The following is a 57,532-nucleotide window of genomic DNA, read 5'->3' as shown; positions in this document are numbered from 1 at the left end:
CGCGAGCTGCTCACCGTCCTCCAGCCCCTGCTGGCCGGCCGCGCGCCCAAGCTGCACCCGACGGTCGACGCGGACATCGCCCGGCTCCAGAAACTGCTCGACGCGGCCCACCACGGCAGCAGCTGGACCCCGGTCGACCGGCTCGCCGCCACCGACCGGCAGAGCATCAACGGTGCCACCGGACAGCTGCTGGAAGACCTCGCCCCCGTCCCGGACCTCCTCGAGATCCGGAAGTCCGCCTGATGATCACCGAGCACCCCGAAGGGAATCCTCCGATGTCCTCTGCCGACACCCCCGCCTGCCCGGCCCGCCGCTCCTTCGTGCGGACCGCGCTGGGCGCCGGAGCCGCCGGAGCGGTCCTGGCCGGCGGCGGCTTCGCGCTCGGCGAGAGCGGCGGCACCGCCCAGGCGCAGGGTACGGGCACGGACAGCGGCGCGAAGGTCCCCTTCCACGGCGCCCACCAGGCCGGGATCGTCACCCCGGCACCGGCCGCCGCCACCTTCGTCTCCCTCGACGTCATCGCCGAGGACCGCAAGGGCCTTGCCGACCTGCTGCGGACCATCACCGAGCGGGCCCGCTTCCTCACCTCCGGCGGTGCCCCCACCGACCTCGGCGTCGGCGCGCCGCCCTCCGACAGCGGCATCCTCGGCCCCGAGGTCCCCGCGGACTCCCTGACCGTCACCGTCGGAGTCGGTGCCTCCCTCTTCGACGACCGCTACGGCCTCGCCAAGGCCAGGCCCGCCCGGCTGACCCCGATGCGGACCTTCCCCAACGACAACCTGAACGCGGCCGAGTGCCACGGCGACCTCTCCCTCCAGCTGTGCGCGGGCAGCCAGGACACCCTGCTGCACGCGCTGCGCGACATCGCCCGGCACACCCGGGGCGCCATGCAGATCAAGTGGCGCATCGACGGCTTCCAGAACGCCCCGCGTCCCACCGGCGCCCAGCGCAACCTGCTCGGCTTCAAGGACGGCATCGCCAATCCCGACGTCACCTCGGCCCGTGAGACCGGCCGGCTGATCTGGGTCGGCGACGGACAGGGCGAGCCGGACTGGACCAAGGGCGGCAGCTACCAGGTGATCCGGATCATCCGGATGCTCGTGGAGTTCTGGGACCGGGTCTCGCTGACCGAGCAGGAGAAGATGTTCGGCCGCCGCAAGGACACCGGCGCCCCGCTCGACGGCGCCAAGGAGACCGACGTCCCCGACTACACCAAGGACCCGCACGGCACCGCGATCCCGCTCGACGCCCACATCCGCCTCGCCAACCCGCGCAAGCCGCAGACCGACAGCTCCCGCATCCTGCGCCGGGGCTTCAACTACGACCGGGGCGTGGACAAGGTCGGCAACCTCGACATGGGCCTGGTCTTCTGCTGCTACCAGCAGGACGTCAAGCGCCAGTTCGAGGCCGTGCAGACCCGGCTGATCGACGAGCCCCTGGTCGACTACATCTCCCCGACGGGCGGCGGCTACTTCTTCGCCCTGCCCGGTGTCCGGGACACGAAGGACTGGCTGGGCCGGGGCCTGCTGTCCGCCTGACCCGCTCTCTCGGCCGCGGCCTTTCCCTCCTTATGGGGAAGGCCTGCCACGGCCTTTACTGCACATAAGTTGCAAGTACAGGAGGATGGCACAAGGCTGTGCAGCGCAGCTGTACCCGCACCACCACCGAAGGAAACACCCTCCCGATGACGGCCGCCCCTGGTCCCGCTCCATCCCTCCCCGCCCGGGCCTGCGCCCAGCGCTCGGCCTGGCACCGCGTCCGCGGCTCCATGACGCGGCAGGAGTGGACCAGGGTCGGCGGGATGGCCGCCTTCGTCCTCGCCCTGCATGTGATCGGCTGGGGCACACTGGCCGGGATCGTCGCGCCGCGGCACTTCAGTGTCGGTGCCGAACCCTTCGGCATCGGCATCGGCGTGACCGCGTACACCCTCGGCATGCGGCACGCCTTCGACGCCGACCACATCGCGGCGATCGACAACACCACCCGCAAACTGATGGGCGAGGGGCAGCGGCCGTTGTCGGTCGGCTTCTGGTTCTCCCTGGGCCACTCCAGCATCGTCTTCGGGCTCGCCCTGCTGCTCTCCCTCGGCATGAAGACCCTGGCCGGACCCGTCCGCGACGACAACTCGCACCTGCACGAGGTCACCGGCCTGATCGGTACGACCGTCTCCGGCACCTTCCTCTACCTCATCGCCGGGATCAACCTCGTCATCCTGGCCGGCATCTGGAAGGTGTTCCGCCGGATGCGCTCCGGCGACTTCGACGAGGCCGCCCTGGAGACGCACCTGAACAACCGCGGCTTCATGAACCGCCTCCTCGGCCGGGTCACGGGATCCATCACCAAGCCGTGGCAGATGTACCCGCTGGGCCTGCTGTTCGGCCTCGGCTTCGACACCGCGACGGAGATCGCCCTGCTGGTCCTCGCCGGTTCGGGCGCCGCCTCCGGACTGCCCTGGTACGCGATCCTGTGCCTGCCCGTACTGTTCGCGGCCGGCATGTCCCTGCTGGACACCGTCGACGGCTCGTTCATGAACTTCGCCTACGGCTGGGCCTTCTCCAAGCCGGTCCGCAAGGTCTACTACAACCTCACCATCACCGGCCTGTCCGTGGCCGTCGCCCTCATCATCGGCACGGTCGAACTCCTCGGCCTGCTCGCCGACGAGCTGGACCTGCACGGCGTGTTCTGGGACTGGATCGCGGGCCTCGACCTCAACACGGTCGGCTTCGTCATCGTCGGCCTGTTCTTCGCCACCTGGGTGATCGCCCTGCTGGTGTGGAAGACGGGCCGCATCGAGGAGAAGTGGACGGCCGGACTGGCGGAGGGGTCCGCAGACTAGGAAATTCAAGCCCGCACCCCCAACTCCCCGCGCCATTTGGTCAGCTGCTGTGCCGCATCCCCCGTGAACGACCACGGGGTGCGGGTGGCCCTGCGGCCGAGCATGCGCAGCAGGGCCGTGGCGAGGTCCGGGGTGCCGGCCAGACAGGCCGCGTGCGCCAGGTAGTTCAGGTCCCGCAGCTCCGTCGGGGCCACACCGCCCGCCGGGCGGGCCCGCACCCAGCGCTCCCAGGTGCGCCGTACGTCGTTGACCGCGCCGTCGTGGTCCCAGTGCTGGCCGAGGCTCACCGAGCCCCGCCGGCCGCGGGCCCCGTCGAGGGCGTAGCGGTACTCCTCGACCCGGGCGTACTGCACCAGCACCGGCAGCGGGCAGCCGGGCGGTGCCACCCCGGCCGTGTCCCGGGCGAAGTCGTACATCAGGCCGTGCGTGCCGTGCCAGCGGGCCGAGTAGTAATGCAGCACCTGGAGGTGGCCCTCCACGCTGTACGGGTCGCGACGGTGCAACTCGTCCCACCAGCGGGCCAGTTCCCGGCGCCGTACCCCCATCGGATACAGCCGGGCGACCGAGATCAGCGACACCCACGGCGTCGGGTCCTGCGGCCGGGCGTCGGTGGCGTGCAGGCAGGCCAGGACCGCGGTGTCGATGCGGTCCCGGTCGATCGGTACACCCCGCCCGGCCGTGATGGCCAGGTGGAACGCCCGGGCCGTCTCGGTCGCCGCGCGCAGCACCTGCGCATCGGCGCTGTCCGGCTCGGCGGCCAGCCACGACTCCACCGTGGAACTGCTCGCGCAGGCCTGGGCGAGCAGCCGTACCCGGTGGCCGCGCAGCGTCCAGTCGTCGCCGGTGATCCACAGCAGGTCCCTGAGGCCCTGCCAGCGGCCGATGACGATGTCCTGCCGGGCGGAGGTGAGCGGCGCGTCCCCGCAGTCGGGGTCGAAATCGGGCGTGAAACGGTCTCGCGCCATCGGGAGCTCCCTCAGAAGTCGGTGGGGAGACCCTCGTGCAGCCGCGACGGCACCGCGGCGCCGTCGGGAACGTACTCCGTCTCGACGGTGCGGGTCGCGTCCAGCTTCGCGGGCCGGTAGTAGTCACTGCCCTGGCGCCAGTACCAGACCATCGGGACGAGCCCGACGGCGAGTCCGCCCATGCCGATCGCGATGGCGGCATCGCTCAGGTCGCCCAGCGACTCGACGAAGATCCAGAACATGAACAGGGCGCCGAGCAGTGGCCACAGCCCGCCGAAGACGAAGTTGGCCGCCGACTTCAGCAGCAGCTTGCGGTAGGCGACGACGACCGCGAGGCCGGCCAGCCCGTAGTAGACCGCGATCTGCAGGCCGATCGCCGAGATCGCGTCGGAGAGGATGTCGCCCACCGAGCCGAGCGCGTTGGAGGCGAGGAACATCGCCAGCGCCACCGCGCCGACCACCACGATCGCCACCCAGGGCGTGTTCCACGTGCGGTGCACCCGGCCCAGCGCGGACGGCATCGTACGGTCGCGGCCCATCGCGAACAGCGAGCGCGTGACCTGGATGAGCGTGGTCTCCAGCGTGGCGATGGTGGACAGCATCACGGACACGATGAGCAGCTTGCCGCCCCAGCCCGGCCAGATCTCCTCGCCCAGCACCGCGAGCACGTTGGCGTCGTTCTCCTCGATCTGCTTCGAGGTCAGGATGACGTTCACCGCGATGGTGAACACCTCGAACAGCAGGAAGACGATGCCGACCCCGATCAGGCCGGCAAGACCCGTCGTGCGACGGCTGTTGCGGGTCTCCTCGCTGAGGTTGCTGGTGACGTCCCAGCCCCAGTAGTAGAACGCGGCGAGCAGCGCGCCGGACGCGAACCCGCCCATGCCGTCGAAGTGGGAGAAGCCCAGCCACGACCAGTCGAAGGCGCGCGCGTTGTGCGTGTGGAAGACGGCGAGCACCGCGAACAGCGCCAGAATGCCCAGCTCCACACCCGACATCAGCAACTGGGCGCGGACGGTGAGCCGGGCGCCGCCGAGCACCACGCCCAGCATGACGAGGAACCACACCGCGCCGACCACCGTGGACAGCGCCGTGTTGTCCGCGAGTTTCGCGTCGAAGAGGGCGAGCGTCATCGACCCGGCGGGCAGCGAACCGGCCACCATGAAGATGGTCGCCGAGATCACCAGCGCCCAGCCGCTGATGAAGCCCAGGAACGGGTGGAGCGTACGGCCCACCCAGGAGTAGCTGGCGCCCGCGTTGACGTCGATCCGGCTGAGATAGCTGAACGCCAGGGCGATGCCCAGCATGGGTATCGCGCAGTACAGCAGGGCGGCCGGGCTGGCCATCCCCACCGCGCCGACGAGGACGGCGGTGGTCGCGGCGAGCGAGTACGCCGGGGCGCTGCCGGCCACCGCCATCACCACGGTGTCGAACGTACCGAGGACATTGGCCTGCAGGCCTCTGCCCCTGTTGTTGCTCATGGTCGTGCCGCTTTCCGGTCGTGCACGGCGCACGGGCGCCTGGCCCGACGGCGTACGGGTGGGGGGTGTGGACCCGCCTCGAACCCGAAAGAGGGGTGGCCTCGGGGGCAGGGGCCGGCCGGGAGAAAGAAACGAGGGCGGTGACAAGGGTGTGGTGCCAAGCGGGTGGTGGACACACCGTGCTGCCGAGTGCTGGCGGACGGTCACCGTGTGGGTGTGATGATAGCGGCAGCCGTTGACCTTTCAAGATGACCAACCGGTAACGTGTGCTGACCTGTTGGGATACCCCTCAGTCGGCGAGATGGTCGAGCTGGCGCAGCCGGTTCGTCGCGTCCAGCGCGGCCACCTTGTACGACTCCGCCAGCGTCGGATAGTTGAAGACCGCGTTGACCAGGTAGTCGACCGTGCCGCCGCAGCCCATCACGGACTGGCCGATGTGGATCAGTTCGGTGGCGCCCGAGCCGAAGCAGTGCACACCGAGCAGGGTGCGGTCCACCGGTGAGACCAGCAGCTTCAGCATGCCGTGGGAGTCCCCGATGATCTGGCCCCGGGCCAGTTCCCGGTAGCGGGCGATGCCCGCCTCGAAGGGGACACAGTCCTCGGTGAGCTGGTCCTCGGTACGGCCGACGAAGCTGATCTCCGGAATCGTGTAGATGCCGATCGGCTGGAGATTGTGCATGCGCCCGACCGGCTCCCCGCAGGCGTGGTACGCGGCCGCCCTGCCCTGCTCCATCGAGGTCGCCGCGAGCGCCGGGAAACCGATGACGTCACCTACGGCGTAGATGTGCGGCACCTCGGTGCGGTAGTGCTCGTCCACCGTGATCCGGCCGCGCGCATCGGCCGCCAGCCCCGCCCTGTCCAGGTCGAGTCCGGCGGTCAGGCCCTGGCGGCCCGCCGAGTACATCACCGTGTCGGCCGGGATCTTCTTGCCGCTCTCCAGCACGGTCAGCGTGCCCCGGGGATGGCGTTCGACGGCCGCGACGGTCTCCCCGAAGCGGAAGGTGACGGCGAGGTCCCGCAGGTGGTACTTGAGCGACTCCACGACCTCGACGTCGCACAGGTCCAGCATCGCGGGCCGCTTCTCGACGACGGTCACCTTGCTGCCGAGCGCGGCGAACATCGAGGCGTACTCCATGCCGATCACACCGGCACCCACGATCACCATCGAGCGAGGCACCCGCTCCAGCGAGAGCACGTTGTCCGAGTCCATGATCGTGCGCCCGTCGAACTCCACGCTGTCCGGGCGGGCCGGCCGGGTACCGGTGGCGATGACGATGTGTTCGGCGCTGAGCAGTCGTTCGTGACCGGTGACGTCATCGCGCAAGGCGACGGTGTGCGGATCGGCGAACCGTCCCGTGCCGGAGTACACGGCCACCTGGTTGCGGGACAGCTGACTGCGCACGACGTCCACCTCCCGGCCGACCACGTGCCGGGTGCGCGCGGTCAGGTCGGCGACGGTGATGTCGTCCTTCAGCCGGTAGCTCTGCCCGTACAGGTCGCGCTGGGTGAGACCGGTCAGGTACAGCACGGCCTCGCGCAGGGTCTTGGAGGGGATGGTGCCGGTGTGCAGGGAGACCCCGCCGAGCATGTCGGGGCGGTCGACGACGGCGACCCGGCGGCCGAGCTTGGCCGCGGCGATGGCGGCCTTCTGGCCCCCGGGTCCGGATCCGATCACGAGCATGTCGAAGTCGGGCACCCTCCGGAGTCTGACAGCCACCGGGTGCCGCGCGGAAGGCCTGTGCCGCGGCCTCGCGGGCAACCGCGTCGTCGCACGCGTACGCGCGCCGTCAACGCCGACGGTGCATCGCTCGGTGTCGCCGCCCTCCTGCCACGTCGGTCAACGGCCGCCAGGTCTCAGGTTCCCGGCTGCACCACCTTGCGTAAGGCGGCAGCGCGCGCGAGTCGCACGTCCCACCCTGGAGACCTCCGAAGTCACGCCGGCCTGTCCAGTCGGAGCGAGGAGTCTGGCAGGCCACCGCCCGGGGGACATCTCGGTTACAGCGAGGCGAGGTTGTCGGCCAGGTCGGCGAGGCCCAGGGAGCCCTGGGTAAGTGCGTTCATGTGCCAGGTGCGCAGGTCGAAGCTGGTGCCGAGGCGGCGGCGGGCGGAGTCGCGGCCCTCCAGCCAGGCGCGCTCGCCCAGCTTGTAGCCGATGGCCTGGCCGGGCCAGCCGAGGTAGCGGTCGATCTCGCTGGTGCGGCGGGCGGTGTCGCTGCCGTGGTGGGCGGCCATGAACGCGGTGGCGAGGTCCGGGGTCCAGTGTTCGCCCGGGTGGAAGCCGGAGTCGGCGGGGACGGCGAGTTCGAGGTGCATGCCGATGTCGACGATCACACGGATGATCCGGAGCATCTGCTTGTCCAGGTAGCCGAGGCGGCGGGCGGGGTCGGTGAGGAAGCCCAGTTCGTCCATCAGGCGCTCGGCGTACAGGGCCCAGCCTTCCTTGTCGGCGCTGACCGCACCGAGGGTGATCTGATAGCGGCTCAGGCGGTCGACGGCAGCGGTCCACCGGGCGGTCTGCAAGTGGTGCCCGGGGACGCCCTCGTGGTACCAGGTGCTGACGATCTCCCAGGTGGGGAAGGTCTGTTGGCCCAGAGTGGGCAGGTAGGTGCGTCCGGGGCGGCTGAAGTCGAGGCTGGGGCCGGTGTAGTAGGGGGCGCCCGAGCTGCCCGGGGGAGCGATCCTCGTCTCGACCCGGCGGAGCGGGCCGGAGATGTCGAAGTGGGTGCCGTCGAGGGCGTCGATCGCCTCGTCGATGATGTCCTGGAGCCAGGCGCGGATGTTCTCCTCGCCCGTGATGGCGTGGCCGCGCCGGTTCAGGTGGTCCATGGTCTCCCGGGCGGTGGCGCCCGGGAGGATGCGGCCGGCCTCGGCCTGCATCTCGTCGACCGTGCGGTGGAACTCCTCCCAGGCCCAGGCATAGGCCTCGGCCGGGTCCAGACCGGTGCCGTTGGCCCAGCGGGCCGAGCGCAGATAGCGCTCGCGGCCGACGGCGTCCGGTGTGCCGTCCGCGGCGGGCAGGTAGGTGCCGCGCAGCCAGTCGCGGAAGCCGGCCACCGCGGTCGTCGCCCGGTCGGCGGCGGCGTCCAGCTCGGGCCTGAGCCGGTCCGGACCGGCAGCCGTGAACGTGGCGAACCAGCTCGCGCCGCCGACCTCCTGGCCCGTCCAGGCGGCGAGCTGCCCGATGACGGCCCGGGCCTGGCGGGGCGCGCACAGCAGCCCGCGGGCGATGCCCTCGGTCAGGGTCGCCCGGTAGCCGTCCAGCGCCCCGGGCAGGTTGCGCAGCCGCCCGGCGACGGCCGCCCAGTTCTCGTCGGTGTCGGTGGGCATCAGGGTGAAGATGCTCCGCACCTTGTGCACGGGCGAGCGGACGTTGCGCAGCTCGCGGAAGTGGTCGCCCGCCTCGTGCAGGGCGAGTTCCGCGGACAGCCGTTCCCGCAGCAACCGGGCGCAGTTCCGCTCGGCATTCTCCCACACCACGCCGTCCTTCTCGCCGTCCCGCTCGGTCGCGTCGAGCGCGGAGAGCGTTCGCCGGGCCAGTTCGGCGAACGCCTCGAAGCCCTCCGGCGACAGATCCGGCTGCCGGTCGTCCTCGGGGTGCAGGCCGAGTCGGGTGGAGGTCAGGGGGTCGAGGGCGGCGACCTGCGCCACGTGGTCGTCAGCGATCCGGCGCGGGGTGTTCGGCTTCTCGGACATGTTCGCCATGCTGACGTACCGTCGCCGGCACTGTCAGCAGCGCGCCGTCGCCTTTCGGCCGCCGGGAATTGCACGCCTGTACGGCGTCATCGTCGGCGGACGACCGGGGCACAGGCAGATCAGCAAGCGGCCGAGATGTGGTGCGGGGCGACCCCTGCGCCGGCGGGCTTACTCCGCTGGCGACCTGCGGCGAGCTGGAGCCGTGCCGACCGAGTCGGACAAGCTTGAGCTGAGCGAACACGAACTTCGTGAGATCGCGGGCTACGCGGTTGAATGCGCGCGCAGGGTGCTGTCGATCTTCGAACAGAGTCTGGCTCGGCTCCGGCACACGCCGGGCGCTCGCGTTCCTGGCTCAGCAGGACATCGAGGCGTACGGCGTGGACGGACCTCTCCTGGAGCCCGCGTCGCCGCTGCGCGGGCAGGCTCGAGCGCCGGGCGGGCGCGCACCCGCGTGACCGGCGCGCACCCCTGCCCGGCACCTCCCCGTTGGTGTCCCGACGCTTCCCGGACCGCCCTAGGGCAGCAGCTTCTCGACGGCCGCTCGGCCTTCGGTCTCCAGCTTGCGGCGCGCCCAGGCGAGGGTCGCCGGAGTGACGTCCCTGCCCGCCGCCATCACCAGGTCCTCCGGGGTGACGTCCCTCGCGGGTGCGGAGTGGAGCAGGGCGTCCGGGGTGCAGTGGTCGTCGGACAACCGGGACTCTTCGGGTGTGGATGTCGACATGATGCCTCCTCCTCGGTCCGGATGACCGCATCCGTGCCGGTGCCGCCGAATGGGGCACGTTCTTACGATTCCCTGCCTCGGCGCACCCTGCATCCGGAAGGCGCCGGAGCGCCGGGTGAGGAGCGTCTGCCCGCGTCGCCGCCGAGCACTCGCCCCTAAGCTGGTAAACAGCCCGCACACCCCATCGGGGAGGCCTCAGCCATGGCCGGCATGCCCTTCCAGCAGGAGTCGTCCACAAGCCCCCGCTACCTGCCGATCGCCGAGCACGGCCTGATCGGCGACCTGCGCAGCATCGCGCTGGTCGGCACCAACGGCACCATCGACTGGTACTGCTGCCCGTCCTTCGACTCCCCGAGCGTCTTCGCGGCCATCCTGGATGCCGAGCGCGGCGGCCGTTTCGAGCTGGCCGCGGCCGTACCGGCGCGTACCAAGCAGTTCTACTTCCCCGACACCAACGTGCTGATCACCCGGTTCTTCACCGAGGACGGCGTCGGCGAGGTGCAGGACTTCATGCCCGTGAGCGGAGACGGGTCGGGCGAGGTGGGCCGGCACCGGCTGATCCGGCGCGTGGTGTGCGTCCGCGGTACGGTGCCCTTCCGGGCCCTGATCGCTCCGCGCTTCAACTACGGCGCCGACCCGCACACCCTGCGCCCCCTGGACGGCATGGTCCTCTTCGAGTCCCCGCAGCAGTCCCTGGCGCTCACCTCCACCGTCACCGTGGAGAGCGACGGCCGCGACGCGTGGGCCGACTTCAAGCTGAGCGAAGGCGAGACGGCGGTGTTCGCCCTCGACCAGGTCGGCGACCAGGTGGCCCCCCGCGGCTGCGCCCGCACCGAGGCCGAGCACGAGTTCAACGCCACCGTCGCCTACTGGCGGCGCTGGCTGCACCAGTCCCGCTACCGAGGCCGCTGGCGCGAGATGGTGCACCGCTCCGCCCTCACCCTCAAGCTCCTGACCTACGCCCCCACCGGCGCCATCGTGGCCGCGCCCACCACCAGCCTGCCCGAGCAGCTGGGCGGCGAGCGCAACTGGGACTACCGCTACGTGTGGGTGCGCGATGCCGCCTTCGCCGTCTACGCGCTGCTCAGGCTCGGATTCAGCGGCGAGGCCGAGGCCTTCATGAAGTTCCTGACCACGCACATCAGCCCCGGCTGCGGCGACGGCTCCGGCCCGCTGCAGATCATGTACGGCATCGACGGCCGCTCCGACCTGCCCGAACGCGAACTTCCCCACCTGGAGGGACACCAGGGCTCGGCCCCGGTCCGGGTCGGCAACGCCGCCGCCGACCAGCTCCAGCTGGACATATACGGCGCCCTGATCGACTCGATCTACCTCTACGACAAGTGGGCGCAACCCATCTCCAGCGACCAGTGGGACGACGTGTGCCACCTGGTGGGCTGGGTGTGCGACCACTGGGACCAGCCGGACGAGGGCGTGTGGGAGACCCGCGGAGGCCGCAAGAACTTCCTGTACTCGCGGCTGATGTGCTGGGTCGCGATCGAGCGGGCCATCCGCCTCGCCAACCACCGCGGCCTGCCCGCCGACCTGCCCCGCTGGCTCCAGTCCCGGGACACCATCTACCGGCGGATCATGGACCGCGGCTGGTCCCGGTACCGGAGTGCCTTCGTGCAGTACGAGGACGCCGACGTGCTCGACGCCTCCGTGCTGATGATGCCGCTCGCCAAGTTCGTCGCGCCCACCGACCCCAAGTGGCTGTCCACTCTGGACGCCCTCACCGACGACCTGGTCTCCGACTCCCTCGTCTACCGCTACGACCCCGAGGCCAGCCCCGACGGCCTGCGCGGCGACGAGGGCACCTTCTCCATCTGCTCCTTCTGGTACGTCGAGGCACTGGTCCGGGCAGGCCGGCTCGACGAGGCCCGGCTGGCCTTCGAGAAGATGCTCACCTACGCCAACCATCTCGGCCTGTACGCCGAGGAGATCGGCCGCACCGGCGAGCAACAGGGCAACTTCCCACAGGCGTTCACCCACCTGTCCCTCATCAGCGCCGCCTTCAACCTCGACCGCGCCCTCGGCTGACACACCCGCGCGTCCCGGTCCCGCAACGTCTGTCACCGCCGTGTCACAGCCCGTCCCGGCATCACAACTCCCACCGCACCCCCCGTGTCGAACCCTTCGTCGGCAACCACGACCAACCGACTGACGGATCATCAACATCCCAAGGGGGTAACGGACATGAGCATTCTCGCGCGCACCACCCGCCGTACCGCAGGCTCCGCCGCCGTCGCCGCGGCCTCCTTCCTGCTGCTGGCCGGAGCGGGCATCCTCGCCGCGCCGTCCGCGTTCGCGGGCGTCCCCGGCGGCACCTCCGCCGCCGACCGCAACAGCGACTTCAACGGCGACGGTTACACAGACGTCCTCGCCGGCGTCCCGGAGGGCACCGTCGACGGCAAGAAGGGCGCCGGATACGTCACCGTGCAGTACGGTGCCCCGAACGGCATCGGCACCAACACCACGGTCCCCAAAGGCCGGGTCCAGGTGATCAGCCAGTCCACCAAGGGCGTGCCCGGCACCTCGGAGGCCTGGGACGACTTCGGGGAGGCGGTCGCCACCGGCGACCTGGACGGCGACGGCTACGACGACGCGGTCATCGGCGCGCCCGGCGAGGACGAGGGCAGCGTGGCCGACGCCGGTCGCGTCACCGTCCTGTACGGCTCCAAGGCGGGCCTCGGCGCCGGGCGCACCGCCTCCGTCACCGCCGCCAAGCCCGCCGCGGGCGCCCGCTTCGGCCTCGCGGTGGCCGCCGCCCGGTTCTCCGGGGACACCGACGCCGACCAGCTCGTCGTGGTCGACCAGAAGGTGGGCCTGCGCGTGTTCACCTACCACGCGGGCGTCCTGCGGCCCGTCGGCGCCCCGCACTCCACCGGCCACCGGCTCCAGCCCGCCTATGTGACCACCGGCGACTACGACCGCGACGGCTTCGCCGACCTCGTCGTCTCCGGCTACAGCCCCGACGACGACTACAGCAAGGGCTGGTCGGCGTACTACGCGGGCGGCACCGAGGGCCTGACGTACCGGCGTGACCTGCACGGCGGCCTCGGCTCGGCTTCCGGCGACATCAACGGCGACGGCTACGACGACCTTGTCCTCGGCCAGCTCAGCGCCGCCGACGACGCCACCGGCGACGCGGACGCGCCCGGCGGCCTGGTCGGCGTCTACTACGGCGGTGAGCACGGACCGGCCGGCACCCAGGGCCCGGGCACCGCTCCCCAGTGGTGGTCGCAGAACTCGCCGGGCGTCCCCGGCACTGCCGAGAAGGGCGATGCCTGGGGCGCCGATCTGTCCGTCGCTGACGTCGACGGCGACGGCTTCGCCGACGTGGCCGTCGGGGCACCCGGCGAGGACGTGGGCAGGGTCGCGGACGCGGGCGCGGTGTGGCTGCTGCGCGGCTCCCGCACGGGCCTGACCGGGGCCGGCGCCCAGTCCTTCGACCAGAACACCGCCGGTGTCCCCGGCACCGCCGAGGCCGACGACGCCTGGGGCGCCCAGGTGCGCCTCGCGGACACCGACGGCGACGGCCGCGCCGAGCTGCTGGCCGCGGCGCCCGGCGAGAACGCCGGGGACGGCGCGGTGTGGCTGCTGCCCGCGAGCGGCACCGGGCTGCTCGCCGACGGCTCCTGGTCGTACGGCGCCGGCGCCCTCGGCGGCACCGCCCATGGTGCCCGCTTCGGCGCGGTGATCGACGAGTAGGCCTCCGGCCGAAGCCGACCGCACCACCGACCGGGGGCTCCGCCCCCAGACCCCCGGCCTTCGCCCACCCACCACCCGACTCGGTGGGCCGAGGGGTGGGGGTGTGCGGGTCGGTGGGTCGAGGTGGGTGTTTGGCTCGGTGGGCCGGGAGGTGCTGGTGTTCGGGTCGGTGGCCGGGAGGAGGGGGTGTGCGGGTCGGTGGGTCGAGGGTGGGGGCGTTCGGCTTGGTAGGCTGAGAGGTACCCGCATCCGGCTCCGGGGCTGTCGCTCAGGCGAACCGGGAACTCGGGCGGGCCCGGTGGAATCCGGACGGGTGCGCTCGCCGCTCAGCCACCTGCCCCTCACGGCCGTGGCGAACGTCTCGTCATGCCGGAGAGCGTCACCCGCGGCCCGAGGCGTCCTCGACGCATGTGCGGGCTGATCTCAGGGCAGTGGCTGCTCCGCCCAGATGATCTTGCCGTTGTGGGTGTAGCGGGTGCCCCAGCGGTCCGCGAGCTGCGCGACCAGGAACAGGCCCCGGCCGCCCTCGTCGGTGCTCGCCGCGTACCGCAGGTGCGGGGAGGTCGTACTGCGGTCGGAGACCTCGCAGATCAGCGTCCGGACGCGCAGCAGCCGTACGCCGATCGGGCCGCGCCCGTAGCGGATGGCGTTGGTGACCAGCTCGCTCAGTATCAGCTCCGTCGTGAACGACAGCTCCTCCAGGCCCCAGTCGGCCAACTGCCGGGTGACCGAGGCCCGTACCTCCGAGACGGCCGCCGGATCGGACGGCACCTGCCACTCGGCGACCCGGTCGCCGCCGAGGACCCGGGTGCGGGCCACGATCAGCGCGACATCGTCGCTGGGCCGGGCCGGGAGGCGGTCCAGCACGGTCCGGCAGGTGTCCTCCGGCGAGGCGCCCGGCGCCCGGCCCAGGGCGTCGCGCAGCAGCTCCAGACCGACGTCGATGTCCCGGTCCCGGTCCTCGACCAGACCGTCGGTGTAGAGCACCAGCCGGCTGCCCTCCGCCAGCTCCAGGTCCGCCGTCTCGAACGGCAGTCCGCCGAGGCCCAGCGGGGGACCGGCCGGCACGTCCGGGAACTCCACCGTGCCGTCCGGGTGCACGAGCGCGGGCGGCGGATGGCCGGCCCGGGCGATGGTGCAGCGCCGGGAGACCGGGTCGTACACCGCGTACAGGCAGGTCGCCCCGGTGACCGCGGCGGCCCCGTCGGCCGGGGTCTCGTCCTGGTCGATCCGGCCCACCAACTCGTCCAGCAGGGAGAGGAGTTCGTCGGGCGGCAGGTCCAGCGCCGAGAAGTTGTGCACCGCCGTGCGCAGCCGGCCCATCGTCGCCGCCGCGTGCAGCCCGTGACCCACGACGTCCCCCACCACCATGGCCACCCGGGCACCGGACAGCGGCAGCACGTCGAACCAGTCGCCGCCCACCCCGGCCTGCGCCGGCAGATAGCGGTAGGCGATCTCCAGGGCGCCCTGCTCCGGCAGGCTGCGCGGCAGCAGGCTGCGCTGAAGGGTGACCGCCATGCTGTGCTCGCGGGTGTAGCGGCGGGCGTTGTCGATGGACACGGCGGCCCGCGCGACCAGCTCCTCGGCGAGGGCCAGCTCCTCGCTGTCGAAGGGCTGCGGCTTCTCCGAACGCCAGAAGTTCGCCAGACCGAGGACCAGACTGCCCGCCCGCAGTGGCACGGTGATCAGGGAGTGGATGCCGCAGGCCACCACCTGCTCGGTGCGCTCCGGGTCCTGGGCGAGCCAGCCGGGCGCCTCGCGCAGCACGGGCTCGACGACGGACTGCCCGGTCGTCAGGGACCGGGCCTGCGGCGAGGTCGCCACGAACCGGATCCGCTCGCCCACCGGGTACAGCGGGACGTCCTTGCGGATGCCGCTGAACGCCGCCCGGCGCAGCGCGGTCCCGGGCTTCGGCTCCTCCCCGTTCAGCACCGCGTCGAAGAGGTCCACGGTGGCGAAGTCCGCGAACCGGGGCACGGACAGCTCGGCCAGCTCCTCGGCGGTGCGGCTCACGTCCAGGCTGGTGCCGATGCCCACCCCGGCGTCGTACAGCATGTTCAGCCGCTCGCGCGCCACCTCCGCACGGCCCGACAGGGCGCGCAGCTCCGTGGAGTCGCGTAGCGTGGTGACGCTGCCGGCCGGGCCGCCGCGCAGGTCGGTGGGGCGCTGGTTGACAGCCAGCAGCCGCTCCTTGACCAGGTGCACCTCGTCCGTCGCGACCCGCCCGGAGGCGAGCAGCCCGGCCGTCTCGTCGTCAAGACCCAGTTCCAGCACGTGCCGCTGCTCGGCATCCTCGGGCAGGTTCAGCAGGCGGTGCGCCTCGTCGTTGGCGAGCAGCAGCCGGCCGTCGCCGCCGACGATGAGCACGCCCTCGCGCACCGCGTGCAGCACCGCGTCGTGGTGCTCGTACATCCGGGTCATCTCGTACGGGCCGAGGCCGTGCGTCTGCCGCAGCAGCCGTCTGCTCACCAGGGCCGTGCCCGCCGTGGCCAGCGCGAGCGCCGCCGCTGCCGCCGCGAGCAGCAGCGGCAGTTGCTGGTCGGCGGCGCCGCCCACGTGCGCGGTGGTGATCCCGGCCGACACCAGGCCCACCACCTTGCCGCCGGCGTCCTTCACCGGCACCACGACCTGCACCAGCTCGCCGATCGTCCCGTGGATCTCCTCGACCACGGTGCCCCCGGCCACGGCCGGCGCAATGGTCCCGACGAACTTCTTGCCGATGCGGTCCGGTCTGGGGTGGGTGTAGCGGATGCCGTCGGTGTTCATCACGACGACGAAGTCCACGCCGGACGCCTTGCGGGCGGCCTCGGCCTTCGGCTGCAGGAGCGCCGTCGGATGCGGGGTGCGCAGCGCGGCCGCGGTGCCGGGCGCGTTGGCGAACGTCTGGGCGACGGCGAGGGAGCGGTTACGGGCCTCCGTGTTGCTGTCGTGCTGCACCTGGAGCACCTGTGCCACCACGGCCGACACGACCAGCAGCAGCACGATCACCACTTGCAGGACGAACACCTGCCCGGCGACGCTGCGTCCGGTCACCGCCGAGCGCAGCACACCCGGCCGGCCGCCGTCCGTGCCGGTCTCCTCCTGCCGTGGGCCCTGCGGTGCGCGCGGGTGCCCGAGCGGACGGGGCGGCCGAGTCGCGGGCCGGGCGGGCATTCGGACCATGAGCCCATGTCTACACTGCCCGGCCCCGTCAGGCGAGACCGTCGTCCGAGGTGACGGCCGTCGGGCCCGGCGGAGCGCCCCGGTCACCGGCGATGCGCGGGAGCCGGGCGGCGGGTGGCGAGCAGCAGCGCCACGTCGTCGGGGCGGTCGGTGGCATGCCGGGCGGTGGAGGTCAGCCGGTCCGCCACCCCGGCCAGCGACCGCGCGCCGCGCCGTCCGGCCGCCGCACCGGCCTTCGCCAGCGCCAGACGCAGCGCGGAGATTCCGTCGTCGATGTCGGCGCCGGGCCGCTCCACCAGGCCGTCCGTGTACAGGGCGAGGATCGCCTCCGGCTCCAGCCGCAGCTCGGCCACCGGGTACTGGGCCTGAGGATCCACGCCGAGGACGACACCGCCCGGGAGGTCCAGCACCCGGGTCCGGCCGTCGGGGCAGCGCAGCAGCGGCGGTGGATGCCCCGCCCGGGCCGCCCGGGCCTGTCCGGTCGCCGGGTCGAGACGGAGGTAGCAGCAGCTGGCGAACTGGCCCGGGTCCAGGTCGATGAGCAGGTGGTTCGTCCCGCTCATCACCTCGTCGGGCGGCCGGTCGCCGAGCGCGAAGGCGCGAACGGCGCTGCGCAGCTGGCCCATGGTGGCCGCCGCCTGCACTCCGTGGCCCTGCACATCGCCGATGACCAGCGCGAGCCCGTCCCCGGCCTCGACGACGTCGTACCAGTCCCCGCCCACGTCCATGCCCTGGGTGCCCGGCAGATAGCGGCCTGCCGTCTCCACCTGCGGGTGCGCCGAAAGGCGCCGGGGCAGCAGGGCCTGCTGGAGGCCCCGGGCGAGCGCGGCCTCGGTGTCGTAGCGCTGCGCCTTCTCCATCGCGTGCGCGATCAGTCCGGCGAGCGCGGTGAGGACCGTACGCTCCTCCGTGCTGAAGCTGCGCGGCCGGTCGAAGCCGAGGATGCAGGAGCCGACCGGCCGGCCGGAGGAGATCAGCGGCAGGAAGGCGCGGGCGCCCTCCTCGGCGTCCAGGGGGATGCCCGGGTAGGTGGCGTCCAGCTGCTGCATCGACTCGAAGAAGAGCGGACGGCCGGTGGTGAGGGTCTCCACGCCGGGCAGGTGCGCGTCGAGGCCGACCCCTTCGAAGGGAGCGAGGAAGCCCTGCGGGAAGCCGGTCTCCCAGGCCAGGTACAGGTGCCGGTCCTGGAGCAGGTAGATGGCCAGGCGGCGGCCGCCGAACGCGGGCAGCAGCTCCTGCACGACGACCGCCGACACCTGCCGCGCGGTCACCGCGTCCGTCAGCGCGATGGCGAGGGCGATGGGCCGGTACAGCGGCGTCATCGACGGGTCGCCGGTCACAGCCTCCTCGGGGGCGTGCAGCCCGGGACCGGCACGAGCCGGCTCCATGGGGGCGTCCATGCGGCTGGCCGGGGCGAGCGTGCAGGTCAGGATGTCGGGGCCGGGGTGGACCGACAGGGCGAGCCAGTCGCCCGCACCGGGTTCGGCGGCCGGGTGCCGGACGTGGAAGTGCACCGGCTCGGCCGACAGCAGCGCGCCGCGCAGATGGTCGTCGTACGGCGGTCCGGTCAGCCACGGCATGGCCTCCCCCAGGGGACGGCCGAGCAGCCACGCCCGGTCCCGGCCCGCCATCCGGGCCGCGGCCGCGTTGACGTACACGATGAGGCCGAGCCGGTCCACGCAGAACACGCCCTGCGGCAGCAGATCCGCCGCGCCGTCCGCCGCCGCGGCCGGCCCCGGGTCGTGGACGACTCCGTCGACCAGGGGTGCGCCGCCCGCCTCGGGCCCCGGCCCCGGCCACAGGTCGAGCAGCCGCGGAAAGCCGTCGCCCGACCGCAGATGCAGCGGACCGGGCGGCGGTTTCCCGGCGCCGGTCTCGCGCAGCGCGGCCAGGATCCGGTGCGCGTCGGACGGGGACACGGCGTCCGCGAGCGCCGGGCCGGTCCCCGCGAACTCGTCCGGCTTGAGGCCGAGCAGCGCGTACAGCCGGTTGTCGGCGTGTACCGCCGAGGTCGCCGGGTCCCAGGTGAACCGGCCCATGCGGGCCTCGCGCGGCTGGGTGACGGGCGGCCGCACGCACAGCGGCTCCCCGTCCCAGGCCACCGCCGCCTCGTCCCCGTCGGCGAGGCCGAGCAGCTCGGCCCCCAGCCCCTCGGCGAGCCGGGCGAGCAGCTCGCGGTCCACCAGCTCGTCCGTCGTGTCCGACGCCGACGGCCACAGCACCGTGAGCACGCCCAGGGGCTCGGATCCGCCCGGCACGGGCACATGCACCGACCCGAACGGGAAGGGCAGGCCCGCCGCGAACTGCGGATACCGGCGCACCGTCTCCGTGGCGTTCGGCAGTAGTACCTGGACGCCGAGACGGTAGGCGTCGGCCACCGGGAAGGGGCGGCCGACGTGCAGCCGCCACCAGGGCCGGAACAGCGGGCCGGGCAGTCCCACGAGGACCGCGAGGCGCAGCAGCCCCGGGGTGCTGGAACGCAGGTACACGCCCGACACGTGGCCCTGGGCCGCGCCGAGTGCGCCGGTCGAGGTCTCGACCAGCAGCGCGGCCAGCCGGGACCGTGTCCGGACCGCCCGCTCCCCGCTCCCAGCCATGGGCCCTACCTCGTCCCGTGTACCGCCGGGTGGATGACACAGCAAGAATGCGCCACCTCGGTGGCGGATCGCACCTGGGCGGGACGAAGACAGCGGCGCCGCGGCCACGGCCGCAGGGGCCGGACACGTCTGCACCGACCGCGCCGCCGCCACCTGCGGCTCACACCGGTGCCTCACCCGGCTTGCGGAGCCCCGGGCGCGCTCCTGTTAATGGACTGCGTAACGGCGCGCGCCGCACGCGGGGGCGCTGGTGCGGCCGCACCCTTCCCCTGGAGCCGAGATGACCACCCGCCCTTCGTCCCCTGGTCCTTACGACGACTCCGCCATACCGCACGTACCGCCCGCACTCGGCGACGCCGTCGTGCCGCCGGTATCGTCCGCGTCTGGGGACGGCGTCGTGCCGCTGGTACCGTCCGTGGCCGGGGACTCCGCGATGCCGTTGGTACCGTCCGCACTCGGCGACTGCGTCGTGCCGCCGACACTGTCCGCGTCTTGGGACGGCGTCGTGCCGCCGATACCGCTCCCCTCCGGGGATGGCGTCGTGCCGCTGGTACCGTCCGCGCCCGGGGACTCCGTGATGCCGTTGGTACCGTCCGCGTCCGGCGACTGCGTCGTGCCGCCGGTGTCGTCCGCGTCCGGGGACTCCGCGATGCCGCTGGTACCGTCCGCGTCCGGCGACAGCGCCTTGCCGTCGGCACCGTCCGCACCCGGCGACTGCGTCGTGCCGCCGGTGCCGTCCGCGTCCGGCGACTGCGCCATGCCGCCGGTACCACTCACCTCCGGGGATTCCGGCATAGCGCTGGTACCGTCCGTGGCCGGGGACTCCGTGATGCCGCCGGTGCCGTCCGCGTCCGGGGACTCCGTGATGCCGCCGGTGCCGTCCGTGTCCGGCGACTGCGCCATGCCGCCGGTACCACTCACCTCCGGGGATTCCGGCATAGCGCTGGTACCGTCCGCGTCCGGGGACTCCGCGATGCCGCCGGTGCCGTCCGCGTCCGGCAACTCCGCCATGCCGTCGCTACCGCCCGCACCCGGCGACTCCGCCAAGCCGCCCGTACGTTCCGCGTGCGGGGACTCCGTCGTGTCGCCCGTGCCCTTCGTGTACGGCGACTTGGCCATGCCGCCCATGGCAGCCGCCCACGGCGGCTCCGCCGCACCGCCCGCACCGTCCGCCTGCGGCGTCGCCGCGCCGTCCCCCGGCAGCCGGGCCGCGCCGCCCCCGCAGGAGAGCCCCGAAGTCCCGCATGAGCGCGATCTCCGGCATGGTGATCCGCTGCACGACCTCGTCCACACGGCCGTCGCCGACCGTCCCTTGGAGGACGTCGTCCGGCTCATCGCCTTGCTCGAAGGTTCGCCCGAGCACACCCGGACCATGTCCGACGCGCTGCGTGCGGTCGGCGTGGGCCGGTCCGTCGAGGACGTCACCCGCCTGGTCGCCCTGCTCACCCGGCCGCCCCGGGACTCCGGCAGTGCCGACGAGGTGATCCGTGCCGCCGCCGAGGGCCGCTCCTTGGAGGACGTCGTCCAGCTCATGGAGCTGCTGCACCGCACATCCGTCGAGCCCCACTGCGCGCGTGCAGTCGTGGAGGCGGCGGCCGTCCACCGGCCCGTCGAGGAACTCGCCGAGCTGATCGCCCGTCTGGCCGCCGTCCGGACCGGCCGCGAGACGCGGCCGCCCGACATGGCGACGTCCGGCACGGCGTTGTCCGCCTCTCCGTCGCCCGACACGGCGCTGCCCGAGCCGACCGTTGCGGAGCCCGTCGGCCCACCGCCCTCGCCCACCGTTCCGCTACTGGACCTGGTCTGGCCGGAGACTCGCCAGAACGGCTGCCCGAGCCCCGAGGACGAGTCGTCCAAGGCTCCCCTGCGGGTCGCCCGCGTCGCCGCGCTGATGGTGTTCCTGTGCGGCGTGGCCCACGCACCGCGCTACTGGACCGGCCTGTCCCAGGCCGTGCTGGAGGAGACCCTGTTCTACTCGGGGCTCTGCGCCCTGCTGGCCCTGGCCCTGCTGGTGCGGGCCGCGCCGGTGCGGCTGCCGGCGGCGACCGCGGCCCTCGGCGTGACGGCGGCGCTCGCCGGGGGGCAGGTACTTGGCGGCCGCTTCGGTCTGCCGGACCCGGCCCGGCTGCGGGCCGCGGGCCTGGCCCCGCCATGGCTCGCCGGTACGGCGGCAGCGGCGGCCGCGCTCACGGCCCTGGCCGTGCTGCTCGTCGCCCTGACCACGGCGAACTTCCAGCGCGGCGACGGGCGTCAGGCCGCCGTCGCCGCGCGCACCGGGCGCAGCACCAGGTGACCGTCCGCGCGGGCGGCCGCCATGGCGAACGGGAAGGCGTCCGCCTCCAGGCACATCGCCACGTCCTCGGAGTGGACACCCGCCCAGCCCAGCCGTACCCCCTCGGCGAGCCGCGCGGCGGCGTCGGAGTGCCGGGCCCGCTCCAGGTAGGGCGCGGGATCGGTGCCGGCCGAGCCGACGCGGGCCGCGATGTACTCGGCGCAGGCGAGGTCCTCCTCGGCCTGCCCGCCGTCCCCGGTGACGACGAAGGTCACCGTGTCGGGCCGGGCGCGCCGCAGCGCCTCGGCGGTCGCCCCGGCCACCACGAAGCTCGCGCAGAGCAGCAGCCGCGCGTCCGCGACGGCCAGCGCCCCGGCCGTGCCGGCGGTGGTCTTCTGTACGACCGTGCGGCCCCGCACATCGAGCGAGCGGAGCCGGACGGGCGAATTGGCCAGGTCGAAGCCCGGCACCGGCGGTCCGTCCTGGAAGGCCAGCCAGCCCGGGTGACGGGCCTTCAGCTCCAGTGCTTCCTCCTGCGTGCCGGCGAAGACGATTTTCTCGGCGCCGCGTCGGAACGCCCAGGCGGCCACGGTGAACGCGCGCATCACATCGACGACCACGGCGACGTCGGGGGCCGTCGGCCGGCCCGGGATCCCGGTGAACGTAGGCTGCATCGCTCCATGGTGCGGCAATCGGGGCCCGCGCAGGGCCGGTTCAGGGTTCGGTGGTCCGGGACGGCAGCGGGCGGGCGGTGCGCAGACTGCGCAGGGCGAGGAGCAGGACGCCGATGTCGTCCAGGTAGACCGGGTCGGGCAGCAGGTCGGTGGGCAGCACCAGATACAGGACCGCGCCCCAGAACACCCAGCGCGGCCCCGTCGGCAGCCCGGCCCGGCGCAGGGCCGCGCGGGCGCGTACCAGCCGTACCAGCAGGCCGACGGCGACGGCGAGCAGCAGCGCCGCGACGGCGGCGGCGATCACCAGCACGGTCGTGGTGAGATCCATGCGGCCTCCTGTACCTCGTGGCTGCCGGGGCGGGCTCTTCTCTGCCCTCTTCCTTCCCTTCCCTGCCCCGGCCGCTGTACCGCCGAATCCCCCGTGCCGGGCGGGCTACGCCGGCCGGTCCTGCGTGCCGGTGGTGTCCGTGCCGTCGGTGCCGGGCGAGCCGTCCGGGCCGGGCGCCGGGCGCGCCCCTTTGGGGGTGAACCTCAGCCGTTCCAATGACCGCGTCAACTGCTGGAGCGCGGTGGGCGTCCGGGTGCCGGGCCGCTGCTGCTGGTGGGGCAGGGCGGGAGCGGGCGTGTCGCGGTAGGCGGCCAGCGCCTGGTGGGCCTGCTCGGAGGCCTCCCGGTACAGGTCCCGGGACTTCGTCATGGCCTCCAGCGCCTCGGCGTACATGGCGACCAGCTGCCGTTGACGCGCCAGATCCTCCTGAAGGGTCAGCAGGGTCCAGTTCTCACGCAGGTCCGCGAGCGCCTCCTCGACGCCCTTCGGCCGGGGCCGCGGCAGTGCGGTGAAGTGGCGCAGGGCCGTGATGATCCGGGTGGGTTCGGAGCCGTCCAGGAAGACGGTGCGCACGCTGTGCTCCCGGCCGTCGTAGCCGTCCGCCGCCGGGTCCGGGGGCAGCAGCACGGCGCCGCCGCGCGGTACCTCGACGCCGAGGTCCTTCAGTGCCCAGTTGACGGCGCGCAACTGCTGGGGCGCGGCCCGGTGTTCCACCACGCGGTGCCGCAGCCCCGGCGGCAGCAGGCCGGTCAGCGGCAGCCGGCCGCGCTCGTCCGGGGTCATCGCCTCGTGCACGACGAGGTTGACGCACCAGGCCTCGCGGGCCGCGTCCCGCAGCCGCCGGCGCATCTCCTTGTCGTCCTCGGGCAGCGCGTTGACCTGCCGGAAGCGCAGGCCGGCGACGGTGGGGTGGTGGTCCCAAGTGCCGTCGTCGCCCTCCGCGGGTCCGGCCTCGGGCCAGAACAGCGTCGCGGGCGAGGGCCAGGCGTCGTCCCACGGGCGCTCCGCCTCCGCGACGAGCGTCCATTCCTGCCCCTCCGGCCGGTCCTGCCGGGGTACGAGGGTGAGCCGGGCCCGCACGGTCACGGTGCCGTCGGCCCGCCAGCGCGCCTCGAAGACCCGGTGCCCGGTGTCCTCGGGGCCGGGCGGCTCGGCGAAGTCGTCGATGTCCCCGCTCTCCTTGTGCCGGCCCAGCGTGCGGCGGACGACGTCCTCGGCAGCGGGGCCGGTGTGGCGGCCGCGGGCCGCCCAGAGGGTCTGCGGGATGGTGGCGTGGTCGGCGGCGGAGTTCGACATGAGCCAATCTGCTGATGGAAGTGGGTGCGCCTTCCAAGTATCACCGCCGGGTGGCGGGACGCGTCGGCCGGGTCCCCCGGGTGGAGCAGCGCGGCGGGCGCGTACCCCGGCGCACGGTGACGGGATACGCCGTCGCCTGCGAGACGGGGGCCGACGCGCCCCGCACACGGGATGCGCGCCGGGCACCCGGGGCGCCTCCCGTGCGCATCAGGCGTCCGGTGTTCACACGTCCCCGGGCCCTGGCACGGCGCCCACAATGGTCCGGCGAACGGGGCCCGCCCGCCCATCCGCTCAGGGGCGGGCCCTGTTCGTCGTCGGCGGCTCGGCGTCCGCGTCGTGGCTCTCGCCCACTCGATATATATCGGAAGCCGAGATATTCTGGCTTCATGTCATCGAGGAACATGACCCGAGCGGCGTTCTTCGTCCTCACGGCACTCGCCGACCAGCCGCGGCACGGCTACGGCATCCTGCGCGAGGTCGAGGAACTGTCCGACGGGGAGGTGCAGTTGAGAGTCGGCACGCTCTACGGGGTGCTGGACCGGCTCACCGACGACGGACTGATCGTGCTGGACCGGGAGGAGGTGCAGCAGGGCCGCCTGCGGCGCTACTACCGGCTCACCGACGAGGGCGTGGCCGCGCTCGACGCGGAGGCGGAGCGGATGGCCGCCGGCGCCGGGGCCGCCAAGCGGCGCATCGCCGAGGGCCGCCGCGCCACCGCCCCGGCCGACACCGCCCCACGACCGCCCACGGCACCCGGACTCGCGGGAGGCTTCGCATGACCACGCTGCTGGAATCGCGCTACCGCGCCGTACTGCGCCTGCTCCCCGCCTACTACCGTCGCGAACGGGAGGAGGAGATGGTCGAGACGTACCTGTGGGACGTCGACCGCGACACGCAGGACCAGAGCCGCCCCACCCTCGGCGAGGTGGCGAGCATCGCCGCCCTCGCCGTGCGCAGCCGGCTGGGAGCGCCCGGGGCGCCGAGCCGTTACGTCCTCCTCGGCTCGGCCGTCCGGCTCTTCGCGCTGTTCGCCGTGCTGATCCAGGCGGCGGCCGCGGTCGTCGACCTGGTCCTCGAAGTGACCTGGGCCGTCAGCCACGGCGGCGCGGGGCGGCACCTGTTGCTGTCGCAGTTCACCGACCAGGGACTTCTCACCGCAGTGGTCACCGCCGCCCAGTGGATCCTGCCGCTGCTGTGGACGGCGGCCTACTTCGCCCTCCTCCACGACCGTCGCCGCCTCGCCCGGGCGTCCGCGCTGCTCGCCGCGCTGCCCAACCTCTGGCCGCTGCTCGGCCCGCTGGCGGGCGCGCTGGTGGCCCCGCACCCGGCGTTCGCCACCGCCTTCGGACTCCTGGCCTGGCTGCCGGCCCTCGCACTCTGCGCCGCCTACCACCGGGACGCACCCCCTGCCCGGCTGCCCGCGGGCTCACCCGGGCTGGTCTTCATGACCTGTTGTGTGGTGACCGGCGCTTCCGTCGTGGTGCTGCCCGCCGCCGCCGACCTGGCCTGGGCGCCGGCGAGCTGCTTCGTCGTGGGCGCGCTCGGCTGGCTGCTGTGGCAGGCCCGGCGCAGCGACGCCGTGACGCCGGGCGGCGCGCTCGCCCTGGCCGCCCTCGGCCTGCTGATCCTGGCGGTGCGGGTCGCGGCCCTCTACCCCTGGCTGCACGTGCCCGGGGCCGCCCTGTACGTCGGCGGCGGTCTCGTCCAGACGGCCGCGCTCGCCCTGGTGACCGTGGTGCTGGCGGTGGTCGGACGCCGGGACCTCACCACGGCCGAGCCGGGCCTGTCGTGAGCAGCCCGCCCCGGGCTCAGTGCGGGAAGGCCCGGGGCGGCCGCTGACGGGGCAGCTCATCACGGAACCCGGCGATGACCGAGCTGATCTGCCGCATCAGGACCGTGCCCTCCAGCCGGTCGAGGTAGAGGCCGGCGCGGGCCAGAGCGGGCAGGTCCACACAGAAATAGAGGGCCATCAGCGGGTTGACGAACAGCTCGCTGTTCCGGGTGCGTTCGGTGAACCGGACGTCGCCGAAGTCGCCGCGCACGGCCGCCGCGACGGACCCGTGGACGATGCTGGGGTGAGTGGCGTGGCACTGCTGGGCGTGGGCCACCGCGTCGAGGTAGAGCGCGCCCTCGCGGCTCTCGCGGGGCAGCGAGAACGCGCCCAGATAGGCGCCCTCGCGGTCCAGGGCCGCCAGATTCTCCAGGAACAGGGAGTGGTTGACGCCGTGATAGGCGTCCACCCCGAAGCCCAGACAGGCCACCAGCCGGTGCGGCACCTTGTCGAGCCCGGCGACGGCGGCCAGGCTCGCCATGTCCTCCTCCGGCGTGCCGAGCCCGTTCTCGTCCCCGCGCATGAGGATGTCGGTCCCGCCGTCCACCAGCACGACGGCGTCCACACCGCCCAGGTGCGCGAGGAGCGCCCGGTAGGCGGCGCGCAGCGGTTCAACACCCGTACGGGGAAAGGCGTACACGGTGTCGGGCAGCCCCTGTGCCGCGAGCCACTGGGCGAGCGAGCGCTCGGGGAAGTAGTCGCCGCGCAGCGGGGTGTCCGGGCGGACGGCGGCGACGTCCGCCTCCACCCATGAGTCCAGATCCAGGCCGTACAGGTCGGAGAAGGACAGGTTGGCCAGGTGGACCTCCGCACCGGCCGACCGCAGCGCGAGCGCGAGGGGCAGTCCTGCGTAGACGTCGAAACCGCCGCCCGCACCGGCGACGAGCACGCGGCGCGCCCCGCGCAGGCGGGTGAAGAAGGGAGGCTCGCTCAGGGAGAACACTGCAGGACCCTAACAGGACGGCTGTTCGCGCGGGTTCGAGCGGACCGGACCGTGCGAAGGGGCCGACACCGGGGTGCCGGCCCCTCACGGGCATGCGGAGCAGCGGGCTTACGCGCCGCTCTCCCGCAGCATGTCCTCGCGCTCGACGATCTTCACGCGCTCGCGGCCCTGCGGCTCGCCCAGCGCCCGCTCGGCGGCGTCCAGCTTGTGCCAGCCCTCCCAGGTGGTGTAGCGGACGCCCCGCTCGGCGAGGAAGGAGTCCACGGCCTCCGGTGCGGGGGAGGCCGGGGTGTGCAGACGGCCGTTCGCGTGGTCGTCCAGCAGGTTGGCCACCGTCTCGTTGGCGTCGCCCTTGGTGTGGCCGATCAGGCCGACGGGACCGCGCCGGATCCAGCCCGTGACGTACGTCGACCGGAGGTGGTCGCCGCCCTCCTCGATGACCCGGCCGCCCTCGTCCGGCACCGTGCCGGACTCGATGTCCCACGGCAGCTTGGGCAGCTTCTCGGAGAGGTAGCCGACGGCGCGGTAGACGGCGGTGACGTCCCAGTCCTTGAACTCGCCCGTGCCCTTGACGTTGCCGGTGCCGTCGAGGGCGGTGCGCTCGGTGCGCAGGCCGACGACCTTGCCGTCCTCGCCGAGGATCTCCGTGGGCGACTCGAAGAAGTGCAGGAACAGCTTGTGCGGCCGGTTGCCGACGTCCCGGATCGCCCAGTTCTCGAGGGTCTTGGCGACCATGTCGGCCTGCTTGTTGCCGCGCCGGGTCTCGATCGAGCCCTCGTCGTAGTCGATGTCCTCCGGGTCGACGATGACCTCGATGTTGGGGGAGTGGTCCAGCTCGCGCAGCTCCATCGGGCTGAACTTGGCCTGCGCGGGGCCGCGGCGGCCGAAGACGTGGATCTCCACGGCCTTGTTCGCCTTCAGGCCGTCGTAGACGTTCGCCGGTATCTCGGTCGGCAGCAGCTCGTCCGCCGTCTTGGCGAGGATCCGGGCCACGTCGAGCGCCACGTTGCCCACACCGAGCACGGCGACCTTCTCCGCCTCCAGCGGCCAGGTACGCGGGACGTCCGGGTGGCCGTCGTACCAGGACACGAAGTCGGCGGCGCCGTACGAGCCGTCCAGGTCGATGCCGGGGACGGACAGCTCCCGGTCGGCCATCGCGCCGGTGGAGAAGATCACCGCGTCGTAGAAGGCGCGCAGGTCGTCCAGGCCGAGGTCGGTCGGGTAGTCGACGTTGCCGAACAGACGGATCTGCGGCTTGTCGAGCACCTGGTGCAGGGCCGTGATGATGCCCTTGATACGCGGGTGGTCGGGGGCGACGCCGTACCGGATCAGGCCGAACGGGGCGGGCATCCGCTCGAAGAGGTCGATGGACACGCCGGGGTCGGCGGCCACCTCGGACTTGAGCAGGGCGTCGGCGGCGTAGATCCCGGCGGGGCCGGCTCCGACGATGGCTACCCGCAGGGGGCGCGGCATGATCAGTTCCCTTCGAGCGTGAAAGAGGCGACTCGTCGGGAAGCCTAAACTAAGGCAGCCCTAAGTCAGTATGCGGGTCCGGTCTATGACGTCATAAGCCGGCCTTATGGCTTCTCCAAGGGTCCCTTTATGGGGGTGCCGGACCTGCTGCCGGTCGGTCGGCGCACCCTTCCCTTCGGCCCCGGGCATGGCCGACTCTGTCCTCGGTGTACCGATGGACGGCGGGCGGGCGAGGGGTGAGGGCGCGTGGGCGGACCCGGGGAGACGACCCTCGCGGTGACCGGCGGCAGCGGCTTCGTCGGCAGCCATCTCGTACGGCGGCTGCTGGAGCGAGGCTATCGCGTCCACGCCACCGTGCGCAGCGCCGCTGACGCGGCGAAGGTACGGCCGCTGTGGGAGATGCAGGAGGCGTTCCCGGGTCAACTCACACTGTTCGAGGCCGACTTGCTGAAGGACGGCTCGTTCGACGAGGCGTTCGGCGGCTGCGCGGTCGTCTTCCACGTGGCCTCGCCGTTCCTCATGCCGGAGCAGATCGGGGACGGCCGGCGGGACGTCGTGGACCCGGCCTTGCTCGGCACCCGCAACGTGCTGGCGGGCATCGAGCGGAACCCGCAGGTCCGGACCCTGGTGTTCACCTCCACCGTGGGCGCGGTCTTCGGCGACTACGCGGACGTCCTGAGCATGGAGGGCCAGGTGCTGTCCGAGCGGTACGTCAACACCACGAGCACGGTGGAGAACAACCCCTACCACTACGCCAAGACCGTCGCGGAACGCGCGGCCCGGGACGCGGAAGCGGCACAGGACCGCTGGCGCATGGTGTCCGTCAACCCCGGCCTGATCCTCGGTCCTTCCCTCACCCCGGCGTCCGAGTCGGGCAGCCTCTTCCTCCTCGACGAACTGTTCAAGGGCTGCTTCTGCTACGGCGCCCCCGACTTCAGCTTCACCACCGCGGACGTCCGGGACGTCGCCGAGGCGCATATCGCGGCCGCCGAGAACTCCGAGGCCAAGGGCCGGTACATCGTCGCGGCCGAGACGATGACGTCGTTCCACGAGATGGCACGCATCATCCGCACCCGCCACCCCTACGACCCGCGCCTGCCGCGCACCGCGCTCCCGCACTGGCCGGTACGCATCCTGGGCCCCGCCTTCGGCCTCACCCAGGACTACATCCGGGGGCACCTCGGCATCCGCTTCCGCGTCGACAACAGCCGCAGCATCCACGAACTGGGCCTCAGCTACCGCCCGGTGGAGGAGACCCTGCTGGACCACTACGCGAGCTGGCGCGCACGGCGACGCCGCCGGGGCTGAGAGGCCCCGGTTCCGGATCGGTCCGTCACGCCGGTCGTATCACCCGGTGGATCGCCGACTCCCCGGCGCCGTAGATCGACTCCTCGCGGATGTACGACCCCGGGCCCGGCGCATGGATCATCATGCCGTTGCCGATGTGCAGGCCCACGTGCCGGTCGTCGTCGAAGAAGAGGACCAGATCGCCGGGTTCGAGGGCGGCGAGGGTGACCGGCGTGCCGGCGAGCGCCTGCTGGTGCGCGGCGCGGGGCAGCGTGACCCCGGCCGCCTTCCATGCCCCCTGGGTGAGGCTGGAGCAGTCGTAGGAGTCGGGCCCGGTCGCACCCCACACGCACGGCTTGCCGACCTGTGCTCGCGCAAAGGTGATGGCCTTCGCGACCCGCACGGCGGTGGTGACAGGGGTGAAGGAGCCCGTGTCGGTGAGGGGGTCGGCGACGGGGCGGGCGAAGGAGCCTGTGTCCGTCATGGGGGCGGCTGTGGTGAGCGGGGCGGCCGGGCTCGGCACCGCCTGCATACCGGGTGCCGTCCACTGCGGTTGCTGCCACTGCCCGGTGCTGAGCTGATCCGGCTGTTGCAGGTCCGGCTGCCCCGGCTGCTGCGGGCTCAGTCGACCCGGCTGCTGAAGTTCCGGCTGCCATCCATACTCGGCGCTCGGCTGTCCCCACCACTCGGTGCTCGGCTGAACCGCCTGCCCTGTCCCGCCGTCCCAGGCGCCTTGTGCGGAGTAGGTCGCCTGGGCAGCCGTGAGGGGTGTGCCGAGCGAGGCGGTGTAGCGGGACAGCAGTTCCTGGGCTGTGGCCAGCTTTTGCCGGTTCTTCGTCTTGGAGTCCGCGGGGGACGGGCGCCGGGGTGCGGTGGGGGATGCGGGCAGTTCCCTGGGCTGCTGTGCAACGACTCCCTGGGCGGCGGGCAGCGTGGCGACGGGGAGCACGGCTGTCTCGGCCGGACCGCGGCCGGTCAGCCCCGGCACACCGAGTCCGAGGGAATCCGCCGTGCCAGGGGTGACGGGTCCGGCTGCGCTCTCGACAAAGGGTTCGGCCGCAACCAGGCCAGTTGCGCCTGCAACGCCGAGGGACTGCGCCGCGGCAGGACTGGTGAGTTGGGGTGTGCCTGTGCTGAGTGGCTCGGGCGTGCCGAGGCCGGTTGGGTCCGGCATGCCGGGGTTGAGGTATTCCGCCGCGGCAGGACTGGTGAGTTGGGGTGTGCCTGCGCCGGGCGGCTCGGGCGTGTTCAGGCCGGTTGTGTCCGGCATGCCGAGGTCGAGGTATTCCGCCGCGGCAGGACTGGTGAGTTGGGGTGTGCCTGTGCTGAGTGGCTCGGGCGTGCCGAAGCCGGTTGTGTCCGGCATGCCGCGGACGAGGTACTCCGCCGCGCCAGGCCCGGTCAGCTCGGGCGCGCCCCCGGTGAACGGCTCGGTCGTGCTGCGGCCGGGCAGCTCAGGCATGCCCCCGGTGGGCAGCTCTGCCATGCCCCGGCCGCTGAGGCCGGGCAACTTCGCTGTTGCGCCCGGGAGTTGGGGGGTGGATCCCGCCTCCAGGGCAGCCCGAGGGCGGCCGGTCAGGTCTGTGGCGGAGCCGGCCGTCAGCTCCGGCACCACGCGCTCGGCGGCCGGTCCCGCGGAGCCGGGGGCCAACTCGGGCAGACCCAGTTCCAGAGCCGCCCGGTCCCGGGAGCGGGCCGGGGCCGCGGGGCGGTCGGGCTGCCGGTCCTTGGGCAGTACGGCGGGGACGCTCGGCCCCCGCTTGGCACGCGCCGCGTCGAACCACTGCCGGGACACCTCGTCGAGGGCGGGATCCGGGCGCCGGCCGCCCCTCTTGGCCAGGGGGACGCCTCTGCCGCGTGCAGCCACCGACATGGCCCGGGTCGCGTTGTACTTCCCCGTCTCGCTCTCGGCCCGGTCGTAGAGGGAGTCGATCCGCTGCCGAACCTCGTCGCGGTTCTCCGGCGCCATGGAAGACGTACTCCTTCCTTGCCCCGCAGGGCAGTCGGGCCGATTCCCGGAGTCGGTCGAGCCCCGGCCCCGGACGCCACGGCGGATGCAAGCGCTGAGGGTCAGCCGGGCGGCCTGGCGGTCAACCTAACCAACTTGTGTCCCTCGTGTGAAGGTTGAAGTGCGGAATGTCCGATACGTATTTGTGATGTTCGCCGGGGTGTTCGAGGGGGAAGGCTGGGTGCCCTTCCGTCGTGACCACTGTTTTCTGTGAGATCCCTGAGAATCTGCGATTCGGTTGAACACAAGCGCGCCATCCTGCGTATCTGGCGGGGGAACTCCATGCCCGAACGACCGCTCCATGCAAGGGGACGACCTTGATACGCAACCGGCGCAGGCGCCCGACCGGCGCACGACGCGCGACCTTCGCAGCCGTCGCCCTGATGCTGGGCGGGGGCGGGCTCGTCGCCGCCAACGTCTACGCCTCGGCCAGCGAGGGAGGCTGGGGCGGGCAGCCCGGCCCCGAGGCGAGCGGGCACCTCACGTCCGCGGGCATGGCCACGGTCTACTGCCCGGACGTCGGCGCCCGGCTGACGTCCGTGCCGGACCAGGCCCGCGCGGAGGTCGACCGTGAACTCGCCCGGCTGGACCAGCAGATCACCGGCGCCTACCAGCAGCTCCAGCAGTCGGCACCGGACGTCCGGGAGAACCCCGGCGCCGCCGCCGGCCCGATCATGAACCCGCTGAAGGAGCAGCGCGCGGCGACGATCGAGCGGATCGCCGTCGCCATCGACCGGGTGGGGGACCGGCCGGAAGGACTGGAGTCCCTTGCCGCCTGCACCCTGCGCCCCGCACAGGAGGGCGCGGGCGGCTCCCCGGGCAACGGCGGCCAGGCCACCGCCACTGCGAGCGACGGCGCCCAACAGGGCGGCGGCCAGGGCCAGAACGGTGCCGGGCAGGCGGGCACGGGCCAGGGCGGCAACGGACCCGTCGCCTCCGACTACGCCGACATCACCTCCGTACAGCCCAACGTGCCGAACCCGCCCCAGCAGGCCGACGCCTCGCGCGGCACCTTCACCTCCGAGTGCGGTGTCAACGCGGGCGGCCTGTTCAACTCCGACAACGTGATCGTCGCCCCCGGCGTGTCCAACGGCGCCCACCACTTCCACGACTACATCGGCAACCAGTCCAACAACGCCTTCGCCAGCGACGACGACCTGGCCAATGCCAAGACCAGTTGCGTGGACCAGGGCGACAAGTCCACGTACTACTGGCCGGTGCTGCGGCTGCAGAACGGCAAGCAGGAACGGGACGCGGGCGCCCCGGGCGGCGGCACCGAGGGCAATGCGGGCCAGATCGTCACGGCCAAGCAGGTGACGCTGACCTTCGTGGGCAGCCCGCGCGGCAAGGTCACCGCGATGCCGCGTCTGCTGCGCATCATCACCGGCGACGCCAAGGCCTTCGTCAACGGTCCCGTCAACGCCAACGCCTCCTGGAGCTGCACCGGTTTCGAGGACCGGCAGCTGAAGGACAAGTACCCGCTGTGCCCGTCCGGCAGCGACGTGGTGCGCACCTTCCGCTTCCAGAGCTGCTGGGACGGCCGCAACATCGACAGCGCCAACCACCGCACCCACGTGACCTTCGCCGCCCCCGACGGCTCCTGCCCCGCGGGCTTCCAGGCGATCCCGCAGCTGGTGCAGCGCATCGTGTACGACGTCGCCGCGCCGAGCCTCCAGGACGGCGGGCGCACGGTGCCGCTGTTCGCGGTGGACTCCTTCCCGGAGCAGTTGCACAAGCCCGTCACCGACCACGGCGACTTCATCAACGTCTTCGACGAGGACCTGATGCGCGAGATGGTCGACTGCATCAACTCCGGCCGGACCTGCGGACCCCGCGGCGACGACTCCGGTGCCACCGCGGCCCCGAGCCCGAGCGACGACTCCGGTGCGACGGCCGCCCCGAGCCCGAGCGACGACTCCGGTGCGACGGCCGCCCCGGGCACCGGCGCAACCGCGGATCCCGGCGCGGGCGACACGGCCTCTCCGGCGCCCTCCGTCTCCAACCCGGTGGAGCAGCCGAGGACCGACGCGACGACCGCCCCCGCGAACACCACCAAGCACAGCAGGCCGGCCAGGCCCGCCCGGCACGGCAAGGCGACCGAGCCCGCCAAGGACGACCAGGCCACCCCCTCGTCCCATGCGGCCGACTCCAGCGGTGGCGAGGTCGGCCGACCCACGCAGTCCGCGCCGCCCCAGGCCGCCGGAGCGGGCCAGACCCCGCCGCCGGCCGCGCAGACCGAGCCCCAGGCGGTCCAGGGCGGGCTCGCGGAGACCGGGGCCCATCTGTGGCCCGCGGCCATCGGCACACTGCTGGCCCTGTCAGGCCTGGTCATGCTGGTGCGAGCCAAGCGCCTGCGCTACTGACACTCAGCACGGATACGACGGACCGAGCACCCGCCGGACGGCGTCCGTCACAGGACCCGCAGGGTCCGCTTGGCGAGTTCGTACGCGGGCAGCATCGCCTCGTGCTCCTTGGTGTCCAGCCCGCCGAGGTGCAGCACCACGGGACCGGCGGGCGTGGCGACGGCGAGGGCGCTCTCCTTCTTCGTCTCCTCCAGCAGCTTGCTGGTGTAGAGGTACTCCACCTCCACACCGGCAAGCCCGCCGCCCGTCGTGAAGGAGCGGTACTTCTCCTTGCTCACGTTGTCCTCGGCGGCGACGAACTGCCGCAGGACCGTGCGCGCGTCGGCGTCGCCCGGCTTGCCGGTCCACACGCGCAGGAAGCCGATGGCGCCGGCGGGCTTGGCGTCGATCTCGCAGGCGGTGGTGACCGGGCCCTGACGGAGGAAGGCGTCGGCGAGCGCCCCCGTCACGTCCCCGTCCGACCCGCCCGACGTCTTTGCCATCTCCTTCTCGGCGTCGACCGCCTTGGCCTTCCAGTGCCGGGCGATGTCGAAGCTGACGGGCAGTTGGCAGGCCGAACCGGCGGCGCCGATCGAGCCGCCGCTCGCCGCGGCCGTACTCTTCGCTGCCGCGTCCGAGGCCGACGGGCTCCCCGACGCCTTCGCCTCCGGGTCCGGCGACTGGGAGCAGCCTCCCAGCACGGCCGCCAGCATCACCGCCTGTACCACTCTGCCCCGCACGGACCCCACCCTGACCTGCACTGTTGTCTCCCCTCCGAGTCAGCGCGGCCACTGTAACCGAGGGCACCGACATCGCCGTACGCAATAAAGGGGTCAGCCCCCGTCGCGCCGGCAGTGCAGGAACAGGTGCGGCTCGGGCACGGCGTCGGGCCGGGCGCCGTTTGCGGGCGGCGGTACCGCAGGGCAGGGTTCGGGACGTGCCTACCTTGCTGATCGTGCATCACACCCCCTCGCCCCACTGCCAGACGCTGTTCGAGGCCATCGTCTCCGGCGCGACCACACCGGAGATCGAGGGCGTCCGCGTCGTGCGCCGGGCGGCCCTGTCCGCCACCGCCTCCGACGTCCTCGAAGCCGACGGCTATCTCCTCGGCACCCCGGCGAACCTCGGCTACATGTCCGGCGCCCTCAAGCATTTCTTCGACCAGATCTACTACCCCTGCCTGGACGAGACCCGGGGCCGGCCCTTCAGCTACTACGTGCACGGCGGCAACGACGTCACGGGCGCCGTCCGCGCCATCGAGGCCGTCACCACCGGCCTCGGCTGGCGCCGTACGGCCGAGGCGGTGACCGTCACCGGCGAACCCGGCAAGGCCGATGTGCAGGCCTGCTGGGAGCTGGGGGCGACGGTCGCGGCCGGGCTCATGGCCGACGCGTAAGGGGCGTCGCCGCCCGCCGTGCCTGCGGCCCGCCACCGGAGTGATCTTCGTGCGGTTGCCTCCGGTCACCGGCGTGGACCGAGCCATGGTCCGCCGACCGCTCTGTTAGTGATTGTCATATGCTTATAGGATATTTGGCCGTTCCTGGCAGCTCCGTCGGCGTTCCCGGACGACGCACCGCCGTTGTGCTTCCGCTGCTGGTCACGGCGGTCGGCGGCCTGGCCGGCACCGCAGCGGCCGACGGTGCAGGCGCGCACGGGCTCGCCTTGGAGGTCACAGTCAACACGCGGCCGGATACGGGCGCCACGCGCCCGGGCATCCGGATCGGACACGAGGTGGTGAAGAAGTACCGGCTCGTCAACCGCGCCGGAGCGGATCTGTACGACGTCCGGATCACCGACCTCGGTCTGCCGGGAGCCGTGTTCCGCTGCCCCGGGGGTCTCGACCATGTGCCGATACTGCGTGGCCTCTCCTCGGTGACCTGCACCGCCCGGGCCACCGCCCGGCCCGGCACCTGGATCGCCGACGTCGTGGCCGTCGGCCGGATCCCCTCCCTGGACATGGAGTCGCGCGCCGTCGCCGGCTCCGGGTACAGCGGTGTCGGCGGGCAGGTGGCCCTGTCGGAGACGGCCGAGACGTCCTCGACGGATCTCCGGGCGACCGTCGTCTACGACGTGACCAACACCGGCGACCGCACGGTGTACGACCTCCACCTCACCGATCCGGAGCTCGACCCGCCTTGGATCGACTGCCCGGCGGGCGGTGCCGTCGTACCGGAACTGGAGCCCGGCGGGTCCGCGCGCTGCGTGGCGGAGGTGGAGCGCCTGCCGGGTACCTACACCGGCGAGGGGTGGGTCGAGGGCACCGACCGCATCAGCACCCTCCTGCCGAACGGCTGCCTGGAACCGCCCCCGGTGCTGACCGCCCGGGCGACCGCCACCTTCACGCTGGCCGTACCCGCACCTCCGCCGCCGACCAATCCTGTTCCGCCCACCCCGGGCAACCCGCAGGAGCCCGCGCCCCCGCCTCCACCGGCCTCCGCCCCCGCAGCTCCCGCGCCCCCGGCACCGATTCCGCCCCTGCCGCCGCTCCCGGTCCTGCCCGTGCCGCCCGGAACCGTGTTCCCGCCCGCGCCACCGCTGCCACCGCCCGGCGGCACGGCTCCCGCACCGGCTGCGGCTGGGGCTGCCGGTACGGCGGCGGGGGCGGCCGCCGCAGCAGCAGCGGCTGCGGGCCCGGCGGCAGGCACCGCAACAACGCCCGGTGCAGGCACGGCAGCCGTACCGGGGGCCGCAGCCGGGGGATCCGGGGCAGCCGTCGGCACGGGCGCCGCAGCCGGGATCGGGACAACCGCCGGAGCCGGGGCGGGCACTGGGACAACGCCCGGCGCAGCCGCGGGCACCGGTGCGGCGGCAGGCACGGCAGCCGGCGCAGCCGCGGTCGCCGGGGCCGTGGCAACAGGCGGTCAGGGCGAGACCACCGGGGGCCAAGTGACGGCAGGTCAGGGGACGGGCGGCCAAGTGACCGGAGGCCCGGCCACCGGGGGCGAAGCCACCGAAGGTCAGACGACTGGCGGCCAGACGACCGGTGGTCAGACAACGGGTGGTCAGGCGACCGGAGGCCAGACGACTGGTGGTCAGACGACTGGTGGTCAGACAGCTGGAGGTCAGACAACGGGTGGTCAGACGAACGGTGGTCAGACAGCTGGAGGTCAGACAACGGGTGGTCAGACGAACGGTGGTCAGACAGCTGGAGGTCAGACAACGGGTGGTCAGACGAACGGTGGTCAGACAGCTGGAGGTCAGACAACGGGAGGTCAGACAACCGGAGGCCAACGCACCACCCCCGCCCTCCCCCCGGCCACCCGCCCCCGCACCCCGCCGAAGGCACAGCGTGCCCCCTCCATCCTCGCCCGCTTCGTCCGGCCGGGCGGTCGGCCGACGGGGCTCGGCCTGCTCACCGTGCTGTTCCTGCTGCTGATCCCCGCCGCCCTCGCCGCCGCCCTGCTCGGATCGCGGCGGATCGGGCCGTAGCCGTCGGCGCCCGCCATGGACCGAGTACATCGAGACGACAGGAGCCCGAGCCGATGATCGAGACCTTTGCCGTCGTTGTGGGGATCGCCCTGGTCGCCGCGGGAGCCGTGGTGGTGCGGCACCGTTTGTGGCCGCTGGGCCCGGACGAGGAACCCCGTGAGGACGTGGCCGAGTACATCTCCATGATGGTCGGCGTGCTCTACGCCCTGGTCCTGGGCCTGGCGATGGTGTCCGTGTGGGAGAACCGGTCCGGGGTCGAGGGGCATGTGCAGGCGGAGGCGAGCGCCGCGCACCAGATCCGGCTGCTGTCCGCCGGACTCCCGGCAGCGGCGGCCGACCGCACCCGCAGTGCCGTGGACGCGTACGTGCATCACGTGGTGTCCACCGAATGGCCCGGGATGAGGGAGGGCGAGCCGCCCGGCCGAGAGGGCTGGGACCTGTTGGACACCCTCCGGGCGGCCGGGCGGATCCCGGCCGCTGCCACCCCCACCGAGCAGGCCACCCTGCAGGAGACCCTGGCGCAGCTCAGCACCCTGGACGAAGCCCGGCGCGGCCGGGAGACGGACCTGGGCAACACCCTGTCACCGGTGCTGTGGTTCGGGCTGATCGTCGGCGGAGTGCTCACCGTCGCCTTCATGTTCATGTTCGGGGTGAAACGCAGCTTGACCCATGTGGTGATGGTGATGGGCCTGACGGCGCTCATTACCTTCACCGTGCTGCTGGTCTACCAGCTGAACCAGCCCTTCAACGGCATGTTCGCGGTGAACTCCGCTCCGTTCACCCGCTACTTCCCGCACGCCTGACCCCGCCCGGCACCGGGCGGCATGCGCCGTCCGTGAACCGTCGGGAGGCGATGCGGCGCTCGTCCGGCCAGCGCACGTCGTGGACCCAGCCCCACCGTTCGAACCGGGCGATCAGCCACGCCGTGAGGTCCGGCTGCCCCGTCAGCCCGCCGTGCCGGGCGCTGTTGGGGTCCGCGTGGTGGAGGTTGTGCCAGCCCTCACCGAAGGTCAGCAGGGCCACCCAGCGCACGTCCCGGGACTGGTCGCGGGTGGCGTAGTGCTGCGGACCGAAGGCGTGCGCGACGGAGTTGACGGACCAGGTGACGTGATGGACGACCGCGTACCGGACGAGGCTCGCCCAGAAGAGGGTGACCGCAGCGGCCCGCCAGTCGTGGGTCCAGGCCACGACGAGCGCCGGGGGCAGGCCGAGCGAGACGGCGATGGTCGCCGGATAGCCGCGGTCCAGGCGGCGCACGTCCGGGTCGGCGAGCAGATCGGGGGCGTAGCGCGCGTGGTTGGAGCGGACCGGGGAGGAGGAGAACCAGCCGACCTGGGCGTGCCAGAGCCCCTTGAGCAGGGCCCGGCGGGTGGTGCCGTACTTCCATGGCGAGTGCGGGTCGCCCTCCCGGTCGGCGTACTGGTGGTGGCGCCGGTGCTCGGCCACCCACAGGGTGACGGGCCCCTCCATGGCCAGCCCGCCCGCGAGCCCGAGGGCGATCCGCAGCGGCCGCTTCGCCTTGAACGACAGATGGGTGAAGTGCCGGTGGTAGCCGGCGGTGATGCCCATGATGGACAGCGCGTACATGGCTGCGCCGAGGACGACGTCGTACCAGCGCGGCCCCCAGCCCGCCGTGAGGGCGACGGGCACCACCAGGGCCAGCACCGCCAGCGGTCCCACGACGAGCGTGAGGAGGTAGCCGGTGCGCAGCGGACGGCCGACCGGGACGGTGTCGGGGAGCCGGGCGCGGAGGCCGTTCGGGTGTTCGGCGGACGTGGTCACGGCGCACCTCCCACGAGGAGGAGCGGGCGAGCGGAAGGGGTCATGTGCGGCGATTATGCGGGAGCCGTTTGCGGCCCGAGCCCAGGCGCGCACGGGGCAGCGGGGCCGGTGCACATCCTCTACCTGGATGGATGAAGGTGCGGGTGTGCCGTCCCTGGCCGACGATGGAGCCGGACCGTGTCCCACAGGCGCGGTCGTACACCGCCGAACGTCGTCGAGCCGAGGGAGCGCCGGATGCGAGCGGACGGCCGCGCACCCATACGGCCCGGGCCGGACGAGCAGGACGCCAGGGAGCTGCTGCGCCGGTGCGCACGGGATGTCGTGGAGGTGGCCGAGGGCATCCGCGAGGTGTCCGCGCGCACCAGCGCCGTGCTGTTCGCGCCGGCCCTGACCGCCTCCGCGCGCCGCCGTCCCCGTACCGGTCTCGCCGCGCAGTGGGCGCTGCTGCGGGCCCTGACGAACAAGCAGGGCCTCGGCGGCTCCGCGATCACGGTACCGAAGGGCATCGGGCATGTGCTCGGCGCGGCCGGGGAGGTGCTGGGCCGGGAGAGCCTGGCGGCGCTGGTGGCCGTCACCTCGCTGCGTCTGCGGATCGCCGCCGTGCTGGTCGACCACCCCGAGTTCGAACGCGACCCGGGCATGCGCCGACTGCTGGCCGCCGTCACCGCCGACCGCGACCTGGAGACCGTACGGGCTCTGCGCGGCCTGTTCAAGGACCAGGGCGCCCAGCGTGCGCTGTCCGGGCTCGCGCCCCTGATGCCCGAACTCCTCGCCATCCGCGCCCTGGTGGACGAGGACCCGATGAACGACGAGACCGGCTGGGCGCCGGCCGCGGGCCGTGAGCTGCCCGCCGACCCGGTGCAGGGCACCAGCGCCTCCCGCCTCGCGGGCATGGACCAGGGCGAGGGCGCCGCCGAGGCCGTCGACCTCACCGAACAGGAGAAGCAGACCATCGCCGCCGAGGGTTCCTTCCTCGGCTTCCTGCGCAACATCGAGACGCTGTCCGCCGACGGGCGGATCCTCGTGCAGAACGTGCGCGGCCCCGACGGCGTCGTCCGCTACGTCGTCCAGGCCCCCGGCATGGCACCCGGCCGTCCCCGCAACGACTGCCCGCAGGACTTCGTCGGCGCCTGGCGCAACCTCGTCACGGCCGACTCGCCCTACACCCGCTCGATCCTCCTCGCCCTCGCGGACTACGGCATCCCGCGCGGCGCCGAACTCGCCCTGATCGGGTACAGCGAGGGCGGGATCGCGCTGATGAACCTCGCGCAGGACGAGGAGTTCTGCCGCGCCTACCGGATCACGCACCTGGTCGCGGTCGGCTCCCCGGTCGACAACAAGTTGCCCGCCGACCCGCGCACCTGGGTCGCCGGCATCACCAACCAGCACGACATGGTGCCCGTCTCCGACGGCAGGGGAGCGGGCTCCCACTTCGACCCGCACCCCAACCGGTACGAGGTCGACTACACCGGGCCCTCCCACGAGTTCCCGCTGTGCCACATGCTCCGCGAGTACATCGAGCACCTGCGGACCGTCGTCCCCGAGGCCCGCAAGGACATCGACGAGGCGCTCACCCCCTACCGCGGCCCGGTCGTGCGCACCCAGGCCTACCGGCTCAAGGACCGCGCCCACCCGCCCGAGGGCTACCCCTTCCTCACCCTGCCCACCACCTCCGTGCCCACCACGGCAGGCCCGGTCGACGTGCCGGTGCGCTACTACGACTCCTCCGCCGCCCACCTGTGCTTCCCCGTCGACGCTGAGGCGGCGCGCAGCCTGCTGCCCGGCGTCACCTGGATGATGCCGAGCCGGCTGGGCCGCCGGGCGCTGGCGGTGCTCTCCCTGTACGAGCACCGCTGCTCCACGATCGGCCCCTACGCCGAGATCGCGCTGTCGGTCCTGGTGGACGACCTGTGGCGGCCGCGCCCGTACGACATCGCCGCCGATCTGCTGCGCCGCGTCGACCTGCGCCGCACCGGCCGTTACGTCCTCTCCCTCGCCGTCGGCAGCGAGGAGGCCCGGGTGGTCGCCGAGGAGATCTGGGGCCAGCCGGCCGTCCGCACCTCGGCGGAAGCCGACCTGATGGGCCCTGGCTTCGCCGTCCGGGCACCGGAGCTCGGCCTGGCCGTCGAGGGTCATCTGGGGCCGGGCATCCGCTTCCGCGAGGCGGACCGGGTGCTCTACGGCCGCCGTGGCGAGAGCACCGTACGCACCCTGGTCCGCGCCCACGGCAAGCTGCGCCTGCACACCGGATCCGGCGTACGGCTGCGCCTGGAGACCGCGGCGGCCGAGCCCATGGCCGGGCAGCTGCGGCGGCTCGGCATCGACTCCGCCCGGCCGCTGTTCGTCCTGTCCTGCCCGCAGTTCATGGTCCACCGCAGCGCCGGCGCCGTCCTGCCGCGCTGAACCCGACCTGCCGTGCTCAACCCGAAGGGGAGCCCCTCATGGTGACCGAGTCCACCCGGGCGATCTCGCCTGCCCGCGCATCCTCCCTCGACCAGGTCGTCAGGTTGCGGGCCGACGCCGACCTCATGGACGGCTGCGCGCGCCGTCTGCTCGCCACCGCCTCCGCACTGAGCGGCTGTGCCGCGGCGCCGGAGTCGAGCCGCCCCGCGCTGGAACGGCAGGCGGCCGCCTGCACCACGGCGGCGGAGCAACTGCGCGCCGCCGCCGAGGCGTTGCTCGCGCACGTGCGCTGAGCCCGCTCAGCGGGCGGCCGCGGCCCGCGCGTCCGCCGCGCTCCTGCCCAGCGAGACGAAGTAACGCCCATGGTCCTCCGGCAGGTTGCGGCGCACCAGGTCGGAGAAGCCTCGCGTCTCCTGGATGATCCACATGCCCTCCGGCGAGAACGTCGACGGCGCGAACAGGCGCGGCGCGAGCAGCGGGTTGTTCAGCGCCTCCGAGAACGCGTCGACGGAGATCACGCGTTCCAGCAGCCGGCCGAAGACGGCCCCGGGCTCCGGCTCCTCCGCGAACAGCCCGACGTACAGGTCGATCGCGTCGACACTGCCGTACAGGTCGAGCAGCGCCTGCTGGACGCTCGGGTCCCCGGAGATCTGCCGCGGGTCGGTGATCCGCGGGAAGCCGTAGTAGGCGCGGTAGTCGTTGTAGGAGGCCAGCCGCAGCTCGCGGCCCACCGCGACGGTCTGCTCCTCGATGGGCAGCAGCAGCTCGTCGGTGTTGAACAGCCCGGACAGACCGGCCGGTTGGCGGGACAGATCCTCGAACAGCGGGCCCAGGCCCCGGTCGAGAACCAGCTGACCGTTGGCGATGGTGTGCGCGAGCGGCACCTCTTGGCCCGCGATGGTGTACGTCGACGGGATCAGGCTGTGCCATCGGTAGACGAGGCTGAACTCGATCGTCGCCCAGTTCTCCCGGTGCCACACCCCTCGGTCGGTGCGCACCGGGTCGAGGACGAAGTCGAAGTGGTACGGCGTGATGTGGTTGATGTACTCCTCCAGCATCACCCGGATCATCATCACGATCAGCGTGTTGCGGGTGGTCTGGAAGACGCGCTCGTCGTCCCAGTTCGGATGCGCGGCGGAGAGGATGCCGGCCACCCGGTTGTGCTCGCGCAGGAACAGGACGTTCACCGCCATCGGCCCGATGTGCGCGTGCACGCGCTCGCCGCCGCAGGCGAACAGGGCGTCGCGGAACTCCTTGGGCACCTCGCCGAACCGGACCGGCCTGATCGCACGGAACTCGTTCCTGATCTTCCCGCCCCTGCAGAGCAGGGGCGGGAACTCGCCCCCGCCGACCGTGCGGCTCTTCATCCGCCCGCCCCGGAAGGTGCGCAGGCAGGCGGTGACCTCCTCGCGGTCGCCGTAGAGCTGGCACATGTCGAGGGTGTGCGGGGAGTCGGTGCGGCGCGGGTCGCCGCCGGCGGCGTGACCGCGCAGGAAACCGTCGGTGAACCACTGCGCGAACGCGGGCAGCAGGGCCGTGGACCGGGTGCAGTAGCGGGTCTCGCCGTTTCGCCGGAAGAGCTCGGTGACCCGTTCGGCGGAGGGCAGGTCCTTCGGCGGGACCATCGGGGGCAGGTGCCGGCCCACCCAGGAGCGGTCGGTCAGGGAGTCCCAGGAGGTGTACGGGCTCTTGGTGCTCAGCGGGTCGGGGCGTATCGGGGCCTTGAGGACGGCCCGGTCGGTCAGGGTGGAGTTCAGACGGCGGTGCAGCCATCTGCTGCGCCGGGCCGCCTGCCACACCGGGCCGTAGTGGGTCAGCAGATGGGTCTCGAACCGGTTGCGCAGGCCGTCGCGGGACCGGTCACGTGCTCCGGTCCACGGCAAGGTCCGGGTCTCGGGCGCACGAGACAATACGGTCATGGGTCCTCCCGGTCAGGTCGCGTTCCCGGCCGGGCGGCCGGAACTCACTATGTCGTGCTGGGGGAATGGGGTGCCCGCGTGGTCGAGAGCGCGTTCGCCGCCGGGCAGCGGCCGGATGCCGGGGCGCAGCAGCACGCGCCGCGCCGGCTCGGGCACGATCACCAGGGCCGCGTATCCGCCGAGGCAGTCGTGGGCGCCGTAACCGAGGACGGGGTTGTGCGCGGACGGGCGTCCGGGCCGGAACTCCAGGGGCGCCTCGACGACCTCCTCGTCGAACATCGCCGACGCGCAGCAGGCCGGCACCACGCTCCTGGCCGCGATCACCGTCTGCCGCGGGGTGCCGGCGGCGAGGGTGTGGTCGTGCAGGCACAGCCGGGGTGTGACGGGCGCCACGCACTGGGTGATGTTCTGCTGGGAGCCCGTCAGGCAGCCGACCAGGTGGGCCGCCTTGTCGCCCGCCGGGGTCTGCCGCGGCAGGACCACCCGCTGCGGGACGTCGTCCTCCGGGATCGCGTCGTGGGCGGCGAGAAGGTCCATGAGGGCATTCAGTCATCCATCGGGACGCACCGCACGTCAGACGGGCATTCGGGGCGGCTCCGACATGCCGGGGAGCACGGACGTGGGTGATGATCGGGCGGGGACGGTCCCGTCCGGGAGAGGAGCACCGCCGTGCTGTCCGCCGGTGCCAGAGCCCTCGTGCCCGTCTTCAGTGACACGACCGTGAGCGGGGCCGGCCGCCCGGCCGGCGGGCCCGGCCGTATCCTCGCCGCCCACCACACCTCGCTCTTCGACCCGGTGCTGCTCATCGGCACCCTGCACCGGCCCGCCGTCCTCGCCGCCGCCGGAGTGTGGCGGGTACCCCTGCTGTTCCGTGCCCTCACCCGCGAGGGCTGCCTACCGGTGCACAGGGGCAGCCGCCGCGCTCACCGCGGGCCGCAGCGTGCTCATCCACCCGGAGGGCGGCCTGCCTCGCTACCGGGCGTCCCACGACCGCCCGCCCGGACGCCTGAAGCCCGGCGTCGTCCGTCTGGGCCTGTCCGGCCCGTCGCTGGACGACCTGGAGAGCGCTTTGGCCGAGGCCTGGTCGTGCGCGGTACGGGCGCTCGGCCCGGCCGCGCCCGAGGACACGCCGGACGACGACGGGCTCGTCCCCACCGGTGGCGGCTGACGGTTCGCCAGTGGGGTTCGCACATCCGGGTGGTAGCGGCCGCCGTCCTGGGCCGAACGAGTTGTCGCAGCCGGGAACCGCCGCCCCGGGCCCGGATAATCACCGCTCATGCAGCTCGTGAAAGCACGCGGCCCGGCGCGCCGCGCCCCGGTGGCCGTCACCGGACTGGGACTGGTCACACCCGTGGGCATCGGCCGGGACGCGGTGTGGGCGGGCCTGTGTGCCGGGCAGTCCACCGCGACCGCCGACCCGGGCCTGGACGGGCTGCCCGTGGCCTTCTCCTGCCGGGTGCCCGGCCTCGACGCGGCCGGCCTGCTCGGGCACCGGCTCAGCCGCCGCCTCGACCGCTTCACCACCTTCGCCCTGCTCGCCGCCCGCGAGGCCGTGGCCGACGCCCGGCTCACGCCCGGCGGCTGGGACGGGGCCCGCGTCGGCGTCGTGATGGGCGTCGGCACCGGGTCCATGCAGGGCTGGCAGGCCGAGTTCGACCGGCTCGCCGACCACAACCCGGAACGGGTCTCGCCGCTCGCCCTCCCCCGCAGCGTGCCCAACATGGCAGCCGCCGAGATCGCCCTCGACCTCGGCGCACAGGGCCCCAACATGGTCGTCAGCACCGCCTGCGCCTCCGGCACCAGCGCGCTCGGCCTCGCCCGGGACTGGCTGCTGTCCGGCGCCTGCGACCTCGTCCTCGCCGGGGGCAGCGAGTCGGCCCGGCTGCGGATGACCGCCGCCTGCTTCGCCCAGATGCGCGCCCTGTCCCGCCGCGCCGACAGCCCGCAGGAGGCCTCCCGGCCGTTCGACCGCGACCGGGACGGCTTCGTCCTCGGCGAGGGCGCCGCCGTCCTCGTCCTGGAACGTGCCGAGGACGCCCGCGCCCGGGCCGCCCGGCCCGTGGCCCTGCTCTCCGGCTTCGGCGCCTCCTGCGACGCCCACCACTTCACCGCCCCGCACCCCGGCGGCGACGGCGCCGCCCGCGCCATCCGGGGCGCCCTCGCGGACGCCGGCCTGGCCCCGGAGGACGTCGACCACGTCAACGCGCACGGCACCTCCACCCCGCAGGGCGACGCGGCCGAGCACAACGCGCTCCACCGGGTCTTCCGGCGGCCGCCGCCCGTCACTGCCGTCAAGGGCGCCATCGGGCACGCCATCGGCGGCGCCGGCGCCATCGAGGCGGCCTGCACCGTGCTCACCCTGCGCCACCAGCTGATCCCGCCCACCGCCAACCTCGACACCCTCGACCCGGCGATGGACCTGGACGTCGTGACGAAGGTCCCCCGTCCGCAGCGGATACGAGCCGCCCTCAGCAACTCCTTCGGCTTCGGCGGCCAGAACGCCGTACTCGCCTTCACCGCCGTCGACTAGCACCCGCCCCGAAAGCACCCCCGCAGCCGAAAGGTCCTCCTCTTGTCGGAGTTCTCGGAATCCACCCCTCTGGCAGGCAGAGCACGGTCCTGGCAGAGCGGCGAGCAGCTCATGATCGGTGTGTTCGTCGGCGTACCCTTCCTGGCGCTCCTCGCCGCCGTGCCCCTTGCCTGGCGGCACGGCCTGAGCCCCACGGATCTCGCGCTAGCCGTCGTCTTCTACCTGGTCAGCGGACTCGGCATCACCGTCGGCTTCCACCGGTACTTCACCCACGGCTCCTTCAAGGCCATCCGGCCCCTCAGGATCGCCCTCGCCCTGGCCGGCAGCCTCGCCGTACAGGGCCCGCTGCTCACCTGGGTGGCCGACCACCGCAAGCACCACCGCTTCTCCGACCGCGACGGGGACCCGCACTCGCCCTGGCGGTACGGCCGTTCCCCCCGCGCCCTGGCCAAGGGCATGGTCTACGCCCACCTCGGCTGGCTCTTCGAGACCGAACATGCCTCGCCCCGCCAGTACGCCCCCGATCTCGTCCGCGACCGCACCCTGATGCTGATCTCCCGGCGCTTCGGCATCCTGGTCCTCGCCTCCCTCACCCTGCCGGCACTGCTGGGCGGGGCGCTCACCCGCTCCTGGCAGGGCGCGCTCACCGCGTTCTTCTGGGCCGGGCTGGTGCGGATCTCGCTCGTCCACCATGTCACCTGGTCCATCAACTCGATCTGCCACGCGGCCGGTTCCCGGCCCTTCCGCAGCCGGGACCACTCGGGCAACGTGTGGTGGCTGGCCGCGCTGTCCCTCGGCGAGTCCTGGCACAACCTCCACCACGCCGACCCGACCAGCGCCCGGCACGGCGTGCTGATCGGCCAGCTGGACGCCAGCGCCCGCCTGATCCACTGGTTCGAGCGCGTCGGCTGGGCCTACGACGTGCGCTGGCCGGACCGGCGCCGGATCACCGCACGCCGGCAGGGGAACGGGAGTCCACAGGAATGACCGTCCGTCAGCACGTGCACGTCAGTGGCCGGGTACAGGGTGTGTTCTACCGCGACACCTGCCGTCGGCTCGCCGCGGAACGGGGAGTGGCGGGGTGGGTGCGCAATCTGCACAACGGAGACGTGGAAGCCGTGTTCGAGGGGCACCCCGACGACGTCGCCGCCATGGCGCGCTGGGCGGCCGAGGGCCCGCCGGCGGCGCAGGTGACCCGCTGTACGGGCGTCGCCGAGGAGCCCGAGGGCCTGTCCGTCTTCCGTGTCCTGGCCGACGCCAGGCCCGGGGACGATCCCGGCGCCGGGTAGGCCGACGGGCCTGGAGGTTTCACCGCACCCGCTCGGCCGCCGCCCGGGTCAGGTGGCGTCGGGGAGCGGCCGTGTCGGTCCGCGAGGAGTGGGCGAGGGGCCGTACGAACAGGCTGACCGTGGCCTGTTCCGTGAAGCCGTTGCGGCGCATCAGTTCCGCGGAGGCGGTGTTGCGCCGCTCCACGTCCGTGACCACGCACACCGCCCCGGCCGCCGCGAGCCGGGCACAGCACTCCTTCACCAGCCGCGAGGCCACCCCGCGCCCCTGGTAGGCGGGGTCGACCGCGATCCACTCCAGATAGCCCCAGTCGGCACGCTGCTCGAACGAGACCGACCCGAGGACGAAACCGGCGACCCGGTCACCGTCCAGCGCCACCAGGCAGGCGGAGTCCGGCGCGTCCAGATGCCCGGCGACGGCCGACAGCGACCAGCCCGTGTAGGGCATCGCCTCGGTGTCGTAGACCCGGTGGCCGAGGTCGAGGACGGCGGCGAGGTGTTCGAAGCCGAGCTGTCGCAGGGGCAGGGCGGGGGTCGGCGGGGCATCGGCCATGGGGACTCCCTTCGGTGCGGTATTTCGCAGCATATGTCCGATCGAAGGGGGTGGCGCGACCGGCGTGGGACGCGGTGGTGGTCAGGTGCAGTGGGAGGCCGCCGTGGCGTCGTGCCGGAGCCAGACGGAGTCGATCACGCGTCCGTCGGGCAGGGTGTGCCGGGGCGGTCCTTCGTCCGGGACGAATCCCGCCCGGGCCAGGGCCCGCCGGCTCGCGGCGTTTCCGGTCTCCGCGCCGGCCCGCACGGTGCTCATCCCGGCATGGGTGTGCGCGAGCACGGCCCCGGCCCGGAACAGCTCGGCGCCCAGGCCCTGCCCACGGCAGCGCGGCGCCAGCCAGCCGCCCATCTCCCCCGCGCGGTGCTCCAGTTGCAGGGCTCCGGCATAGCTGAGGTCGGCCCTGCGTACACAGACCAGGAACACCGGGTCGTCGGGACCGGGCGTGAAGGGCTTCGCCAGCCGGCGCGGGACACGGCGGCCGTCGTCGCCTGCGGGCCGCCACTCCAGCAGGACGCGCCGGGTGCCGGGGTCGGGCGCGATCCGGTCGGTCTGGTTCCCCAGCCATCGCTGGGCCTCGGCGTCCGCGCTGGCCGCGAGCGCCGCCGCGACGTCGAGCAGCGTCCGGGGTGTGAACAGCAACAGCCGCTCGGTGGCCAGGACATGCCGACCCGGCGCGCACTGCCCGGGCGCGGGCAGCCCGGCCCGGCTCCGGCGGACGAGCGACCAGATCATGGAACCCCCCCGGTGCCAACGCTGCGTGGCGGCCGCCCGAGCCCGCATCAGGGGCACCGGAACCGCCGACGGATGCGAACGGCTCGCATCGGGGCCGAATCTACCGAGGAATTCCGGCGGGGATGGCTGACAATCCGTCAAGTCACCGACAGCTGACGGACAGTGACCGGATCATCCGGTCCCGGCTTCGGGCGGGTCCGGGTCCAGGACGGGGCGGTGGACAGGTCGGGGCCGGGTGTGGCCAGGGGGCATGGGCGGGGGTTCCTTCGGGCGAGTGGGGGACGGTCCGCGGGCGGGATGCGGCCGGTGCGGGGCCGGCCGGATCCGGGGCGCCGGGTGCCGCCGTCAGTTCCGCCCGGACGACGCGCACGGGCCGATCATCCTCACTCTCTCCCAGGGGCTGCTCGCCGGCGCGCCCGAGGGCCGGACCTCGTACATCGAGGCCGACTTCCGTGACCCGGCGGCCATCCTCCAGGCCCCGGAACGAGTTCGCGCCCGACGAGGTGGGGCGGGTCGCCCGCGAGTACGCGGCCCGCAAGCCGTGACCGGCCCGGTGCCGGGGGCCGTCCACCACCTCCCGGACCCCGGCACCTACCGCGGGCACTTCGCGAAACTCGTGCCCGGCGCTCAGGTTGTGGAGGTCTTCGCGTTCGAGACGGACGACGACGCCGTGCGCGGCGCCATGATCCTGGAAGACCGGAATCCGCAGACGACCTGACAGATATGGCTGAAAAAGACAGGGAATAGGTCCGGAATTCAGCCCAACCTTTGCCGCCGTGTCAGGTGCCCGGAATTACGGAAAAAGAAAGCGGAAAGAAGAGGAACCGGGCGGAGGGAAATGCGGTCTTAAGGTCCGCCGACGGCCGGGATCAGCCCGGCCGCGACGAAACCGGGGGAATGAGACACATGTCCGTCCAGAGCCGCAAGACCCTGCTGACCGCCGCCGCCCTCACAGCCGGCCTCACCCTGGCCGCCGTCACGCCCGCCCTCGCCGGCACCGGCGCGAGCCACGCCACCCGCGCCGCCGCCGTCTCCTCCACTCAGGGCGACCCGCGCAACGTCACCCAGCGCGTGGCCGACTTCTACGGCGCCTACATCGACTCCGTCTGGGCCAACGAGGACCCCGCGGCCGCCGCCAACGCAAAGGCGCTGCGTGGCTTCTACCTGTCCGCCGCCGCCCAGAAGAAGGTCACCGCGTACGAGAAGAAGAACCACGCCGACGGCATTCTCTTCGCACAGAACGTGCCGGTGAAGTGGAAGGTCACCTACACCGGCTCCGGCATGGGCCACGCCACCAGCAGGGTCACGCTCACCTGGAGCGACGGCGCCGGCGCGGAGGTCAGCAAGATCGACGTCCAGTCCGACCTGAAGACCCTGAAGATCACCGACCTCAAGCCGGCCGGCTGACCGGCTGACGGGCGCGCAGTCCCGCCCCGCCCCCACTCGGGGCGGGGCTCGCGGCTTTCCGGACCGGTCACCTCCGGCGGTGCGGGTAGTACGGCCGGGGCAGCCGCATACCCCGGTCGGCCATGATCTGCCGTACGTGGTTGGGGTAGTTGGTGATGATCCCGTCGACACCCAGGTCCATCAACGCCTCCACCGTCGCCGGGTCGTCGCAGGTCCAGGGGACCACCTTGAGGCCGCGGGCGTGCGCCTCGGCGACCATCGCCGCGTCCGAGTAGAAGCGGAAGCCGGGGTCGCCGACCTTCCCGGTCTGCGGGAAGCCGTAGTTGGGGGAGAGGGTCGTGACCCCGGGGACGGTGGCCGCCGCCCGGACGAAGTCACCGCCGTAGTCGTCGGCGTCGATCCCGCCGAGCCACGGGGACGCGCCGGGCTGCCCGACCTGGAGGAAGTCGTAGTTCGTCAGCGCCACCAGCGGCCACTTGGGCGCGAGCCGGTGCATCACCTTCAGTGCGCCCCAGTCGAAGGACTCGATGGTCACCTGCCGCTCGATGCCCGAGCGGTGGATCTCCTCGTACACCCGGCGCACGAACACCTCGCGCGGCGCGGTCTGTTCGGGCGCACCCGCCTCGACCTTGGTCTCGATGTTCAGCCTGACCTGGTGGGCGTGGTAGCTCTTGACCAGGTCCAGGACGTCCTTCAGCTCCGCCATCCGGAAGCCCTTGACGACCTCCTGCTCCGGGAAGCCGGGCAGTTGCTGGTAGCCGCAGTCCAAAGTCTTGATCTGAGTGAGCGTCAGATCCTTGATGTACTTGCCGACATACGGGTACATCGGATCGCCGGGCGTGACCGGCCCGGTGTCGCGGCACTTGACGCCGTTGATCTGCCGGTCGTGGTTGACGACGACCTTCAGGTCCTTGGTGACATGGGTGTCCAGCTCCAGCGTGGACACCCCCAGCCGCATCGCCTTGCCGAACCCCTCCAGCGACTCCTCGGTCGTCATGCCGATGCCGCCGCGGTGGGCCTGGAGGTCGAAACGGGCCTGGGGCGGGCCACCCTGGGCCGCCTGCGCGGTGACGGGGAACACGAGCGCCGGCATCAGGGCCACACCGGCGAGCAGATGTCGTACGGACATCGCACCTCCCTGTTCTCGGGGCGCCCGAAATTCTCGCAACGGCCGGCCGGGTCGGCCACCACCGCAACGCAGCATTGGCCCAGAGGCCGTTGAACGTGCGGGGCACCGACACTTGAGGGGGGCCTGTGGTTAACCAGTGCTGCTGAACAAGCGTTTGATCAAGCGGTGTGGCGCGGCAGGGGAGGAAGGCCGAATCCCTTCAGGTCCGGGCCCCGGATCCGTGCCGCAGGCCCTCGGCACCGGCCGCCCGTCCATGGTGGTGGCGACGGCGGTCGACGGCCGTGCGGTGCACGGCGATGAGCGCCGCGTCGTCGTCCAGCCGGCCGCCCGCGTGGGTGAGCAGGTCACGCCGCACATGGTGCATCAGCGCCTGTGGACTGTCGTCCGTCCAGCGCGCGACCCGCTCGGCCAGCGGATAGAACCGGCCGCGCGCGTCCCGGGCCTCGATGACACCGTCGGTGTACAGCAGCAGCGTGTCGCCGGGCTCGAAGGAGAACACGTCCAGCGTGTGGTCGGATCCCCCGTGCACCCCGAGGGGAGGCGACGGGTGCAGGCTCGGCACCGACACCGCATGCCCCGGGCTCAGCAGCAGCGGCGGGGGATGGCCGCAGCTGGTCATCCGGGTGACCGGATCCCGGTCCGGGATCTCCACCAGCAGGGCGGTGGCGAAGCGCTCGCCCGCCTCCTCCGGCGTCTCCAGCTCGGCCGCGTAACGGCTGATGCTCTGGTCCAGCGTCGTGGCCAGGTCCTCCAGCGGGATGTGCCGGTGGGCGCTCTCCCGGAACGCGCCGAGCAGCAGGGCGGCCTCCCCGATGGCCGGCAGGCCCTTGCCGCGCACGTCTCCGATCAGGACCCGCACCGCGCCGTCGCACCGGGTCGCCGCGTACAGGTCGCCGCCGATCTGCGCCTCGTCCTCGGCAGCCAGGTAGAGGGAGGCGATCCACAGCGGGCCGATCTGCTCGGGCAGCGGCCACATCAGCACGTGCTGTGCGGCCTCGGCGACCGTGCGCACCTGCGCCAGCTGGGCCTGGCGCCGCTCCCGTACCACGCTGTAGACCACCACCATCACCGAGAGCACGGCGAGGGTGACGAGCTGCACGATGTGGTTCGTGGTGGCTATCCCGCCGTGGACAAAAGCGATCAGCGTCTGGGCGGCCACCGCCAGCGCCCCCACGAACGCGGTGGTCCGGGGCCCGGCGAACGACGGCGTAAGTGCCGGGGCGATGACCAGGGCCGGGCCCAGATGGATGCTCTCGGGGGAGCGGATGTCCACCACGGTGATCACCAGGATGAGCACGACCGGGAGCAGCAGCAGCGCATGCGCCGACTGCCACGGTTGCTGCACACCCGCGCCCCTCTGCCGGAGCCTCATGCCTACCAGCGTGCTCCCGGAGGGGGCGCACGGCACACCGAGGAGCGGGAACCGGTTGCGCAGCACACCCCCCACCGGCCGCGGCCGCCGTCGCCAGATCCAGGTCTGTGGTCCGATGGGCGGCTACGCGGTCGGTGGGGGCTAGCGGTCCACCGACCGCATCCCGGCCTCGTCGTAGCGCTCGCCCGCCGCCTCGGGCAGCTCGGCGTCGATGCGGGCGAGGTCCTCCTTGGTCAGCTCGATGGCGGCCGCGGCCGCGTTCTGCTCCAGGTAGGTACGGCGCTTGGTGCCCGGGATCGGGACCAGGTCCTCGCCCTGGGCCAGCACCCAGGCGATCGCCAGCTGGGCGGGGGTGACGTCCTTCTCCGTGGCGATCTCCTTCACCTTCGCCGCCAGCCGCCGGTTCGCCTCGATGTTGGCGTCGGTGAAGCGGGGGCTGCTGCGGCGCCAGTCGTTCTCGTCCAGCTCCTCGGCGGAGGAGAAGCGGCCGGCGAGGAAACCGCGGCCGAGCGGCGAGTACGGGACGAAGCCGATGCCCAGTTCCCGGCAGGCGGGCATCACCTCGGCCTCCACGTCCCGCGTCCACAGCGAGTACTCGCTCTGCACCGCGGTGACCGGGTGGACGGCGTGGGCCCGCCGGATGGTCTCCGCGCTCGCCTCGCTCAGCCCGATGTGCCGCACCTTGCCCTCGGTCACCAGCTCTGCGAGGGCGCCGACCGTCTCCTCGATGGGCACGTTGGGGTCGACCCGGTGCTGGTAGTACAGGTCGATGTGGTCGGTGCCCAGGCGCTCCAGTGAGCCGTGCACGGAGCTGCGCACATGCTCGGCCGAGCCGTCCTGCCGGCCCACCGTGCTCATGTCGCCGGGCACCGCGTCGTCCATCCGGTAGTTGAACTTCGTGGCGATCACGTACTCGTCACGGTGCCCCCTGATCGCCTCGCCGACCAGGGACTCGTTGGTGAGCGGTCCGTAGACCTGCGCGGTGTCGAGGAAGGTGATGCCCAGCTCCAGGGCGCGCCGGATGGTCGCGATGCCCTCGTCCTGGTCGGCCGTGCCGTAGAAGGCGGACATTCCCATGCAGCCGAGGCCGATGGCCGATACCTGGAGATCCCGCAGACTGCGCTGTCGCATGTCGTGTCCCAGCCTTTCCCTGCACACTCGATCGTCGTTCCGTGCGGCACGAAGGCCTCTTCCATCTAGCGACGGATCACGTCCCCCGGCATCCCGTGACGGAAGCCGGGCGACAGGGCCCTCGTGTGCCGGATGTCCGCGACGCTATGGCTTGGAGCGCGCTCGAAGTCAACTCAGGTGTTCAGGCGCACCGGCAGCTCGAACAGGTCGTTCTGGGTCACCACCGGCTTGTTGCGCAACGCGGTGGCCGGCACCGCCAGGTCCAGGCCGGGGAAGCGGGCGCAGAGTGCGGGCAGGGCGACGGCCGCCTCCAGGCGGGACAGTGCCGCGCCGGGGCACACGTGTGGGCCGTGTCCGAAGGAGAGGTGACGGTTCCTCGTCTCCCGCGTGATGTCGAACTCGCCGGCACTCGGGCGTGTGCGTTCTCGTCGCGGCCGATCGCGCCGTACGACACGATCAGCGCTTCCCCGGCCGGGATCACCTTGTCGCCGACCGGTACGTCTTCGGTCGCGAAGCGGATCAGGACGTGCGAGGCCGGGGTGGAGTAGCGCAGGGTCTCCTCGACGACCGCGGACCCGGTCGACCTCGCCGGACAGGACGAGCGCGCGCTGATCGGGGTGGGTGGAGAGGTTGACCACGGCGTTCACGATCAGGGAGATCGTCGTCTCGTGGCCGGCCGCGACCATCAGCTGGAGCGTGGAGACGATCTCCTCGTCCGTGAGGTGGTCGCCGTCCTCGGACGCGAGGATCATGCGCTGGTCAGGTCGTCGCCCGGCTCGGCCCGCTTCGCCGCCACCGTCCCGGCCATGATCTGCGCGAGCTCCGTGAGGGTCGCGATGACTTCCTCGGGCGGCGTCTGGGTGGAGAAGAACTTCTCGAACAGCACCTTCAGCCGGGGCAGCCGCGCCTCCTCGAGGCCCATGAGCTCGGCGACGACGTACATGGGCAGCGGGTGGGCGAAGGCCGCCTTGAGGTCCACGACCTCCTCGCCGGCGGGCAGCGCGTCGAGCAGGTCCTGGGTGAGCTTCTCGATCCGCTCCCGCATCAGCTCCACCCGGCGCGGGGTGAGCGCCTGCGCGACCAGCGTGCGCATCCGGCGGTGGTCGGCGCCGTCCACGGTGAGCATGGAACGGCCCGGATCGGCGAGGCCGATCAGCGGCCAGTCGGCCGGGATGTCGCCGCGCTGCCAGGCGCCCCACACGTTGATGTCCTTCACCAGGCGCGGGTCGGTCAGCAGCGACCTCGCCTCGGCGTGGTGGGTGACGGCCCACACCGGGACGCCGCCAGGCAGCTCCACGGCGGCGAGCGACCGGCCGCGCGCAGCACCGCGCTCTCGGCGTCCAGGTCCGTGACGAAGGGGTCGAGGGCGATCCGGGTGCGTCCCGTTCCGGTCGTCGTCATCGTGGCGTGCCTCCCAGGGCAGGGTCGGGTACCGCGCCTGTCCGGGGACAACCCCCTGACCCCGGCAGAAAAGCGGGTCGGCCGGGGCGACGCGGGATCAGAGGGCAGATACGGGCGTGAACCGGACGGGCAAGCGGGTCAGTCCCCTGAGCCAGGGCGAGGGCCGACGGGTGAGGAACTCGGCGGGCACCGCCAGGTCGATGTCCGGCAGCCGGTCCAGCACGACCTCGACAGCGGTTCGCGCGATCACCTCGGCGATCTCCTGCGCGGGGAACGGACAGCGGTGCTCTCCGTGACCGAAGGTGAAGTGCGCGCTGTTGCCGCCGGTCAGCGCGGAGGCGTCGGTGCGGACCTGTGGATCGGAGTTGGCGCCCTGCAGTCCGAGCAGCAGCAGGTCGCCGGCCGCGATGCGGCGGCCGCCGAGGTGGGTGTCGCGGGCGGCCCAGCGGCCGGCCACGTTCTGTGTGGGCGTGTCCTCCCACAGCACCTCGTTCATCGCCTCGGCGACGCTGCCCCGGCCGCCGAACAAGGATGCGGCGAAACGGTCGTCGGTGAGCATCAGCCTGAGCGAGTTGCCGATCCAGTCGGCGGTCGGCTGGTGCCCGGCCGCCATCATCACCATCAGGTCCTGCACGATCTCCTCGTCGGTGAAGCCGCTGTCGTCGGCCAGCATCCGGGAGACGACGTCGTGCGCGGGCTCCTTCTTGCGGTCGGCGAGCAACTGCCCCATGGAGGCGGCCAGATGGGCCTGCCCCGCACGGGCGCGCTCGCGGCCGTCGATCATGTCGTTGAGGGCGGTGACCAGACCCGGGCCGTCCTCGTCCGGGAAGCCGTACAGCCGGGCGAGGACCCGTACCGGCAGCAGCATCGCGTAGTGCGCGATGAGGTCGGTCTCGCCCGAGGAGCAGACCGCGTCGATCAGCTCGTCCGCGAACCGCTCGGCGTGGCCGCGCAGTTCGAAGGGGTCCGCCGCCTCCAGCGCGTCGCTGATCATCGCGGCGCGCTGCCGGTGCCGTTCGCCGACGGTGTAGAGGATCGACGGCTGCCGGTGGCCGATCATCGGCAGCAGCGGCCAGTCGGCCGGGATGGAGTCCCACTGGTTCCACAGCTCGGAGTCCCGGCTGAACAGCACCGGATCGCCGGTCACCTGGTGGAGCTTCCGGTAGCCCAGCACCAGCCAGGCCGGGACGTCCCCGTCGAGCAGGACCGGGGCCACGGCGCCGTGCTCGCGCCGCATCTCCCGGTACAGGCGGTCGGGTTCGGTCTGGAACCGGGGTCCGGTCAGCGGGACGGCGTCGGGGGTCACACGAACTCCTGTCGAGGCAGGGCCGCGGGCAGGGACGGACCGGCGTACCGGTTCCGGACGTGCTGCACCAGCGTGATCAGCACCTGCTGGGCGGACTGGCGGGAGCGGGCGTCGCAGTCGATCAGCGGCACGTGCGGATCCAGGTCCAGGGCCGCGCGGACGTCCTTTGGGGCGTGCACGGGGCCGCCGAAGTCGTTGCAGGCCACGATGAACGGTGTGCCGTGGTGCTCCAGCCGGTCGATCGCGTACCAGGAGTCGTCGATCCGGCGGGTGTCGACGAGGACGACCGCGCCGAGCGTGCCGGAGAACAGCCGGTCCCACAGGAACCAGAACCGCTCCTGACCGGGCGCGCCGAACACGTACAGCACGTTGTGCGCGTCCAGGGAGATCCGGCCGAAGTCGAAGGCGACGGTGGTGGCCGACTTGCCGCGCACCTGCCGGATATCGTCCACCGTCGCGCCGGCCCGGGTCATCGTCTCCTCCGTGCTGAGGGGACGGATCTCGCTGACCGAGTGGACGAGGGTGGTCTTGCCGACGCCGAGGGCGCCCACGACCACGATCTTCAGACCGTTGTCGGCCGGGGCACCCAACGGGGTGCGCGGATCAGAGGTTGCGGAGTCCAACGATCACCTGCTCCATGATGTCGGGGTCGGTGGTGGCAGGCCGGCGCGGATGACGGGCGCTGACGCGGCCCGCCGCCAGCAGGTCGCACAGCAGCACCTTGGTGATGCCCACGGGCAGGCGCAGCTCGGCGGCGATCTCGGCCACGGAGGCGGGGAACTGCGCGATCCGCAGGATCGCCGCGTGCTCCGACTGCATGCCCGCCACCGGCTCCGACTCGGCGACGACCAGCGTGACCAGGTCGAAAGGGCTGGCGGGGCCGGTGCGGCTGCGTCCCTGGGTGAGGGTGTAGAGACGGTCGGGAGCGTCGTCCCTGCCGGGACGGCTCATGAGGTACGGGGCACGGCGGTCAGGTGCTCGCCGAGCTGCTCGACCAGTTCGCTCATGCGGTGCCCGACGACGCCGGCGTCCGCGTCCTCGGTCGTCACGACGGCCAGATGGGCGCCCTCGCCCGCCTCCACGATGAACAGCACGCCTCCGGAGAACTCGGTCATCGCCGAGCGCACGCCTCCGCTGCCGTCGCCGAACTCGACCGACGCCCCGTGCGACAGCGACTGGATCCCGGCGGCGATGGCGGCGAGCTGATCAGCTTGGTCCACGCTCAGCTCCGGGGACCGGCACAGCTTCAGCCCGTCCCGCGAGAGCACGAGCGCATGCCGCGCGCCCGGGGTCCTCTCCAGCAGGCCCTCCAGAAGCCAGGTGAGCGTGTCGTCGGCGGTGGTCGGGCCGGTCATCAAGTGGCGTCGCCTTCCGGGTGCGCGTGCGGGTGGGAGGGAGCGGGCGAGGTGTGCTCGGCTTCGTCGGAAAAGGTTCCCTGCGGGGGGTCGGAGGGGCGGTTGTCCGGTGCGCTGTCTCGCGGGGTGCCCGCCGGGCGGTCGTGCGGTGGGCTGCCGCCGGGGCGGCCGTGTGGC

General features: G+C 72.7%; 46 protein-coding genes and 3 pseudogenes (1 of these 49 running past the window's edge). 21 read left to right on the top strand and 28 right to left on the bottom strand.

From position 1 onward, the window contains the following. The 3 genes from efeU to nicT form a co-directional block, all read left to right on the top strand. Positions 1–243, top strand: the 3' end of a protein-coding gene (gene efeU / locus AQI88_RS08955; protein ID WP_066994656.1) for an iron uptake transporter permease EfeU. It extends 1,788 nt beyond the left edge of the window; 243 of the gene's 2,031 nt are visible here — the last part of the coding sequence; its start codon lies off the left edge, out of view; its stop codon occupies positions 241–243. Between the two features lie 32 nt (positions 244–275). Beyond that, positions 276–1,538 carry an iron uptake transporter deferrochelatase/peroxidase subunit gene (gene efeB / locus AQI88_RS08950; RefSeq protein WP_066995064.1) on the top strand — a complete coding sequence of 421 codons (1,263 nt, stop codon included), beginning with the start codon at positions 276–278 and terminating at the stop codon, positions 1,536–1,538. Between the two features lie 146 nt (positions 1,539–1,684). Further along, positions 1,685–2,836 (top strand): Nickel transporter NicT, encoded by a 1,152-nt coding sequence (gene nicT / locus AQI88_RS08945; protein WP_208615740.1) that lies wholly within the window; start codon positions 1,685–1,687, stop codon positions 2,834–2,836. A gap of 5 nt (positions 2,837–2,841) precedes the next feature. Here the strand turns inward: nicT and AQI88_RS08940 are convergent, their stop codons facing one another. The 5 genes from AQI88_RS08940 to AQI88_RS08920 all read right to left on the bottom strand — a co-directional run bounded on the left by AQI88_RS08940 (position 2,842) and on the right by AQI88_RS08920 (position 9,696). Continuing rightward, positions 2,842–3,801 carry a hypothetical protein gene (locus AQI88_RS08940; protein ID WP_066994653.1) on the bottom strand — a complete coding sequence of 320 codons (960 nt, stop codon included), beginning with the start codon at positions 3,799–3,801 and terminating at the stop codon, positions 2,842–2,844. Positions 3,802–3,812: 11 nt separating this feature from the next. Further along, complete coding sequence (locus AQI88_RS08935) at positions 3,813–5,282, bottom strand: APC family permease (protein WP_066994650.1); 1,470 nt, start codon at positions 5,280–5,282, stop codon at positions 3,813–3,815. A 289-nt stretch (positions 5,283–5,571) separates the two neighbouring features. Further along, positions 5,572–6,978, bottom strand: a complete 1,407-nt coding sequence (sthA, locus tag AQI88_RS08930) for a Si-specific NAD(P)(+) transhydrogenase (protein WP_066994646.1) — start codon at positions 6,976–6,978, stop codon at positions 5,572–5,574. 299 nt (positions 6,979–7,277) lie between these two features. Continuing rightward, positions 7,278–8,975, bottom strand: coding sequence for a DUF885 domain-containing protein (locus AQI88_RS08925; RefSeq protein ID WP_066995059.1), 1,698 nt, complete (start codon positions 8,973–8,975; stop codon positions 7,278–7,280). A gap of 514 nt (positions 8,976–9,489) precedes the next feature. Then, the gene (locus AQI88_RS08920) at positions 9,490–9,696 is read right to left on the bottom strand and encodes a hypothetical protein (RefSeq protein ID WP_066994642.1); all 207 of its coding nucleotides are present in this window, start codon (positions 9,694–9,696) and stop codon (positions 9,490–9,492) included. A 201-nt stretch (positions 9,697–9,897) separates the two neighbouring features. Here AQI88_RS08920 and AQI88_RS08915 point away from each other — a divergent pair, with 201 nt between their 5' ends. Both AQI88_RS08915 and AQI88_RS08910 read left to right on the top strand, forming a co-directional pair. Then, entirely contained in the window at positions 9,898–11,736 is a 1,839-nt protein-coding gene (locus AQI88_RS08915) for a glycoside hydrolase family 15 protein (protein ID WP_066994639.1), read from the top strand. A 156-nt stretch (positions 11,737–11,892) separates the two neighbouring features. Next, positions 11,893–13,407 carry an FG-GAP repeat protein gene (locus tag AQI88_RS08910; protein WP_066994636.1) on the top strand — a complete coding sequence of 505 codons (1,515 nt, stop codon included), beginning with the start codon at positions 11,893–11,895 and terminating at the stop codon, positions 13,405–13,407. Positions 13,408–13,830: 423 nt separating this feature from the next. Here AQI88_RS08910 and AQI88_RS08905 read toward each other — a convergent pair whose 3' ends face one another. The 3 genes from AQI88_RS08905 to AQI88_RS08895 all read right to left on the bottom strand — a co-directional run bounded on the left by AQI88_RS08905 (position 13,831) and on the right by AQI88_RS08895 (position 20,285). Continuing rightward, positions 13,831–16,569, bottom strand: coding sequence for a SpoIIE family protein phosphatase (locus tag AQI88_RS08905; RefSeq protein ID WP_107118506.1), 2,739 nt, complete (start codon positions 16,567–16,569; stop codon positions 13,831–13,833). 83 nt (positions 16,570–16,652) lie between these two features. Next, positions 16,653–19,166: a SpoIIE family protein phosphatase gene (locus tag AQI88_RS08900; RefSeq protein WP_066994631.1), complete on the bottom strand. Its 2,514-nt coding sequence runs from the start codon at positions 19,164–19,166 to the stop codon at positions 16,653–16,655. A 309-nt stretch (positions 19,167–19,475) separates the two neighbouring features. Further along, positions 19,476–20,285: a hypothetical protein gene (locus AQI88_RS08895; protein ID WP_159050322.1), complete on the bottom strand. Its 810-nt coding sequence runs from the start codon at positions 20,283–20,285 to the stop codon at positions 19,476–19,478. Positions 20,286–20,292: 7 nt separating this feature from the next. Here AQI88_RS08895 and AQI88_RS08890 point away from each other — a divergent pair, with 7 nt between their 5' ends. Then, on the top strand, positions 20,293–21,459 hold the full coding sequence (locus AQI88_RS08890; RefSeq protein ID WP_066994625.1) for a C8orf34 family protein: 1,167 nt from the start codon (positions 20,293–20,295) through the stop codon (positions 21,457–21,459). On the opposite strand, the gene AQI88_RS08885 is transcribed toward AQI88_RS08890, so the two are convergent. From AQI88_RS08885 to AQI88_RS08875, 3 genes are all read right to left on the bottom strand, one after another. Then, the gene (locus tag AQI88_RS08885; RefSeq protein WP_066994622.1) at positions 21,417–22,112 is read right to left on the bottom strand and encodes a 2-phosphosulfolactate phosphatase; all 696 of its coding nucleotides are present in this window, start codon (positions 22,110–22,112) and stop codon (positions 21,417–21,419) included. The genes AQI88_RS08890 and AQI88_RS08885 overlap by 43 nt on opposite strands. Positions 22,113–22,152: 40 nt before the next feature. Beyond that, a complete protein-coding gene (locus AQI88_RS08880; protein ID WP_066994620.1) occupies positions 22,153–22,440 on the bottom strand; it encodes a DUF1232 domain-containing protein in 288 nt (95 codons plus the stop codon). A gap of 105 nt (positions 22,441–22,545) precedes the next feature. Further along, entirely contained in the window at positions 22,546–23,736 is a 1,191-nt protein-coding gene (locus tag AQI88_RS08875; RefSeq protein ID WP_066994616.1) for a hypothetical protein, read from the bottom strand. A 401-nt stretch (positions 23,737–24,137) separates the two neighbouring features. On the opposite strand from AQI88_RS08875, the gene AQI88_RS08870 reads away from it, so the two are divergent. After that, positions 24,138–24,515, top strand: coding sequence for a PadR family transcriptional regulator (locus tag AQI88_RS08870; protein ID WP_066994613.1), 378 nt, complete (start codon positions 24,138–24,140; stop codon positions 24,513–24,515). Further along, entirely contained in the window at positions 24,512–25,528 is a 1,017-nt protein-coding gene (locus tag AQI88_RS08865; RefSeq protein WP_066994610.1) for a hypothetical protein, read from the top strand. The genes AQI88_RS08870 and AQI88_RS08865 overlap by 4 nt, the downstream gene beginning before the upstream one ends. 16 nt (positions 25,529–25,544) lie before the next feature. Here the strand turns inward: AQI88_RS08865 and AQI88_RS08860 are convergent, their stop codons facing one another. Together AQI88_RS08860 and AQI88_RS08855 are read right to left on the bottom strand one after the other, a co-directional pair. Next, complete coding sequence (locus AQI88_RS08860) at positions 25,545–26,510, bottom strand: DUF1152 domain-containing protein (protein ID WP_066994607.1); 966 nt, start codon at positions 26,508–26,510, stop codon at positions 25,545–25,547. 108 nt (positions 26,511–26,618) lie between these two features. After that, the gene (locus tag AQI88_RS08855) at positions 26,619–27,983 is read right to left on the bottom strand and encodes an FAD-dependent oxidoreductase (RefSeq protein ID WP_066994604.1); all 1,365 of its coding nucleotides are present in this window, start codon (positions 27,981–27,983) and stop codon (positions 26,619–26,621) included. Positions 27,984–28,229: 246 nt separating this feature from the next. On the opposite strand from AQI88_RS08855, the gene AQI88_RS08850 reads away from it, so the two are divergent. Further along, the gene (locus AQI88_RS08850; protein WP_066994595.1) at positions 28,230–29,291 is read left to right on the top strand and encodes an NAD-dependent epimerase/dehydratase family protein; all 1,062 of its coding nucleotides are present in this window, start codon (positions 28,230–28,232) and stop codon (positions 29,289–29,291) included. A gap of 25 nt (positions 29,292–29,316) precedes the next feature. Here AQI88_RS08850 and AQI88_RS47560 read toward each other — a convergent pair. Then, positions 29,317–29,676 (bottom strand): annotated as a pseudogene (locus AQI88_RS47560) (C40 family peptidase); the annotation flags it as partial. Between the two features lie 1,985 nt (positions 29,677–31,661). On the opposite strand from AQI88_RS47560, the gene AQI88_RS08840 reads away from it, so the two are divergent. After that, positions 31,662–33,641, top strand: a complete 1,980-nt coding sequence (locus AQI88_RS08840) for a DUF1996 domain-containing protein (RefSeq protein WP_066995056.1) — start codon at positions 31,662–31,664, stop codon at positions 33,639–33,641. 47 nt (positions 33,642–33,688) lie between these two features. Here the strand turns inward: AQI88_RS08840 and AQI88_RS08835 are convergent, their stop codons facing one another. Beyond that, on the bottom strand, positions 33,689–34,381 hold the full coding sequence (locus AQI88_RS08835; RefSeq protein ID WP_066994592.1) for a lipoprotein: 693 nt from the start codon (positions 34,379–34,381) through the stop codon (positions 33,689–33,691). 176 nt (positions 34,382–34,557) lie between these two features. Here AQI88_RS08835 and AQI88_RS08830 point away from each other — a divergent pair, with 176 nt between their 5' ends. From AQI88_RS08830 to AQI88_RS08820, 3 genes are all read left to right on the top strand, one after another. Beyond that, a complete protein-coding gene (locus AQI88_RS08830) occupies positions 34,558–35,016 on the top strand; it encodes a flavodoxin family protein (protein ID WP_066994585.1) in 459 nt (152 codons plus the stop codon). Positions 35,017–35,150: 134 nt separating this feature from the next. Beyond that, positions 35,151–37,049: a hypothetical protein gene (locus tag AQI88_RS45855; RefSeq protein ID WP_159050321.1), complete on the top strand. Its 1,899-nt coding sequence runs from the start codon at positions 35,151–35,153 to the stop codon at positions 37,047–37,049. 53 nt (positions 37,050–37,102) lie between these two features. Further along, the gene (locus AQI88_RS08820; RefSeq protein WP_066994580.1) at positions 37,103–37,852 is read left to right on the top strand and encodes a bestrophin-like domain; all 750 of its coding nucleotides are present in this window, start codon (positions 37,103–37,105) and stop codon (positions 37,850–37,852) included. Here the strand turns inward: AQI88_RS08820 and AQI88_RS08815 are convergent. Then, positions 37,827–38,831 carry an acyl-CoA desaturase gene (locus AQI88_RS08815; protein ID WP_079057469.1) on the bottom strand — a complete coding sequence of 335 codons (1,005 nt, stop codon included), beginning with the start codon at positions 38,829–38,831 and terminating at the stop codon, positions 37,827–37,829. The genes AQI88_RS08820 and AQI88_RS08815 overlap by 26 nt on opposite strands. A 177-nt stretch (positions 38,832–39,008) precedes the next feature. Between AQI88_RS08815 and AQI88_RS08810 the strand changes: the two genes are divergently transcribed. Then, the gene (locus AQI88_RS08810) at positions 39,009–41,234 is read left to right on the top strand and encodes an acetoacetate decarboxylase family protein (protein ID WP_208615739.1); all 2,226 of its coding nucleotides are present in this window, start codon (positions 39,009–39,011) and stop codon (positions 41,232–41,234) included. A 38-nt stretch (positions 41,235–41,272) separates the two neighbouring features. Further along, positions 41,273–41,527, top strand: coding sequence for a hypothetical protein (locus AQI88_RS44895; protein ID WP_066994575.1), 255 nt, complete (start codon positions 41,273–41,275; stop codon positions 41,525–41,527). A 6-nt stretch (positions 41,528–41,533) separates the two neighbouring features. On the opposite strand, the gene AQI88_RS08800 is transcribed toward AQI88_RS44895, so the two are convergent. Both AQI88_RS08800 and AQI88_RS08795 read right to left on the bottom strand, forming a co-directional pair. Further along, entirely contained in the window at positions 41,534–43,153 is a 1,620-nt protein-coding gene (locus AQI88_RS08800) for a peroxidase family protein (RefSeq protein WP_066994572.1), read from the bottom strand. Positions 43,154–43,165: 12 nt separating this feature from the next. Continuing rightward, positions 43,166–43,690, bottom strand: coding sequence for a cytochrome P450 family protein (locus AQI88_RS08795; RefSeq protein WP_066994569.1), 525 nt, complete (start codon positions 43,688–43,690; stop codon positions 43,166–43,168). A gap of 334 nt (positions 43,691–44,024) precedes the next feature. Here AQI88_RS08795 and AQI88_RS08790 point away from each other — a divergent pair, with 334 nt between their 5' ends. From AQI88_RS08790 to AQI88_RS08775, 4 genes are all read left to right on the top strand, one after another. Next, positions 44,025–44,321, top strand: coding sequence for a hypothetical protein (locus tag AQI88_RS08790; protein ID WP_159050320.1), 297 nt, complete (start codon positions 44,025–44,027; stop codon positions 44,319–44,321). A 108-nt stretch (positions 44,322–44,429) separates the two neighbouring features. Continuing rightward, entirely contained in the window at positions 44,430–45,683 is a 1,254-nt protein-coding gene (locus AQI88_RS08785) for a beta-ketoacyl-[acyl-carrier-protein] synthase family protein (protein ID WP_066994563.1), read from the top strand. Positions 45,684–45,725: 42 nt separating this feature from the next. Continuing rightward, on the top strand, positions 45,726–46,670 hold the full coding sequence (locus tag AQI88_RS08780; protein ID WP_066994559.1) for an acyl-CoA desaturase: 945 nt from the start codon (positions 45,726–45,728) through the stop codon (positions 46,668–46,670). After that, positions 46,667–46,972 (top strand): acylphosphatase, encoded by a 306-nt coding sequence (locus tag AQI88_RS08775; RefSeq protein WP_066994555.1) that lies wholly within the window; start codon positions 46,667–46,669, stop codon positions 46,970–46,972. Before AQI88_RS08780 ends, AQI88_RS08775 begins: the two co-directional genes overlap by 4 nt. A 19-nt stretch (positions 46,973–46,991) precedes the next feature. Here AQI88_RS08775 and AQI88_RS08770 read toward each other — a convergent pair whose 3' ends face one another. Next, positions 46,992–47,522, bottom strand: a complete 531-nt coding sequence (locus AQI88_RS08770) for a GNAT family N-acetyltransferase (protein WP_066994552.1) — start codon at positions 47,520–47,522, stop codon at positions 46,992–46,994. A gap of 81 nt (positions 47,523–47,603) precedes the next feature. Next, the gene (locus tag AQI88_RS08765; RefSeq protein WP_066994549.1) at positions 47,604–48,254 is read right to left on the bottom strand and encodes a GNAT family N-acetyltransferase; all 651 of its coding nucleotides are present in this window, start codon (positions 48,252–48,254) and stop codon (positions 47,604–47,606) included. Between the two features lie 373 nt (positions 48,255–48,627). On the opposite strand from AQI88_RS08765, the pseudogene AQI88_RS42820 reads away from it, so the two are divergent. Both AQI88_RS42820 and AQI88_RS08755 read left to right on the top strand, forming a co-directional pair. Then, positions 48,628–48,738, top strand: a pseudogene (locus AQI88_RS42820) (SAM-dependent methyltransferase); the annotation flags it as partial. 422 nt (positions 48,739–49,160) lie between these two features. Beyond that, positions 49,161–49,661 (top strand): hypothetical protein, encoded by a 501-nt coding sequence (locus AQI88_RS08755; RefSeq protein ID WP_066994543.1) that lies wholly within the window; start codon positions 49,161–49,163, stop codon positions 49,659–49,661. A gap of 67 nt (positions 49,662–49,728) precedes the next feature. Here AQI88_RS08755 and AQI88_RS08750 read toward each other — a convergent pair whose 3' ends face one another. The 8 genes and pseudogenes from AQI88_RS08750 to AQI88_RS08715 form a co-directional block, all read right to left on the bottom strand. Then, positions 49,729–50,790, bottom strand: coding sequence for a glycerophosphodiester phosphodiesterase family protein (locus AQI88_RS08750; RefSeq protein ID WP_066994540.1), 1,062 nt, complete (start codon positions 50,788–50,790; stop codon positions 49,729–49,731). A 199-nt stretch (positions 50,791–50,989) separates the two neighbouring features. Then, positions 50,990–52,162 carry a PP2C family protein-serine/threonine phosphatase gene (locus AQI88_RS08745; RefSeq protein WP_066995050.1) on the bottom strand — a complete coding sequence of 391 codons (1,173 nt, stop codon included), beginning with the start codon at positions 52,160–52,162 and terminating at the stop codon, positions 50,990–50,992. Positions 52,163–52,303: 141 nt separating this feature from the next. After that, positions 52,304–53,293: an aldo/keto reductase gene (locus tag AQI88_RS08740; RefSeq protein WP_066994536.1), complete on the bottom strand. Its 990-nt coding sequence runs from the start codon at positions 53,291–53,293 to the stop codon at positions 52,304–52,306. A gap of 173 nt (positions 53,294–53,466) precedes the next feature. Next, positions 53,467–54,694 (bottom strand): annotated as a pseudogene (locus AQI88_RS08735) (cytochrome P450 family protein). 97 nt (positions 54,695–54,791) lie between these two features. Continuing rightward, on the bottom strand, positions 54,792–56,000 hold the full coding sequence (locus AQI88_RS08730; protein WP_066994533.1) for a cytochrome P450: 1,209 nt from the start codon (positions 55,998–56,000) through the stop codon (positions 54,792–54,794). After that, positions 55,997–56,623 (bottom strand): GTP-binding protein, encoded by a 627-nt coding sequence (locus AQI88_RS08725; RefSeq protein ID WP_398697439.1) that lies wholly within the window; start codon positions 56,621–56,623, stop codon positions 55,997–55,999. Before AQI88_RS08725 ends, AQI88_RS08730 begins: the two co-directional genes overlap by 4 nt. Beyond that, positions 56,604–56,951: a DUF742 domain-containing protein gene (locus AQI88_RS08720; protein ID WP_066994527.1), complete on the bottom strand. Its 348-nt coding sequence runs from the start codon at positions 56,949–56,951 to the stop codon at positions 56,604–56,606. Before AQI88_RS08720 ends, AQI88_RS08725 begins: the two co-directional genes overlap by 20 nt. Further along, the gene (locus AQI88_RS08715; protein WP_066994523.1) at positions 56,948–57,355 is read right to left on the bottom strand and encodes a roadblock/LC7 domain-containing protein; all 408 of its coding nucleotides are present in this window, start codon (positions 57,353–57,355) and stop codon (positions 56,948–56,950) included. The genes AQI88_RS08720 and AQI88_RS08715 overlap by 4 nt, the downstream gene beginning before the upstream one ends. Positions 57,356–57,532 lie beyond the last annotated feature (177 nt).

The organism is Streptomyces cellostaticus, from assembly GCF_001513965.1.
Classification (GTDB): Bacteria; Actinomycetota; Actinomycetes; order Streptomycetales; family Streptomycetaceae; genus Streptomyces; species Streptomyces cellostaticus.
This window is presented reverse-complemented; position numbering and strand designations above follow the sequence as displayed.

Bases quoted from the DNA above. Each gene is read 5' to 3' on its own strand.
- AQI88_RS08770 (WP_066994552.1), bottom strand. From the start codon at position 47,522: ATGGCCGATGCCCCGCCGACCCCCGCCCTGCCCCTGCGACAGCTCGGC.
- AQI88_RS08755 (WP_066994543.1), top strand. From the start codon at position 49,161: ATGTCCGTCCAGAGCCGCAAGACCCTGCTGACCGCCGCCGCCCTCACA.
- AQI88_RS08910 (WP_066994636.1), top strand. From the start codon at position 11,893: ATGAGCATTCTCGCGCGCACCACCCGCCGTACCGCAGGCTCCGCCGCC.
- AQI88_RS08940 (WP_066994653.1), bottom strand. From the start codon at position 3,801: ATGGCGCGAGACCGTTTCACGCCCGATTTCGACCCCGACTGCGGGGAC.
- AQI88_RS08820 (WP_066994580.1), top strand. From the start codon at position 37,103: ATGATCGAGACCTTTGCCGTCGTTGTGGGGATCGCCCTGGTCGCCGCG.
- AQI88_RS08925 (WP_066995059.1), bottom strand. From the start codon at position 8,975: ATGTCCGAGAAGCCGAACACCCCGCGCCGGATCGCTGACGACCACGTG.
- AQI88_RS08875 (WP_066994616.1), bottom strand. From the start codon at position 23,736: ATGTCGAACTCCGCCGCCGACCACGCCACCATCCCGCAGACCCTCTGG.
- AQI88_RS08785 (WP_066994563.1), top strand. From the start codon at position 44,430: ATGCAGCTCGTGAAAGCACGCGGCCCGGCGCGCCGCGCCCCGGTGGCC.
- AQI88_RS08900 (WP_066994631.1), bottom strand. From the start codon at position 19,166: ATGGCTGGGAGCGGGGAGCGGGCGGTCCGGACACGGTCCCGGCTGGCC.
- AQI88_RS08765 (WP_066994549.1), bottom strand. From the start codon at position 48,254: ATGATCTGGTCGCTCGTCCGCCGGAGCCGGGCCGGGCTGCCCGCGCCC.
- AQI88_RS44895 (WP_066994575.1), top strand. From the start codon at position 41,273: ATGGTGACCGAGTCCACCCGGGCGATCTCGCCTGCCCGCGCATCCTCC.
- AQI88_RS08720 (WP_066994527.1), bottom strand. From the start codon at position 56,951: ATGAGCCGTCCCGGCAGGGACGACGCTCCCGACCGTCTCTACACCCTC.
- AQI88_RS08895 (WP_159050322.1), bottom strand. From the start codon at position 20,285: ATGGCCAAGTCGCCGTACACGAAGGGCACGGGCGACACGACGGAGTCC.
- AQI88_RS08775 (WP_066994555.1), top strand. From the start codon at position 46,667: ATGACCGTCCGTCAGCACGTGCACGTCAGTGGCCGGGTACAGGGTGTG.
- AQI88_RS08885 (WP_066994622.1), bottom strand. From the start codon at position 22,112: ATGCAGCCTACGTTCACCGGGATCCCGGGCCGGCCGACGGCCCCCGAC.
- AQI88_RS08750 (WP_066994540.1), bottom strand. From the start codon at position 50,790: ATGTCCGTACGACATCTGCTCGCCGGTGTGGCCCTGATGCCGGCGCTC.
- nicT (WP_208615740.1), top strand. From the start codon at position 1,685: ATGACGGCCGCCCCTGGTCCCGCTCCATCCCTCCCCGCCCGGGCCTGC.
- AQI88_RS08800 (WP_066994572.1), bottom strand. From the start codon at position 43,153: ATGACCGTATTGTCTCGTGCGCCCGAGACCCGGACCTTGCCGTGGACC.
- AQI88_RS08865 (WP_066994610.1), top strand. From the start codon at position 24,512: ATGACCACGCTGCTGGAATCGCGCTACCGCGCCGTACTGCGCCTGCTC.
- AQI88_RS08935 (WP_066994650.1), bottom strand. From the start codon at position 5,282: ATGAGCAACAACAGGGGCAGAGGCCTGCAGGCCAATGTCCTCGGTACG.
- AQI88_RS08870 (WP_066994613.1), top strand. From the start codon at position 24,138: ATGACCCGAGCGGCGTTCTTCGTCCTCACGGCACTCGCCGACCAGCCG.
- AQI88_RS08840 (WP_066995056.1), top strand. From the start codon at position 31,662: ATGCTGGGCGGGGGCGGGCTCGTCGCCGCCAACGTCTACGCCTCGGCC.
- AQI88_RS08740 (WP_066994536.1), bottom strand. From the start codon at position 53,293: ATGCGACAGCGCAGTCTGCGGGATCTCCAGGTATCGGCCATCGGCCTC.
- AQI88_RS08920 (WP_066994642.1), bottom strand. From the start codon at position 9,696: ATGTCGACATCCACACCCGAAGAGTCCCGGTTGTCCGACGACCACTGC.
- AQI88_RS08745 (WP_066995050.1), bottom strand. From the start codon at position 52,162: ATGAGGCTCCGGCAGAGGGGCGCGGGTGTGCAGCAACCGTGGCAGTCG.
- AQI88_RS08915 (WP_066994639.1), top strand. From the start codon at position 9,898: ATGGCCGGCATGCCCTTCCAGCAGGAGTCGTCCACAAGCCCCCGCTAC.
- AQI88_RS08715 (WP_066994523.1), bottom strand. From the start codon at position 57,355: ATGACCGGCCCGACCACCGCCGACGACACGCTCACCTGGCTTCTGGAG.
- AQI88_RS08905 (WP_107118506.1), bottom strand. From the start codon at position 16,569: ATGGTCCGAATGCCCGCCCGGCCCGCGACTCGGCCGCCCCGTCCGCTC.
- AQI88_RS08890 (WP_066994625.1), top strand. From the start codon at position 20,293: ATGGCAGCCGCCCACGGCGGCTCCGCCGCACCGCCCGCACCGTCCGCC.
- AQI88_RS08880 (WP_066994620.1), bottom strand. From the start codon at position 22,440: ATGGATCTCACCACGACCGTGCTGGTGATCGCCGCCGCCGTCGCGGCG.
- efeB (WP_066995064.1), top strand. From the start codon at position 276: ATGTCCTCTGCCGACACCCCCGCCTGCCCGGCCCGCCGCTCCTTCGTG.
- AQI88_RS08855 (WP_066994604.1), bottom strand. From the start codon at position 27,983: ATGCCGCGCCCCCTGCGGGTAGCCATCGTCGGAGCCGGCCCCGCCGGG.
- AQI88_RS08795 (WP_066994569.1), bottom strand. From the start codon at position 43,690: ATGGACCTTCTCGCCGCCCACGACGCGATCCCGGAGGACGACGTCCCG.